The organism is Massilia sp. Root335, from assembly GCF_001425685.1.
Lineage (GTDB): Bacteria > Pseudomonadota > Gammaproteobacteria > Burkholderiales > Burkholderiaceae_D > Telluria > Telluria luteola.
Genome location: NZ_LMCY01000037.1, coordinates 251,880 through 292,422 on the forward strand (window position 1 = coordinate 251,880; position 40,543 = coordinate 292,422).

A 40,543-nucleotide genomic window follows, 5' to 3' on the forward strand; every position below is an offset into this window, starting at 1 on the left:
AGGTCGTCAGCAACCTGCTGAACAACGCGGCCAAGTACACCCCGCGCGGCGGCCACATCGTGCTGGCGGCGGAACGCGACGGCGACCATGCGCTGATCGCCGTGTCCGACAACGGCATCGGCATCCCGCCGGAGTCGATCGGCGAGGTCTTCCGGATGTTCACCCAGGTGGCCCACGCCGCGCGCCACGTGCCGGGCGGACTGGGGATCGGCCTGTCGCTCGTGCGCAGCCTCGTCGAACTGCATGGCGGGACGATCCAGGCGGCGAGCGCCGGCACCGGCACGGGCAGCGTCTTCACGGTGCGCCTGCCGCTGGCCGACCGCGGCGCCGCCACGGGTGCCGCGATCGGCCCGGCGCAGTCCGACACGGCGGGCATTGCCGCCCTGCGCCTGCTCGTCGTGGACGACAACCGCGACGCCGCCGACACGCTGGCCGCGCTGCTGTCCGTCATGGGCCACGACGTCGTCGTCGCGCACGACGGGCACCAGGCGCTGCGCATGCTGGACGGACTGCATCCGCACGCCGTATTCCTCGACATCGGCATGCCCGGCATGTCCGGCTACGAGGTGGCCGAGGCCGTGCGGCGCGAGCCCGGCCACGACGGCGTCATGCTCGTCGCCCTCACCGGCTGGGGCGGCGCCGACGACCGCGCGCGCACGGCGCAAGCCGGGTTCGACGCCCATCTCACCAAGCCGGCGACGGTGGCGGCGATCGAGGCCGTGCTGCGCGAGGTGACGGCGCGCAGCGCCCCGTCACCAGCCGACGGCTAGCAGGCGCGCGGCCATGCGGGGCCAGCACAGCGTCGCGACTTCCGTGCGCGTGGCCCAGCGGTAGCCGTCCATCTCCGGCGTGGGCGCACCCGTGGCGTGGTGCGGATACATGCTCGTGCAGTTCAGGTGCGCCAGGTCGGGCATGGCCGCGCCCACCTCCACGCGGAACAGGTGCAGCGCCTTGTCGCGGCGGTACTCGAAGCGGCCCAGGTCGCGGAACGCGTCCGGCGCGAACGCGAGGCCCGTCTCTTCCCACAGCTCGCGCACGGCGGCGTCCAGCGGCGACTCGCCCGGGTCCTGCACGCCTTTCGGGATGTCCCAGCGCGGCGTGTGCGTGACGTGGCCCAGCAGCAGGCGCCCGCCGGCATCGACGACGAGCGTGCCGCATGACACGGCGACGACAGGCGGGGTCCTCATCGCAGCGCGCGCGCGGCCGCGGCCAGCGCCTGTTCCAGCGCCTCCAGGCTCACCGGCTTGGTCAGGTGCTGGTCGAACCCGGCTTCGTGCGACTGTTCCTGGTCGCTCTGCGCGCCCCAGCCGGTCAGCGCGATGAGGACGATCTGGCGCAGGCCCTGGCGCCGGCGGATCGCGCGCGCCACTTCGTAGCCGCTCATGCCGGGCAGGCCGATATCCAGCAGCACGAGGTCCGGGCGCGCTTCCAGCGCCAGCCGCAGGCCCTGCGGGCCGTCCCGCGCCACCGTCGTCGCGTGGCCGAGCGCTTCCAGCAGCGCGACGAGGCTGTCGGCGGCGTCGGCGTTGTCGTCGACGACGAGCACGCGCAGCGGCGCCGGGGGCTGGGTGTGATGCGCGTCGTCCGTGCCCGTCGGGCGCGCGTGCGGCGAACCGGGGTGCAGCGGCAGGCGCACGGTGAAGGTACTGCCGTTGCCGCGGCCGGCCGAGAACGCGCTCACGCGGCCGCCGTGCAATTCGACGAGCCGGCGCACGAGCGACAGGCCGATCCCGAGCCCGCCCTGGGCGCGATCGAGGCTGCCGCGCACCTGCGTGAACATCTCGAATACGGAACCGATGGCGTCGGGCGGGATGCCGATGCCGGTATCGGACACGGCGACGACGGCGTGGCCGTCCTCGCGCCAGGCCGCCAGGGTGACGCAGCCGCCGGCGGGCGTGTACTTGGCGGCGTTGTTGAGGAGGTTGGACAGCACCTGCACCATGCGCGTGACGTCCGCCTCCAGCGGCAGCGGTTCGTGCGGCAGGTCGACTTCCAGCCGGTGCCCGTGGCCGTCGATCAGCGCGGCGCTCGTTTCCAGCGCCATCTGCACGACGACCTTGAGGTCGACCGCCTCGCGTTTGAGTTCGATCTTGCCGCGCGTGATGCGGGCGATGTCGAGCAGGTCGTCCACCAGATGGATCAGGTGCCCCAGCTGGCGGTCCATCATGGCGTGCACGCGCCCCGTGGCCTCGGCGTCGCGCGGCGCCATGCGCAGCAGGTCGAGCCCCGTGCGGATCGGCGCCAGCGGGTTGCGCAGCTCGTGCGCCAGCGTGGCCAGGAATTCGCTCTTGCGGTGGTCCGCTTCCGAGAGGTCGGCGGCCACGCGGCGCAGTTCGTCCTCCGAGCGCTTCTGCGCCGTGATGTCGCGCGTGATCGTTGCGAGGCCGATGTTGTGGCCGTCCGCGTCGCGCACGGCGAAGCCCTTGAAGTACACGGGGATCGGCTCGTGGCCGTCGGGCTGGTCCAGGCGCAGTTCGCCTTCCCATTCGGCCGCGCCGCCCGTCAGCGCGGCCATCACGTGGTCGCGCACGAACGGCCGGTCTTCGCGCGGGAAGAAGTCGATCATGCGCCACGCTGCGATGTTGGTGCCGTCGTCCAGCCCGGCCATGCGCCGCCCTGCCGGATTCAGGTAGATGCCGCCCGCGTCGGGCGTGAAGATGCCGATGAAGTCGGACGATTGCTCCGCCACGGCGGCCAGGCGGCGGATGCCTTCCTCGGCCCGGCGGCGGTCGGTCTCGTCGCGGAAGTACAGCGCGAGGCCGCCGGTCTCCGAACCCGACGCCTCCATCGGAAACGAGTTGATTTCGAACCAGCGGTTCTGGGCGTCGTCGTAGGCCTCGATGCGGCTGCGCGTCCGCTCCAGCGCCGTGCGCCGCAGCGCCCGTTCCTGCGCGCTGCCGCGCATCTGCGCGAACAGGTCCCAGAACTGCGCGCCGACCAGCTCCTCGCGCGGCCGGCGCGTGACGGCTTCCGCGGCGCCGTTGGCATACGTGATGCGCCAGGCCGGATCGAGGGCGATGAAGCCTTCGCTCATGCTTTCCAGGATCGCGCGCGAGCGGTGTTCGGCCGCCTGGCGCTCCTGCGCCTCGTGGCGCTGGCCGATCACGAGCGACGCCGTGTTGGCCAGCAGCGCCAGCGCCGCTTCCTCCTGCGGGCCGGGCAGGCGCCGCTCGCGGTAATACAGCGTGAAGGTGCCGAGCACCGCGCCGGAGGGCGCCAGGATCGGCAGCGCGCGCGCCGCGCGCAGCCCGTGCGCCTGCGCGAGGGCCGCATGCTGCTGCCACAGCGGATCGGCCGCCACGTCGGCGCAGACGATCGGTTCGCCGCGCCACGCGGCACCGCCCGCGGCGCCGGCCACCGGGCCGATGGGAATGGCGTCGATGGCGCGCTGGAACTCGATGCCGAGCGACGGCGCGGCCGCGTGAAGCAGGCGGCCGCCGGACGCCGTCAGCTGCACCGACGCGAGCGCCGCGCCGCCGCTGTAGTCCTCGGCGGTGCGGGCCAGCACGTCCAGCACGTCGCCCAGCGGGGCGTCGGTGACGGCCAGCTCCAGCGCGCCGCGCTGGCCGACGGCGAGCAGGTTCGCGCGCGTCCGCTCCGTGACGTCGACGCCGTGCAGCAGCACGCCCGAGACGCTGCCGTCCGGGTCGCGCAGGGCCATGCAGACGAAGTCGAGGAAGTGTTCTTCCAGGCCGCTGTGGGCGTCGTCGCCGTGGCCTTGCAGCAGCAGGCGCACGTTGTGGCCCTCGACGGCCTCGCCGCTGGCATAGACGCGGTCCAGCACGTCGATGAAGCCTTGCCCGGCCAGTTCCGGCAGCGCCGTGCGCACGGCCAGGCCCGCGAGCGGACGGCCGCCGGTCAGTTCGAGGTAGCGCTGGTTGGCCATGTCGATCACGTGTTCCGGGCCGCTCATCACGCACATGATGGCGGGCGCGCGGTGGAAGATGTCGCGCATGCGCTCGCTGGCGGCCTGCAGCTCGCGCAGCAGGCGTTCGCGCTCCGCCTCGGCCTGGCGCCGGCTCTCGCCCAGCTGCTGCTCGCTCTCGGCCAGCCGCTCGGCGGCCAGTTTTTCCACCGTGGCGTCGCGGATGATCTTGGCGAAGCCGGCGTGGACGCCCGCCTCGTCGCGCAGAGGCACCATCACGCCGTCGGCGAAGAAACGCGTGCCGTCGCGCCGCACGTGCCAGCGGCGGTCCTCGGCGCGGCCATGCGCGAGGGCGTTGCGGGCTTCCTGTTCCGGCTGCCCGGCCGCCTGGTCCTCGGGCGTGAACAACAGGTCGACGCAGCGCCCGAGAACGGCGTCGGCCGGCCAGTCCGTGATCGCGGCGGCGCCGCCTTCCCACTCGGTCACGACGCGGTCGACGTCGGTGCCGATGAAGGCATAGTCGCGGATATTGTCGAGGATGAGGCGCAGCCGGGCGTCGCGCGAGCGCAGCTGGGCGCGGTGGCGCTCTTCCTCGATGCGGGCCAGCTCCGCGTTCTTGCGGTACAGGTCGATGAAGACGGCGACCTTGGCGCGCAGGACCACGGGATTGAAGGGTTTTGTGAGGTAATCGACCGCGCCGAGCGCATACGCCCGCTCGAGCGGGAATTCGTCGGCGTCGCCGGCGGTCAGAAAGATGATCGGCAGGCTGTGCGTGCGCGGGTGCTCGCGGATCAGCTCGGCCAATTCGAAACCGTTCATGGTCGGCATGCGCACGTCCAGCAGCACGACGGCGAAATCGTGGGCGAGCACCTCGCGCAGCGCGGCCTCGCCCGACGTCACGGCGACGAGCGCCTGGCCCAGGTCCGCCAGGATGGCCTCCAGCACCGCCAGGTTGGCCGGCTGGTCATCGACGAGCAGGATCTTGGTGGTCTGGTCCGAGGCCATCAGGTGTCTGGGGAAAGGAGCGATGTAAATAATGCAATGTATTCCGCGCCCTGCCGAAAGTCAATTGTGCGCGGCCCGGCGCCGCCCGCCCCCAAACTGGCGGCTGGCTTTCGACGGTACTGGAGTATTCGATGACGTTTTCCTTCCTGTCCCGGACAGGGCATTTTTCCTTCCTGAATAACCCCTTCGAATCGTGGGCGATGGCGGCGGCCGTCGCGGCCGGGTCGGCGATCGCCATGGTGTTCGTGCGCGCCTTCGTGCTGCGCCGCATGGAGACGCTGTCGCGGCGCACCGGGACACGCCTCGACGATTTCGTCGTCAAGATGCTGTCGCAGACCTATCTGCTCTTCATCGTCGTGTTCGCCCTGTACTTCGGCAGCACCTTCCTGGAGCTGACGGCGAAGCAGGACAAGTTCGTCACGCGCATCGCCATCGCCTCCCTGCTGCTGCAGGCGGCGATCTGGGGCGACGCGGGCCTGCGCGCCTGGCGCGACCAGTTCCGCGTCGGGCCCGTCGACAGCGAACGGCGCGCCTCCAGCGGCGTGCTGTGCTTCATCTCGCGGCTGCTGCTGTGGGTGATCGTCACCCTGATGGTGCTCGACAATTTTGGCATCAACATCACGACGCTCGTCGCCAGCCTGGGCATCGGCGGCGTGGCCGTCGCGCTGGCCACGCAAAACATCCTCGGCGACCTGTTCGCCTCGCTCTCGATCATGCTCGACAAGCCGTTCGAAGTGGGCGACTTCATCATCGTGGGCGACGTGCTCGGGTCGGTCGAGCACATCGGCCTCAAGACGACGCGCGTGCGGGGCCTGGGCGGGGAGCAGGTCGTGTTCTCCAACGGCGAGCTGCTGAAGAGCCGCATCCACAACCACAAGCGCATGCAGACGCGGCGCGTGGCGTTCGTGCTGCGGGTGGCCTACGGCACGGGGGATGAACTGCTGGGCCGCATCCCGCAGATCATCCGCGAGATCGTCACGAGCAAGGAGAACGTCGACTTCGAGCGCGCCCATTTCTTCAGCTGGGGACAGTGGTCGCTGGATTTCGAGGTCGTGTACCACTACCGCAGCCCGGACTACCTCCTGCACATGGACGCGCAACAGGCCATCTTCCTGGAGATTTACCGCCGCTTCCAGCAGGACGGCATCGAGTTCGCGCACCCGCTGTCGATCGTGCGCCTGGCCGATGCGGGACTGGCGGAGACGTTCCGCCGCAACGGCGACGCGCCCCCGCCGCCGGGCCCGTCCTTTCACTGAATCCGTTGCACCAAAATAGCCAGACTCATCCTACAAGCCAGCCGTAAGGAATCCTATTCACCCTGCATATCGTGCGCCTTACCATGGCTTCACCTCTTCCCGGGCGGCAGTCACGCGACGCTGATCCGGCGGAGGGACGAATTGTTTAACCAACTCACGGAGAACGATCATGGCATCGAACAACCAGCAAGGCGGTAACAAGGGCAACAACCAGAGCGGCGACACCAGCAACCGCGGCTTCGCATCGATGGACCCGCAGAAGCAGCGCGACATCGCCTCGGAAGGCGGCAAGGCCGCTCACGCTTCGGGCAATGCGCACGAGTTTACCTCGGAAGAAGCGCGCCGCGCCGGCTCCATGAGCCACAAGAACGACAGCGGCAGCCAGCAAAGCCAGGGCGGCGGCAGCCAGCAGAGCGGCAACAGCACCCGCGGCGGCACGCCGGAGCAGCACGCCAAGGCCGGCTCGCAGAGCCACAAGAACGACAACAAGCGCTGACCGTCAGCGCCTGCCCGGCACGTCCGGGCAGATCGTGGCATGTTCAACCGCTGGCTCCGGCCGGCGGTTTTCGCATTTCCGTGACGCGTCCAGAAACAGCGCGCCGCCCCCCTTTCCCGCCCCTTTTCCACCTCCGGCATGCCGCCGCGACGTGCCGCCGAACTCGTATTGACGGGCTCGCCACGCCTGCGCCCGCGTCCAATTGTGCGGGGCAAAACGGATGAACGGTGATATATTTTTGGCACTATATTTCACATTCCAAACGCTCCGTAACCGTAAGTCGTTACGGTCTTTACGTATGAACTTGGGATGCGGGAAACAGCGCATGCGGGGCATGGAGTCCGCGCGGCCGCACGCGCCGCGCCGGCAGGAATAACCATCAAACAGGATAAGCGAATGAAAAAGAATATTGCCATTGTCGGTGCTGGATTTTCCGGAGCTGTCATTGCCAACCAGCTGGCCCATGCGGGCTATAACGTCGAGATCTTCGAGGCACGCGACCATATCGCGGGCAACTGCCATTCGGAGCGCGACAGCGAAACGGGCGTCATGGTCCACGTGTACGGCCCCCACATTTTTCACACCGATAACGAACGGGCCTGGGAATTCGTGAACCGCTTCTCCGAATTCAAGCCCTACGTCAACCGCGTGAAGGCGATCACGAATCACCGCGTGTTCACGCTGCCGATCAACCTGCTGACGATCAACCAGTTCTTCGGCAAGACGTTCCGTCCGGCGGAAGCGGAAGCCTTCATCCAGTCCCTGGGCGACAAGTCGATCGAGAATCCGGCCACGTTCGAGGAACAGGCGCTGCGTTTCGTGGGCCGCGAGCTGTACGAAGCGTTCTTCAAGACCTATACGATGAAGCAGTGGGGGCTGCATCCGAGCGAGCTGCCGGCCAGCATCCTGAAACGGCTCCCCGTGCGCTTCAATTACGACGACAACTACTTCAACCACAAATACCAGGGCATGCCGGCCAACGGTTATACGGCGCTGGTGGAAAACGTCCTGAAGGTGCCGGGCATTACCGTTCACCTGGGCACCCGCTTCGACCCGGCCGCCAAGTCGGACTACGATCACGTGTTCTACAGCGGCCCGATCGACGCCTGGTTCAACCACGTGGAGGGCCGCCTGCCCTATCGCACGCTGGATTTCGAAGTGTTCCGCGATACCGGCGATTACCAGGGCAATGCCGTCATCAATTACTGCGACGATTCGCAATCGTATACGCGCATCACGGAACACAAGCATTTCTCGCCGTGGGAACAGCACGAGCGCACGGTCTGCTACATGGAATACAGCCGCCAGTGCGAGGAAAACGATACGCCGTATTATCCGATCCGCCAGGCACGCGAAAAGGCGCAGCTGGAAAAATACGTCGACCTGGCCCGCACCGAAACGAACGTCACCTTCGTCGGCCGCCTCGGCACGTACCGCTACCTCGACATGGACGTGACGATCCACGAGGCGTTGCAGACGTCGGATAAATTCCTCGCGGCCGCGCGCGAGAAGGTGCCGATGCCGGCGTTTGCGATCGATCCGCTGGCCTGAACGTTTGCGGCGCGGCCACGGCCGCGCCCGGGAGCGCCCGGCGACGAGTGCCGGCGCACGGCGATCCGCCCGCCAGGTTCGCAATCCCGAAGTCTAGATCCGGCCGCCGCGTATCGGGGCCGCCGGATCGCCGCGCCGTTTTTCGGCCTCGTATCCGAGAGCAAGGAAAATCGCGCCACCGAAAATCAACACGTCGGCGACATTGAACGAATATGGGTTGTTGATCCCGCAGCAACTCACGTTGATGTAGTCGGCAACCGCACCGTAGACAATGCGGTCGTAGGCATTGCCGAGCGCGCCGCCCGCCACGGCGCCGGACGCCAGTATCAAGACCCATCCCGACTTGTTGCGCGCCCATGACATCAGCGCCAGCGAGACGACAATGCTGATCGCAACCAGCAACCAGCGGGCGTCGAAACTGTTCAGGAAACCGAAATTGACCCCTTTGTTCCAGGCCATTACGAAACTGAGGTAAGGCGGAAAAACGGGGATCGTCTGGACGGATATCAGGTTGAGCCAGTCAACGATAATGATCTTTGAAAGACGGTCGAGGCCGAATGCGAGAAACGATGTGATAGCGATCCGGATCATAAGTTAAAGTAAATAATTCGATTCTCTCGGCGTCGGTTGACAAGGTCTGCGCGCCCAATTTTAGCAGCATAAACGTGCTCGGAAACCGGCAGGACGCCATGTCCAGCAACCGACTGCTTTTGGCGGAGATCGGCCGTTGGCCGCCGCCCGGCAGCTTCTCGCCAGGCTGGAAAATCCCCGAAACCTAACCGCGCCGCCTGCTGCGTTTGTTCCAGTACTGGCCCGAATAATCGCCGCACGATGCAAGGTGTACGCGTCCGCTGCCATCGTTGACGATATCCAGGCATTTGCCCTGGCCCGTGAACTCGTTCCACAACCGCACGCCCTGGCCCGGGCCCGTCTGATCCATGTGCCATTGCTGGCCCGTCACGTTGGCGCAGGACGCCATGTGCACCTGGCTATTGTTGCCGTCATTGACCACGTCCAGGCACATATCCTCGCCAGTAAAGCGCGCCCGCAGACGCACAAAGCTGTTGACGGCGTCCGGCACAAGCTCCCACATTTGGCCTGTGTAAGGACCGCAGCGGGCCATGTGCAACTGATCCCGATTCTCCGCGTTGACGATATCGAGGCAGTTGTCATGTCCGGTAAAGGCCGAATGCAGGCTGAAGCTGGGCGGGTTTGCGCTGGCGCCGTGGGCAACGGTGGCGAGCAAGAACGGCAGCAGCAGTCGCATTGTCTTCTCCTTGGATGAACATATCGATGCCGATCGATCGTGCCCGCCATTTTCGCAAAGATCGGTCATCGAGTTTGTGTCGGCTGGCCGATAACGTACGGCCGGCCCGTCCCAGTGTACGATGTTGTTGCTCTCTGAGCAAGTAAGAGGTCTTGTGAGGCGTCTTTGTACGCGTAACAAAACCCTGATTGCATCGAGCCATGGCTTTCTTGTGTACTCAGCTTTGAAACACGCCCATCATCAAATTTACGAGCAACCATGCGGATAACCCCGTCGTCCGGATCACCAAGGCCACGGTGTCTTGCGTCCAACGTCGGCATCGCGGGCCACGTCGTAAAGGTATTTGCCCACGACCAAGTCCTGCAGGGCTAGACCGGTCATATCGAACACCGTAACGTCATCCGCACGGCGGACGAAGGCGAACTTTCCTGTCAGGAGGTCCCCGAGCTCCGTGTGTGGCACCAATGGATCCCACTGCGTTTCGCCGAGTTGGGAAGCCTGTTCGCTGTCGTCGACCACCAGCCGGCAACGCTGCAGCAAACCTTGCGGCAGTTCACGTTTGCCTCGGGTATCGGCGCCGACGCAATTAAAGTGCGTTCCCGGCCGCACCGCCGCAAGGCTGAATAGCGGCCCGCCGCCTGGTGTAGCCGTGATCACGACGTCGCTGGCGGCAACGGCCGCGTCGACGTCGACTGCAAGGGTCGGCCGGTGCCCTTCGGCGAAGTGATCTTCGAAGGCTGCATCGGGCTTGCCATCGTGTGAAACATAGCGAACCGTACGCAAGGACGGCAATGCGCGCAGCGCGGCGGACAGCTGGGCGCGCGCCTGCACGCCGGTACCGAACACACACAAAGTCGCGCTGTCGGCGCGCGCCAATGTGCGTAAGCCGAGCTCGCCGGCTGCCGCGGTCCGGGCGGTTGTGATGGCATTGCCGTCCATAATGCAGCATGGGCGTCCCGTCGCCGGATCGAACAGCATGATCGTCGCCTGGTGTGGCTCGCCGCCGAGTTCGCGGTTGCGTGGCCAGAACCCGGCGGCCTTGAAGCCTAGCAACGCACGCGCAGCGACGTCACCCGACTTGATGCCAAAAATCCCGCCGGTGTTCAGGGCTTCGCGGACGACCGGAAAGACCCGGCCTTGTCGGTCGCTGTGCAACGTGAAAGCGTCGTGGACAGCGCGGCTGACCATCTCGGTTGTCATGAGGGCTGCGACGGCGTCGCGGTCGAGCAATAGCAGATGGGCGTCGCTGGGCATGAAATGTCTTCGGTAACGTGAAAGTGCGTTCTCAACGTTGGCGGATATCCGCCAATTGCGGCTGGGCGATTCGCAGAAAATCGTCGGTGGAGAGGACGATCGACGCATCCAGGCGGCCGGCGTTGAAGGCGATCTCCCGGTAGCGCGCGAATAGCTCAGGATCCGCTATCAGTTGCAAGTCCGGGTGAAATGAAAACGGCGGGATAGCGCCCAGCACGCATCCGGTCATCGCGCCGATCTCCTTCGGGCTCATCAGGCTGGCGCGCCTGGCCTGGCAACGTGTTGCAAGAGCAGCCAGGTCGAGCTGGCGATCCGCAGCCAGTACGGCCAGGACGTACTTCGCCGGCGCACTCGAAACCTGCAACTTGCAGGCCATGGCCTTGGCGCCCTGGCCGAATTCGGTGCCACGAATACTGGCGACCTCTTCGGACTTGCCGGCAGCCGGGTGCTCGATGACCCGGTAGCGGGCGCCTTGAGCGTCAAGTAGCTCGACCAGCTTGAGGAAGGTTGCCGTAGGGCCGACGCCTGGCGGATTCGATGGTTCAGTCATGGGTACGGGGTATGAAACTACAGGGTTCAGTCGCTGTCCAGGAGCGTGCAGAGCTCGTTCTCGAGTTCACGATGGGAGTCGACGGCGCGAAACGCGCCCGTGAATGCGTAGTCGGCCAACAGTTCGCTGCGCAGCACGATACAGCGCAGCCCGGCTGCACGCGCGGCGGCCAGCCCGCGCGGCGAATCCTCGACGGCGATGCATTCGTCAGGGTCCAGGCGCAGCTTGTCCAGCGCTTGCAGGTAGGCGTCGCGTGCCGCACGAACCTGTGCGATCCGCGCTTCGTCGTAGCCGCGTCCGCGCAGCACGTGCCACGCGCCGTGGTTGTCGTCGAGGTACCAGGCCAGGTACTGCTCACGCGTCAAGGCGACGTCGTGCGGTCCCGGGACGCGGCGGTTGGCCTCGAAAAACAGGCGCTCGGTATCGCACAGCACCCCGTCGTTGTCCCAAAGGATCGCCTTGATCATCAGCCCGCCAGGAACCCGCTCAGGCGCGCCAGGTCGATATTGCCGCCGCTGAGGAGGATGCCGATCCGCTTGCCGCGCAGCTGGCCCTTCATGCGCTGCGCCGCCGCGAAGCCGAGGCAGCCGGTCGGCTCGACCACGATCTTCATACGCTCGGCGAAAAAGCGCATGCACTGCACCAGCTCCTCGTCCGACGCGGTCAGGATGTCGTCGGCGTCACGCCGGATGATGGGGAAGGTGCAGTGGCCGAGATGCTGGGTCTGGGCGCCATCGGCGATCGTCCTGGGCGCGTCGATGTGGACGATGGCGCCCGAGCGGAACGATTGCTGGCCATCGTTGCCGGCCTCGGGCTCGACACCAAACACTTTGCACTGCGGCGCCAGGGCGTGGGCCGCGAGGGCCGATCCGGCCAGCAGACCGCCGCCGCCAAGTGGAGCGAAAAAGGCGTCCAGCGGCCCGACTTCCTCGAACAGCTCTTTGGCCGCAGTACCCTGGCCGGCGATGACATCCGGGTGGTCATAGGGTGGAATGAGGGTCAGGCCATGCCTGTCCGCCAGATCTCGCCCAATCTTCTCGCGGTCTTCCTGATAGCGGTCGTAGACGACGACGTTGCCGCCGTAGCCCTTGGTCGCCGCCACCTTCGCCGCCGGCGCATCGTGCGGCATCACGATCGTGGCCGGCATGTCCAGCAGCCTGGCCGCCAGGGCAATGGCTTGGGCATGGTTACCTGACGAGAAAGCGACAACGCCTGCGCGGCGCTGCACGGGCGTGAACTTCGACAGCGCGTTGTAGGCGCCACGGAACTTGAATGCCCCCATGCGCTGCATGTTTTCGGCTTTGAAGTAGACCTCGGCGCCGAACGCTTCGTTGACGGTACGCGAAGTCAGGACGGGGGTGCGGTTGGCGGCGCCGGCAATGCGTCCGGCGGCCTGGACTACGTCATCGTACGTAGGTAAGTCAAGCGTGTTCATCGTGGGTTTCTTCCATTACTTGATGTCGTTGTAGGCCGTGGCGCGCGAGATGCCAAGGTGCGAGGCGGCGATCTCGATGGCACGCCGGACTTCGAGAAAGCCGCCGACTTTCAGCTCGCGCATCAGCGCGCGGCGTTCGCCGGCCTTCAGCAGTTGCGGAGACGACGCCAGGCTCGCGGCATACTGGTCGATCCGCCGGCGGATCGCCTCGGCGTTGGCCGGATCGAGGGATTCCTGCACCGGCGACGCATCGGTCGCGTTGAATTGCTCGAGCGCATTCTGCATCGAGCGGAACAGCGTCAGGTCCACGTTCATGCACAGCGCGGCGACATAACGACCCTCCACGTCCTTGATGCCGATCGAGGTGCTTTTGGCAGGCCGGCCGTCCGCGAACTGGTTGGCGTAGTTGGCCAGGATCTGCGGATAGTTGTTGTCAGCGATGCGTGCCAAACCGAGCTCCGTTGCCGGATCACTGGTTGCGCGGCCGGACAAGTTGTTGTGGATGGCGAGCACGGCGTGTTTGGGATCGCGCAGGTCATGCACGACGACCTCGCAAAACGGCGCAAACGTCTTGGCCAGGCCCTGCGCGATCTGTTCGAGCTGATCGAGTAACGAGGCTTGGTGCGCTTCCAGAATATCGGCTGGGATAGTAGACATTTAAGGGGGATGCGGTGTACTCATGATCCGCTGATTGGCAATGCAAGATATTTTGTCTGATCTTGGACGATTCGTCAAATCAGATCGACGGATACTGGCATTCGTTCTGGCAACATGCCCGTTGCCCATGCCCCGCCGTCCGACGCGCACCCCTCCAGTGGCGACAGTTGGCGGTCCGTTTGCCGGCGCACCGGCATACCCTGGGCGTATCTTCCTCGTGAGCCCGGCTGCAAACATCATGTTCTCGATGACCAGGCGCGGTACGTTGAGGGCTTGTGTCAGGCATACCTAGCCCACCTTGACGACGACCTTGCCTTTCGCATGGCCCTGTTCGACGTAGGCAAGGGCCGCGTCGACGGCGTCGAACGGAAAAACGCGGTCCACGACCGGACGTATCGCACCGGATTCGATGAGGCCGGCGATACGGCGCAGCTGGTCGCCGTTCGGCTTCATGAACAGGAACGAATAGCCGACGTTGCGTGCCCGCGCTTTTCTCCTGGCGCCAAAGCTCAGCAGATGTGTGGCGAGCGCCACGAACCACGGCAGGCCGGCCTCTTTCGCGAAGCCGGGGTCCGGGGGGCCGGAAATCGAGACGAGACGGCCGCCGCGTTTCAGCACGCGCAAGGATTTTTCGAGATTTTTCGCGTCCTGGCTATGCAGGACCACGTCATAGTCATGCAGCACGTTCTCGAAATCGTCTTTCCGGTAATCGATAACGATATCCGCACCGAGGCTTTTCACGAGGTCGATATTGCCCGCGCTGGTCGTCGTCGCCACCGTCGCACCGATGTGCCTGGCGAGCTGGATCGCGAACGTGCCGACGCCGCCGGAACCCGCCTGGATGAAGACTTTCTGGCCCTTCTTGAGGCCGGCCTTGTCGACGAGTGCCTGCCAGGCCGTCAGGCCCACCAGCGGAATCGACGCGGCGTCCTCCATGCCGATGTTGCCGGGTTTGAGCGCAAGATCGCGTTCATCGACGGCGATGAATTCGGCGAAGGTGCCGATGGCGCGATCCGCGGCGCGCGCGTACACCTCGTCGCCCGGCCGGAATCCGGTTACCCGGCTGCCCACCCGAACCACGACGCCGGCCAGGTCATGGCCGAGAATGAACGGGGGCCGGTATGGCAGGATCAGCTTGAATTCGCCGCTCCTGATCTTCGCATCCAGCGCGTTCACGCCGGCCGCGCGGATGCGCACCAATACCTGGTCGTCGCGCGGCTGGGGTACCGGCATCTCGGCGGGCCGCAGCGCCGCGTCCTTGCCGTAGCGGTCGATGACGAATGCTTTCATTGTGTCCTGTTCCATGGTGACTCCGCTCATGCGCCGAGCCTCAGGTCCCTGCGCACGCCCGCGTCCACCATCGGGGCGGGCGCGAACCTGCGCAGCAGCTGCAGGCGGCCGGCGGCGCCGGGCGTGTAATGGCGTTTCGGTTGGGCCGCCGTGGCCGCCTCCAGCACGGCAGCGGCGACGACGTCCGGCCCGTCCGCGCCGACGAGCACTTCCTTGACCCGCGTCGCGACGGCCGCGCGGATCTCGCGATACACGTCGAGCGGCGCGTCGGGTTGCATCAGGTTCGCATCGAACGGTGTGTTGATGTAGGCGGGCTCGACGACCGAGACGCGGATGCCCATGGTGCGCAATTCATGGTCGAGCGATTCCGAATAGCCCGCGACGGCGTGCTTGGTCGCGGAATACAACGCCATGTACGGCATCGGCAGGAAACCCAGCACGGACCCGATGTTGACGATGCGCCCCCGGCCTTGATGCCGCATGTGCGGCACGACGGCGCGGGTCATCCGGACGATGCCGAAGAAGTTGGTATCGAACACCGCGCGCGCCTGGTCGAGCGAGCTCTCCTCCGCCGCCGCGGGCGCGACGCCGAAACCGGCGTTGTTGACGAGCAGGTCGATGCGCCCTTCCCGGCGTATCACTTCCGCGACCGCGGCGTCCACGGACGCGTCGCTCGTCACGTCGAGCGCGAGCAGCTCGAACGGCTGGCTGCCGGCCGCCGCGCCGCGCCGGCTGGTGCCGTAGACTGTGTAGCCGGCCTGCGCGAGCCGCCGCGCGCTCGCTTCACCGATACCGGAAGACGCTCCCGTGACGAGGGCGACGCCCGACGTTTTCTTCATGTTCATCCGAACCTCCGTTTGATGTGCGGCCGCTCCCGGCCATTTACTATCGATTTAATACTGACTATACTTCTAAAATGAAACCGAGTCACTATCAAAAGAGAATTAAGTCGAATGATTGCCAAGAATTCATGTGATTCCCCCTGCCCGATCGCGCGCACGCTGGCCGTCGCGGGAGATGCGTGGAGCATATTGATCCTGCGGGACGCGCACGCCGGCCTCACCCGTTTCGACCAGTTTCGCAAGAGTCTCGGCATCGCGCCCGGCATCCTGACGCGGCGCCTGACGGATTTGACGGCCGAAGGATTGCTGGAAAAGCGCTGCTATTCCGAGCGCCCGCCGCGTGAGGAGTATGTGCTGACGCCCGCCGGTCGCGATTTCTTGCCGGTACTGTTCATGATCGGGGCATGGGGACGCCAGCACCGCGGCGGCGGCGCGCTGACGCGCTTCGTGGATGCCGACACGGGAACCGACATCGAACCCGTCGCCGTGGATGCCGTGACGGGGGCGAGGATCGGTACGCGCCCCATCCGTATCGTGGAAGCGGACGGCGGCTGAACGGGTACGTCGTCAATCCGTCCGTTCGACGACATAAGTCTTGCCGCCCTCCAGCGTCATTTCGTAGCGGTCGTCCGCGACGTGACGAATCGCACCATCCGCGCTGCGCGGCGTGGTCGTGCTCGTGAACCGCAGCACGCCGGCGCCCGCGACGGCGGTCACCCTGATCCGCTGCGTGTCGGCGAACACCGCGATGTCACCGTGCGGCGTCGGCACCTTCCCTTCGATCCATTGCAGGCCGCCGAGGTCGGGCTCGACGACATACGCCGCATACCCGGGCTGCGTCGGTTTCACGCCCAGGTAGTATTTGCCGAGCAGGTACAAGGGACTCGCGCCCCACGCGTGGCACAGGCTCATGCCGAACGGCTTGCCGTACATCGCGTAGCGCGCGGCGCCCTGGACGTTCGGATCGTACTGTTCCCAGAAACAGGTCGCTCCCGCGCGCAGCATGCCGCCCCAGTAATCCTTGATCTGATGCGTCACATAGGCCTGCTGCCCGCTTTCCGCCAGGGCGGCGAGTTCGTAGAACCGCATATAGGGCGTCGTGATCTTCGGCACGTCGTCGCTCATGAGGACGTTGCGCCGGACGGCGGCCGCCTGCGTGTCGTCCAGGTAGCCGAACAGCAGCGCGAACATATTCGGGTGGCGCGTGACCAGCGGATTCGTCTTGCCGTCCTTGCGGCCGTGGATGAACACCTGCCGTCGCGGGTCCCAGAATGCCGCCCGGATCTTCGCCTTGAGCTCGGTGGCCAGCCGGCGGTACGTGGCGGCTTTCGCCTCGTCGTGCGCGAGCGCCGCGCAGTCGGCCATCGCGTCCAGGCTGCGCGCGAACAGCAGCTGGATGACCGTCAATTCGCCGTCCTTCGGCATGTCGGCCCAGTCGACGAAGACCCAGTCGCCCGGCTGCCCTTCCAGCATGCCGTCGGCGTCGCGCCGCGCCAGCACGAAATCCATCAGCGAGACCATGCGCGGATAGATCGTCTTCACGAACTCGTCGTCGCCCGTGTACTGGTAATAGTCGCGGATGCCGATGAACCAGTACAGCGAATAGTCGAGGATCGTGTTGATGTGCATGTCGACGGGGTCCGCGCCGCGGAGCGCCCACGTCGTCCGCTTGACCGTGTCGCCGTCGAAGAAGGCGTAATAGTTCATCAGGTATGCCTGCACGGCGTCGCCGGACCAGACCCAGTGGTCGCGCTTGACGCCGTCGATGAAGAATTCGCGCGTGTTCAGTTCCAGCGTGCGCTGCGCCACGTCCCAGATCCTGTTCAGTTCAGCGTCGGAACTGCGGAAGCTGCCGCGGTGCGCGACCGGCAGGTATTCGTACAGGAGCGCGACGTCGCCCACGCGCAGGCCGCCGTCCAGGCGGATGTTCACGTAGCGCATGGCGCGCGACGTGGGGGCCGTGAAGTCGCCGTGGTGGTGCGCCAGCGTGAACGTGTCGAGGGTTTCGGCGCCGGCTTCCGACAATGCCTCCTCGCGCGATTCGCCGTAGTACAAGGTCACGCGGCCGCTGCCCGTGAGGTTCTTCAGCTTGACGAAGCCCGTCGTTTCCGCGCCGAAGTCGACGAGGACGGCGTGTGCTTCGCGCCTGACGGTGGCGGGCCGCGCCTCGCGCGTCGCCAGCCGGTAGCGCGACGGTGGGTTGTCGGGCGTGTCGAAGTTCCAGTGGGCCGCATGGACGGGGCTGCCTGCCGCCGGCATGCCGGGCCGCGGCCCGACCGTCCACGAAGCGTCCGAACGGATGGTCTTGCCCTGCACCAGGACGGCCGGCGGGGACGCCGGATTGTATGCCTGGACATTCAGCGTGTGTTTGCCGGCCGGTACGCGGATATGCCGCTGGTCGCCGTGGACGAAACGGCCGTCGATGGCGACGTTGTACGTGCCCTCGACGCTAACGTCGATGTCCTCCGGCTCGACCAGGTCCACCTGGCGCGTGAAATTCACCTGCGGCTGGTGGCTGTAGAGCCGCCAGAACGGCGGCCAGGCGACGTCGCGCTCGACGCGCCGGGCCTGCACCTTGTTGCTCAGCCAGATTTCGAAGTCGCCCGGATACCAGATCCAGGTGGCCGCGCCTTGCGCGCCGGCGCGGCCGCACACGAGCGCGAGGAGGAGTGTGATGAAGAGTGTCTGGAGTCGCATCCGTGGATTGTATCGATAACATCCCACGTCTCGTTGCTGTTGAGGGAAATGATCAGCGTATTGCGCTTTTTCGCACGTGCGCGGTCATCCCGAGTTGGTCGCTGGTGGCCTGGGCGACGAGGTCCCTGAGCCATTTCGAGGCCGGCGCCCGATGCGTGCGCTCATGCCAGAGCTGGTAGTAGCGCAGGGCCGGCGCCGCCGCGGGCAACGGTTCCACGCGCAACGACAGGAATTCGGCGTAATGGCGCGCGAACGAACGCGTCGTCGTGAAGATCAGGTCGGACTTCACCAGCACATAGGGCGCGGCGCAAAAATACGGCAAGGTCGCGACGACGTTGCGCCGCAATCCGGCGCTGCGCAGCGCCATGTCGATCGTGCCGGGACCGGCGCCCCCGTGCGTCGTGACCGTCAGGTGGTCCGCCGCGGCGAAGGCCGCCGTGTCGAGGGCGCCGGGTGCGATCGGATGCGCGTCCCGCATCAGGCACACCAGCTCATCGTCGCACAGGGGCTGGAGGTGCAGGTGCGCCGGCGGCGTATGCCAGTTGCCGATCACGAGGTCGACGAATCCGCTTTCCAGGCCCCGTTCGTAGCCGCCGCCGGCCAGCAGGTGCGTGAACTCGATCCTGGCGTTGGGCGCCTGGCGGCGCAGGCGGTCGACGATGGCCGGCACGAAGAAGACGTCGAGATAATCCGGGGACGCGATCCGGAACGTCTGGTCGGCAACGCCGGGATCGAAGCCCTCGGCCGGGCGCAGGATGTCGTCGACGCCGCGCAGCACCTGGCTCGCCGGCCCGATGAGCGCCAGGCCGCGGACGGTCGGCACCATGCGATTACCGCTGCGCACCAGCAGCGGATCGCCCGTGATCGTCCGCAGGCGCCGCAGCGCCACGCTGATGGCCGGCTGGGTCTGTCCCAGCAGGTCGGCCGTGCGCGACACGCTGCCCTCTTCCATCAGGGTGTGGAGGATGCGGATCAGGTGGGTGTCGATGATTTCTCTGGACATGTCGGGGCCGGGTTGTGCTATATGTCTTGCAACATAGCGCAACCTGCCCCACCCCGTTATCACCGTCCGGATATTGCCGGCATAACGCCACGGCGACGGTCATGCGCGCAAGCGCAGGCTCAGCCGGCGGCCTTCGCCATGCCGTCCTTGGGCGCCATGCGCGCCGCCAGCGCCGCGATCGGCAGCGGGTTCACGTTCTCGGCATTGACGACGTCGTCGAAGTCCGCTTCCTCCGCGCGGGCGATGAAACGCTGCGCCTTGTTGCTGGGCGCGGTCGTCTGGATCAGCTGGTGCATCTTCGTGGCCGTCAGGTCCCACGACGTGCCGGCGACGATGGCGCGCATGCGCTCCGTCAGGGCCGTCTTTTGCTCGGCCGTCATCGCCAGCATGCGGTCGCAGGCGGCGATGAATTTTTCCGGCGTGTCGGCGATGGCGACGACGTCGCCGTACGGCACCTTCACGTCCGTGATCGGGGTGCTGACGGACGGCAGTTCGGCCGCCATGTATTCCAGCACCTTGGTCGGGCTGATGAATTTGGTCGACTCGTTCAGCGCGAACGGCAGCAGGCAGACGTCCCAGCCGGCCAGGAACTGCGGCAGCTGTTCGTACGTGCGCTGTCCCATGTAGTGGATGTTCTCCGCGCGCGGCAGGTTGGCCGGGTCGATCTTGACGACCGGGCCGACGAGCACGATCTGCCACTCGGGCCGGGCCGCCGCGACCTGTTTGATGAGGTCGGTGTCGAAGCGCTCGTCGATCACACCGTAGAAGCCGAGGCGGGGCCGTGCCAGGTGCGCCTGCTCGGGATGGCTGTCGTCGCGGTCGAGGGCCTTCTGGAAGTGTTTGGCGTCGACGCTGCTCGAGAAGCAGTGCGCGTTCGCGTGGCGGTCGCGCTTGGACTGGTACAGGCTCGGGCCGCCGGTGAAGCACAGGTCGGCGATGTTCAGCAGCGCGTTCTCGCGCTGCAGCAGCTGTTTCGGGGCATTCTTGAAGGCGGCCAGTTCGTCCATGCAGTCGTAGACCACGAGGGCCGGATCGAAGCCTTGCAGCAGCGGCAGGGCCATCGGCGTGTAGAACCAGACGACGGGACGCTCGCCTTCCGGGACGAGGTCGGCCAGCAGCGTCTGCAGCGTGGGGATCTGGTCGTCGTGGAAGCCGGGTGCCTGGATGCCGGTATGCGGCTGGCACACCGTGATGTTCGGCGCGACGGCCGTCTTCTTCAGGTGCGCCTCGCCCTCGTCATACACCGGCTCCTCGACAAACAGGATTCGGTAGTGTTCCGCCAGGCGAGTCATGAGGTGCTGGGGGCGCTGGAAGACGAAGTCCCAGCGCAGATGGCAAAACACGATCAGGGTCGGCATGTTGATTTCCTTTCGCCTTGGGGCGTTCTAGTTGATCTGGATTCAAGGCCCGCCACTGATGCTTCGATGCTCTGGAAAACACCGACAGATCAGATGCCGGACCAGTGAATCGTATCATGCAAAATTCTTAATATTTTCATTTATGCATTGCAATGTTTTCATCAGGAAACCCCCTCCGACCGGCACGGTCCGGGTCTCCCTAGGAGAGCTCGGCACAGCGCTCAACCATGTAGGTTCCCTCCTACGGGGACGCAGGAAAAAACACTACGAAATTGCATCATTCGCGCTTGCGAAACGACGGGAAACCGGGCGGTCCGGGGTCGAAAAAAGGCGTGTTTTCAGAGGGAGAAGACCGCGCCGGGCGGCGCGGTCGGGGGCAGGAAGGGCGTGCCGGCCGGCCGCTCGGGCCGGCCGAACCGGTTCAGGCCGAAAGATAGGGTTCCGCGTCTTCCGGCTCGCCGGCGGCATCGAAGCCGCGGGCCAGCAGCACGCCGTCGAGGCCGACCGTGCCCAGGGCGTCGCACAAGTCGGCCAGTTCGGCCGACAGGTCGGCGGCCAGGTCCATCGGCTTGTCGACGGTGGCGAGCGGCGCGCCGCCGTCCAGCGGGTACAGGTTGATGCGCAGCACGGGCTCGCCGTTCGCCTCGACGGGCGCGACGACGGCCTTGATGCGCTCCGGCGCGCGCTGCTGCTCGTCCAGGCGCTGGTTGACTTCGGACAGCGTGGCCAGCATGCCCAGCTCCGCCACGCCCTGCTCCTTGGCGCCGTAGAACAGGTCCTGGTACAGGAAATTCAGCTCCACGTCCGTCGGGTGCACCGACAGGCAGCGCTGCAGCAGCGGCGCAACGCTGCCCGCCCACATGCGGTAGCGGGCCATGCGGCCTTCGAAATACGCGTCCGCCGCCGCCTCGTCGGCCGGCACGTGGTAGAACGGATCGTCGGCCGCCTTCAGCGCGAAGCCGAGCAGGAACCGCAATTCCATCGCCTCCTCGTCCGGCCCGTAGTCGCCGGCAGGCCAGGGCCGCATGCTCGCCTCGATGGCGGGCGTGGGCACGAGCTTGCGCGAGCGCAGCGCCTGCGCGGCTTCCCTCAGCATGTCCTGCAGGTCGCTGTAGCGGATGCGGTCGACGGCGTCCAGGTCGTACAGGTGGCGCACGAGCACGATGCGGGTGCCGGCGCTCGCCAGGCCGGACGAGCGGAAGCTGTCCATCAGGGCTTCGTAATCGGCGTCGTCGCGGAACACGTCGGCCTGATTCAGGCCGCCGGTGCTGTGCACGAACAGCGGGATCATGAAGGCGTCGATTTCGAGCTCGCCGCCTTCGGTCCCATCTTTGCCGTCGCCGCGCAGGTGCAGCGTGGCGGCCTCCTCTTCCACGCGCTCACGCAGCAGGCGGCAGCAGTCGGCGTCCGTGTAGCGCGCGACTTCGATGGCGCCGTGCAGCACGTCGTCGTGCTTGCGCCGCAGCAGCCGCCTGATCAATACGGTCAGGTCCTGCCTGCGCGCGTCGAGCGTCGCGGCGTCCGCGGACTCGCGCTCGGCGATCTCGAGCGCCAGGTCGACGAGGTTCTGGGCCAGCTCGTCGGGGTCCGCTTCCACCGGCTTGGCGGCGGGTTTGCGGTTGGGCTGGGCCGACGGGCCCTTGGCCGGGCGCTTGTTGTTGGGCATGGCTGACTTCATTTTAGTGAACAAGTCACCATGGTAGCAAATCGGTCGCGCGGAACCCAGGCCGGGCGCGCTTTACGGGCGAACGATCAGCGCGCGGGACGGGTGTCGAGGTGGGTGGTGAAGAACTCCGGCCGCAGCTTGCGGGTGATTTCCAGCACCGGCATCACGTGGTCCAGATGTTCGCGCATGGCGGCGACGGCCCGCGCCGGATCGCGCGCCTCGATGGCCTCGACCACGGCGCGGTGCTCTTCCAGCACGCCGGCCATACGGCCTTCCAGCGGCAGGGTGAGCTGGCGGTAGCGGTCCATCTGCGTCTTGGCCTGCTGGATGATCGGCCATACGCCCGGATAGCCGGACAGCTCGGCCAGCAGCGCGTGGAAGCGCTCGTCCGTGCGGTGGAACGTGCCGAAGTCGTTGGCCGTGATGGCGGCCTCCTGCTCGGCCAGGATCGCGCGCAGGCGCGCCGCGTCGCCGGCGCCGACGCGCTCCGCCGCCTTCTCGATGATCGCCGTCTCCAGCGCGTGGCGCACCAGGTTGGCCTCTTCCAGCGCGTCGAGCGGGATGCGGGCGACGAACGTGCCCGAGCGCGGCACGATCTCGATCAGGCCCTCGTCGGCCAGGCGCTGCACGGCCTCGTGCACGGGGGTGCGGCTCGTGCCGAACTCCTCGGCGATGTCGCGCTCGACGACGCGCGCGCCCGGCAGCATGGTCATTTCGACGATGCGCCGGCGCAGGCACAGGTAGACGCGACGCGACGCGCTCATGCCGCTCTCGGCCTCGGTCACGTCGGTAGGTGGGGTCAAGATGTTCATGGTCGGCAGTGTAGCGAAACTCGGGCGTCCAGTCGCGCTATTCAGTTGCCGGGCATGGCGTCGCGCGGGATGATCGCACCGCGGTGGCGGATCACGGTGCCGGCGAGGCGGTGGCCGGCGCGCGCGGCGGCCTCCGGTCCCTGGCCGGACAGGCGCGCCGCCATGTAGCCGGCGCCGAACGAATCGCCGGCGGCCGTCGTGTCGATCACGTCGCGCACGGGTTCGGGCGCGACCGCGTACGTCCAGCCGTCATGCCACACGACGCACGGGGCGCCGCCGCACTTGACGACGATTTCGCCCACGCCCAGCGCGCGCGTCCGTTCGATGACGCCGTCCGCGTCGGTCGCGCCGTACAGCGCAACCTCGTCGTCCAGCGTGAGCAGCGCGATGTCCGCATGGGCCAGCACGCGGGCGTAGACGGCGCGCGCCGTCGCGGCGTCTTCCCACAGGCGCGGCCGGTAGTTATTGTCGAACACGACGCTGCCGCCGGCCGCGCGGCACTGGGCCAGCGCCGCGATCAGCAGTTCGCGGTCGGCCGGCGCCAGGATCGCCAGGCTGATGCCCGACAAATAGACCATGCGCGCACCCGCCAGCTGGACGAGCACCCTGCCCGCGTCCGGCGCGTGCAGCCAGTGGCGCGCGGCGGAATCGCGGCGCCAGTAGTGGAAGCGGCGCTCGCCGTCCGGGTCGGTCTCGATCATGTAGATGCCCGGCAGGCGGTCCGGCAGGCGCTGCACCCACGCGGTCTCGACCCCTTCGCGCTCCCACGCGGCGAGCATCTCGGCGGACATGCCGTCCACGCCCAGCCCCGTCACATAAGCGACGTTGGCGACGGCCGGATCGAGCAGGCGCGCCATGTACACGGCCGTGTTCAGGGTGTCGCCGCCGAAGCGGTAATCCATCGTGCCGCCCGCTCCTTCGCTGCTGCGCTGCAGTTCGATCATGCATTCGCCGATCGCGTAGACGGTGTGTGCTCCCATCGTTAATCCTTGTCGCTCGTTCATGTGGTTGTCGGGGCCGGAGAGTTTACCGCAGAGTGTTCAGCGGGTCTCGGCGATGGCGGGGGCATCGGTTGCCAAGGGCGCGCGCGGACCGCCGTCGCGCACCAGCGTCCAGACGACGATCGCCGCCAGCACGTCGAACACGGCCAGCACGACGAACATCGGGCTGTAGCCCACGTGCGTGACCACGACGCCGAACACCAGCGTGAACAAGGTCGCGCCCAGGTAGCCGGACATGCCGGCCAGGCCCGTGGCCGTGGCCACTTCGTGCTTGCCGAAGACGTCGGACGTGATCGCGTACAGCGCGCCGGACAGCGTCTGGTGCGCGAAGCCGCCGATGCAGAGCAGGAAGATCGCCGTGTACGGGCTCGCCACGAGGCCGATGCAGCCCGGGCCGATCATGCACAGCGACCCGAACGCCATCACCCATTTGCGCGACCCGGCCAGCGACACGTTGAAGTGGCGGTGCACGAACGGCGACAGATAGCCGCCCAGCACGCAGCCGATGTCGGCGGCCAGGAACGGCAGCCAGGCGAACGCCGCGATCTCCTTCAGGTCCATGTGGCGCTCCGTCGCCATGTACAGCGGGATCCACGCGTTGAAGGTCTGCCAGGCCGGCTCGGACAGGAAGCGCGGGATCGCGATCGACCAGAAATTCCGGTTGCGCACGATCTCGCGCCACGACGCTTTCGCGCCGCTGTCCTGGTGCTTCGCTTCCTGGCCCGCGAGGATGTAGTCGCGCTCGGCGTCGGACAGCAGCTTCTGGTCGCGGGGGTGCTTGTAGAACACCGTCCACAGCAGGGTCCAGGCGGCGCCCAGCACGCCGACGATGACGAACGCCCACTGCCAGCCCGCGTGCAGGATCGCCCACACGACGAGCGGCGGCGCGCACAGGGCGCCGATCGACGAGCCGATGTTGAACCAGCCGATGGCGACCGAGCGCTCCCTGGCCGGGAACCATTCCGTCGTCGCCTTGACGCCGGCCGGGATGCCCGCCGCCTCCGTCAGCCCGAGCAGGCCGCGGAAGAACGCCATGCTCTGCCAGCCGGAGGCCAGCGCGGCGCAGGCGCACGCGACCGACCACGCGAGCGCGAACACGGCGAAGCCGATCTTGGTGCCGATCGCGTCCAGCACGAAGCCGGCGACCGGCTGCATGACGGCGTAGCAGACCTGCCACGCGACGACGATGTACGAGTACTGCTTCGTGTCGATGTGCAGGTCGGCCATCATCGTCGGCGCCGCGACGGACAGCGTGTTGCGCGCCAGGTAGTTGACGATCAGGCCGAGCGTGACCAGCCCCACCATCCACCAGCGCATGCCTTTCAGTTTGTTCACGGTAGTCCCCTCCTGCGCCGAATTTTGGCGCGCAACATCTCGAGCCGTCGGGCGGGAATCGCCCTCGGCGTTCTTTTGCGTAGGGTGGACACCCCGTGTCCACGCGTGACGTCGGCGTTACGCCGGCATTCGCGCGGGCGGAGGCCGCCCACCCTACGTTCGGTTGTCGTTTGCGGTTTAAGCGAGCAGCGCGCGCATGCCCTGCTGCTCGATGGCGCGCAGGTTCGCGGCCAGTTGCGCGGCCAGGCCCGGGACCTCGTTCAGGTCCCGGCCCCACAGCGCGGCGTGGGCGAGCCAGCCGCGCGCGAGGTCGTCAAGCGTCCATTCGCCGGCAGCCACCTTGTCCCAGCCGGCGCGGAACCACGCCAGCGTGGCGGCGTCGTCGGCGAGGTCGATGACGCCGCCGCGGTACAGCACCATCGTCGCGGCCAGGGCCAGCACGAGGCGGCGCGGCAGGCGGCCGTCGTGCAGGTCGGCGTAGCGCAGCAGTTGCGGCATCACGCGCGCGGCGAACTTGCTCCAGCTGTTCAGCGCGATCGATGCGAGGCGATGGTGGATGGCCGGATTGCGGAAGCGGCGCAGCACGTCGGCGGCGAACGCCTCCAGCTCCGCGCGGTCCATCTCCAGCGCCGGGATGATTTCCTCATCGATGGCGGCGCGCAGGAAGCTGCCCACCTGCGCGTCGTCGACGGCCGGACCGACGGCTTCCAGGCCGGCCAGCAGCGCGACCGGCACGAGCGTCGTGTGGCCGCCGTTCAGGATGCCCACCTTGCGCTTCTTGTACGGCGTGATGTCGTCGACGAGCTTGACGTTCAGGCCGCTGCCGGCCAGTTTCAGTTCTTCGGCGACCTGCGCCGGGCCCTGGATCACGAACAGGTAGTAGTATTCGGCCGCCACCAGGAACGGGTCGGCGTAACCGAGTTCGCGCCCGATCTCTTCCGCGTCGGCGGCCGGATAGCCGGTCACGATGCGGTCGACGAGCGTATTGCAGAACGTGCAGGCGTCGCCGATCCACGCCGCGAAGCCGGCCGGCAGCTGCCACAGGCGCGCGTAGTGCAGCACGGCGTCCTTGAGCGCCGCGCCGTTCTTGTCGATCAGTTCGCAGGGCAGCAGTATCAGCCCCTTGTCCTGTGCGCCGCCGAATGCGCTGAAGCGCCGGAACAGCAGCTGCGTGAGCTTGGCCGGGAACGTCACGGGCGGCGCGTCGTCGGCGCGGTCGGTGTCGTTGACGGTGATGCCGGCTTCCGTCGTGTTCGAGACGACGAAGCGCAGGTCCGGATTCGCGGCCAGCGCGAGGTAGTCGCCATACATCGTGGCCGGGTCGATTTCGCGCTGCACGCATTCGACGGTGCGGTAGTGCTTGACCGGCTGGCCCGCTTCGTCGAGGCCGCGCACGAGGACGGTGAACAGGCCGTCCTGCACGTCCAGCAGCGGCGTGGCCGAACCGCCGCGCGGGCGCACGACGACGACGCCCGCGTTCAGGCCCGTGCGTTCGTTCAGGAGGTCGACCTGCCAGTCGAGGAAGCCGCGCATGAAATTGCCCTGGCCGAATTGCAGGATCTTGACGGGCAGCGCGAACGGCGCTTGACGACGGAGTTGGTTCATATGTCTCGCCTTACAGGGAAATATCGCGTTTCCAGAAAATGAAGTCGTACTGCTGCAGGCGGTCGGCCTTGCACTTGTACTTGCCGCCCGCAGTGTCGACGACCATGCCGAACAGGCCCTTCGCCACGTCGGGCAGCGGTTTGCCTTCGATGATCGGACCGCAGTCGTAGTCGATCAGGTCGGACAGCTTGTTCGCCACCCGGCTGTTGCTGGAGATTTTCAGCACGGGCACGATCGGGTTGCCGGTGGGGGTGCCGAGGCCGGTCGAGAACAGCACGACGTTCGCGCCCGACGCCACCATGCCGGTGACGGATTCGACGTCGCCGCCCGGGGTGCACAGCAGGGACAAGCCCTGCTTGTCGGTCTGCTCGCCGTAGTCCAGCACCGAGACGATCGGCGACGTCCCGCCCTTTTTCGCGGCGCCGGCCGATTTCATCGCGTCCGTGATCAGGCCGTCGCGGATGTTGCCGGGGCTCGGGTTGTCGGCGAAGTGCGTGCCGACGGCGAGCGCGCGCTGCTCGAAGTCGCGCATCATGCCGAGGAAGCGGCGCTTGTCGTCGTCCTCGACGCAGCGCTCGATCAGGCTCGCTTCCACGCCGCACAGTTCCGGGAACTCGGCGAGGATCGACGAGCCGCCCACGGCGACGACCATGTCCGACACATAGCCCATCGCCGGGTTGGCGGAGATGCCGGAAAAACCATCCGAGCCGCCGCACTTCACGCCGATCTTCAGGTGCGACAGCGGCACCGGCTGGCGCCGGACCTTGTTCGCGTCCTTCAGGTTCGTCAGCGTGTCCTGCAGGACGGCCTTCATCATCTTTTCTTCGCTGTCCCACTGCTGCTGTTCGTAGATCAGCACGGGCTTGTCGAAGTCCGGGTTCTGCTTCGCGAGGGCATCCTTGAACATGGCGATCTGCGCGTTCTGGCAGCCCAGCGAGAACACGGTGATGCCGGCCACGTTCGGGTGGTCGGCGTACGCGGCCAGGATCTTGCACAGCGAGCGCGCGTCGGCGCGCGTGCCGCCGCAGCCGCCGTTGTGGGTGATGATGCGCACGCCGTCCAGGTTCGGGAACGGACGGACCACTGCCTTGGGCGCCTCCATGTCCTCGCCGAGCAACTGGAACGTCAGCGACGCGAGGTCGTTGGTCGAATAACCGAGCGGGCCTTCGAGCGCGTTGCGCAGGTGCTCGACGTTGCGGTTCTCGCAGAACACGAGCGGGAAGATCAGCCAGTAGTTCGCGGTGCCCACGCGGCCGTCGGCGCGCACGATGCCGTCGAACGTCGCTTCCTCGAGGTCGGCCACGTCGGGCGGCGTCCAGGTGTAGGGCTTGCTCTCCCCGATCTCCACCTCGGATGCGTAGTGGGCCAGGTTGTCGGTCGTGACGGCCTCGCCCTTGCGGATGGCCTGCGTGGCCTTGCCGACCACGACGCCGTACATGGTCAGCAGGTCGCCCTCGGCGAACGCGCGGCGTGCCAGCTTGTGCTTGGTCTTGATCGGCGTCGACACGAGGATGTTCTCCCCGTTCCACGTCACGACGTCACCCGGCGCCAGGTCGGTCAGGGCGACCAGCATGCTGTCGTCCGGGTGAATGCAGATTACTTTTTGCATGGTTGCCCAATCAGAGCTTGAAGTAGTTCTTGGCGTTCTCGTAGCAGATGCCGCGCACGATCGTGGCCAGTGCGTCGAAGTCTTCCGGATACTCGCCGGCCGCGACCCATTCGCCCAGCTGGCGGCACACGAGACGGCGGAAGTAGTCGTGGCGCGGGTACGACGCGAAGCTGCGCGAGTCCGTCACCATGCCCACGAAGATGCCGAGCACGGAGTGGTTGCCGAAAGCGACGATCTGGTTCAGGTTGCCCAGCTTGTGGTCGTTGAACCACCAGGCCGGGCCGAACTGCACCTTGCCGGCGACGCTGCCGTCCTGGAAGTTACCGATCATCGTCGACAGCACTTCGTTCATCGCGGGGTTCAGGTTGAACAGCATCGTCTTCGGCAGCTGCTTGTGGGCGTCCAGCGCCGACAGCAGCGCGACCAGGCCGTTACTGGTCGTCATGTCGGAGATCGAGTCGAAGCCGGTGTCCGGCCCCAGGGTCTCCAGCATACGCTGGTTATTGTTGCGCATGGCGCCGATGTGGAAGCACATGGTCCAGTCGAATTTCGCGTACACGGCGCCGATGGCTTCCAGCAGGCCGCGCAGGTAGCGCGCCTGTTCGAGGTCGCCCAGCAGTTCGCCCTTCATGCGCTTGGCGAACAGGCCTTCCAGCTCCTCGGCCGTCGCGGCGACGGCCGGCAGCGGGATGTCGATGGCGTGGTCGGAAATGCGGCCGCCGCGGGCGTGGAAGTATTCGACGCGGTTCGCCAGCGCGGCGATGAGCGACGCGAACGAATCGATCTTCACGCCGGCGACGTCCGCGAGGTGCGCCACGTACTCGACGTAGCCGGGATTATTGATGCGCATGGCCTTGTCCGGACGGTAGGCCGGCAGCACGCGGGTTTTCAGCGCCGACTGCGCGATCTCGGCGTGCTGCAGCAGGTCGTCGGCCGGGTCGTCCGTCGTGCACGCGATTTCCACCTTGGCCTGCTCCAGGAACGTCCACGTGTCCATCGTCGCCAGCTTGGCGTTGGCCTGTTCCCAGATCGCCTCGGCGTTCTTCGCGTTGATCACGAGGTCGATGCCGAAGATGCGGCGCAGCTCCAGGTGGCTCCAGTGGTAGATCGGGTTGCCGATCGCGAGCGGCAGCACCTTGCAGAAGGCCAGGAATTTCTCCTTGTCCGGGCGGTCGCCCGTGCAGTACTCCTCCGGCACGCCCGCCGTGCGCATCAGGCGCCATTTGTAGTGGTCGCCGCCCAGCCACAGTTCGGCGATGTTGCGGAACTTCTTGCGCTCGGCGATCTCGCCCTGCTGCAGGTGCGAATGGTAGTCGATCACCGGCAAATCGGCGGCGACTTCGTGGTACAGCTTGCGGGCGACGTCGGTCGTGAGGAGGAAATCCTGGTCCATGAAGGCGGTCATGTCGTGTAGCTCCTTGGGTAGCTGATCTGATATATCAGGATGGTATGCCTAATATATTACGTACGCAAGAACTTTTGTTCTGAATTTGCACGGGCAGCCGGGAAAGCTTCGCGGGAAAAGTACCGGATGTTATGCTTCGGTCATCGGACTCGGGATGCATATACGCAATAACCGGGTCCGCAACCACGCCTCCGGAGTCCAGAGAACATGCTCGAACAATTATTCAAACTACGCCAGAGCGGCACCGACGCCAGGACCGAAATCCTGGCCGGCCTGACGACGTTCCTGACGATGGCCTACATCATCTTCGTCAATCCCACGATCCTCGGCGATGCCGGGATGCCCAAGGACGCCGTGTTCGTCGCCACCTGCCTCGTGGCCGCGCTGGGCAGCCTGGTCATGGGCCTGTACGCCAATTATCCGATCGCGATGGCACCCGGGATGGGCCTGAACGCCTATTTCGCCTATGCCGTCGTGCTGGGGATGAAGGTGCCCTGGCAGGCGGCGCTCGGCGCCGTGTTCGTGTCGGGCTGCCTGTTCATCCTCGTGTCCGTGTTCGGCCTGCGCGCGATGATCGTGAACGGCATCTCGCGCTCGCTGCGCGTGGCGATCACGGTGGGCCTGGGGATGTTCCTCGCGCTCATCGCCCTGAAGAGCGCCGGCATCGTCGTCGCCAGCCCGGCGACGCTCGTGCAGGCCGGCGACCTGCACAAGCCCGCGGCCGTCATGGCCGTCTTCGGCTTCCTGCTGATCGTCACGCTCGACCGCCTGAAGGTGCGGGGCGCCATCCTGATCGGCATCGTCGCCGTGACGATCCTCAGCTTCTTCTTCGGCGGGAATACGTTCCACGGCATCGTCTCGGCCCCGCCGTCGATCGCGCCGACGCTGATGCACCTGGACGTCAAGGGCGCGCTGGGCGTCGGCATCATCAACGTGGTGCTCGTGTTCTTCCTCGTCGAGCTGTTCGACGCCACCGGCACGCTGATGGGCGTCGCCAGCCGCGCGGGCCTGCTGGTCGAAGGCAAGATGGAGCGACTGAACAAGGCGCTGCTGGCCGACAGCGCGGCCATCGTCGCCGGCTCCATGCTCGGCACGTCGAGCACCACGGCGTACATCGAGAGCGCCGCGGGCGTGCAGGCCGGCGGCCGCACGGGCCTGACGGCGCTGACGGTGGCGGTCCTGTTCCTCGCCTGCCTGTTCATCGCGCCGCTGGCGGGCGTGGTCCCCGCCTACGCGACGGCGCCCGCCCTGCTGTTCGTCGCCTGCCTGATGCTGCGCGACCTCGGCGACATCGAATGGAACGACACGACGGAAGCCGTGCCGGCCGCGATCACGGCCCTCGTGATCCCGTTCACGTATTCGATCGCGGAAGGCATCGCGTTCGGCTTCATCACCTACGCCCTGCTGAAGCTGACGACGGGCCGCGCGCGCGAGGTCAAGCCGGTGATCTGGGTGATCGCGGCCCTGTTCGCCTTCAAGATCGTCTACATCGGCGCCTGAGCCGGCGCGCCGCCGGCGGCGCGCGCCGCCTGCCCGGCCGTCAGCATCGCGGCAAATTCCGCCGCCGGCACGGCGGGGCTGAACAGCCAGCCCTGCACGAGATCGCACCCGAGTTCCGCCAGCAGTTGCAGCTGGCCGGCCGTCTCGACGCCCTCCGCCACGACCGAGAGCCGCAGGCCGTGGGCCATCGCGATGACGGCCCGCGCGATCGCAAGGTCGTCGGGGTCCGTTTCCAGCTCGTGCACGAACGAACGGTCAAGCTTGAGGCGATCCACCGGGAAGCGTTTCAGGTAGTTGAGGTTCGAATAACCGGTGCCGAAATCGTCGATGGCAAGGCGGATGCCCATCCCCTTCAGCTGGGCCAGCAGCGCGAAACTCTTGCCCGCGTCGGCCATCGACGCGCTCTCGGTCAGTTCCAGTTCGAGCAGGCCCGGGTCCAGGCCGCAGTCGTCCAGCACGCGCCGCACGGTGCCGAGGATCTGTTCCGTGAACTGGTGCGCCGACAGGTTCACGGCCACCGGCACGACGGGCAGGCCAGCGCGGCGCCACGTGTCGAGCTGGCGGCACACCTGGTGCAGCACCCACTCCCCGATCTCGAGGATCAGCCCCGTCTCCTCTGCCAGCGGGATGAAGGTCGACGGCGGGACGAAGCCGCGCTCCGGGTGGCGCCAGCGCAGCAGCGCCTCGGCGCTGGCGATGGCGCCGCCGTCCACCGCGATCTGCGGCTGGTAATGCAGTTCGAGCTCGCCCCGTTCGAGGGCGCGGCGCAGCCCGTTTTCCAGCTTGAAGCGGTCGTTCGCATCCTGGTTCAGTTCCGGGCGGTAGAAGGCGTAGCGGTGGCCGACGCCGTCCGCCGCCTGGCGCAGCGCCGTTTCCGCGCCCCTGGCCAGCGTTTCGTAGGCGACGCCGTCGTTCGGGTAGATGGCGATGCCGATGCTCGGATCGAGGTGGAATTCCTCGTGCTCGTACGCATACGGTGCGCTGAGCGCGGCCAGTACGCGGCGCGCGCCGGCGGCGAGTTCCTCGGCGTCCGCACCCGCCAGGACCAGCGCGAACGCGCCTTCGGAAAAGCGCGCCACGAAGTCGTGCGCGCCGACCTCCCGCAGGCGCGCCGCCGCCTCCTGCAGCAAGGCCTGTTCGGCGCCCGGGCCGAGGGCTTCGCGGATCAGCGCCATGCGTCCGAAGCGCAGCAGCATGAAGCCGAGCATGCGCCCGTCGCTCCTGGCTTGCGCCTTCATCCGGCGCAGGCGCTCGCGCAGCAGGTCGCGGTTCGGCAGGCCCGTGACGGCATCGTAGTTGCTGGCATAGTGCAAGCGTTGCTCGGCGCCGCGCAGTTCCGTGACGTCGATGCCGGTGGCGAGGACGAATTCCACGCTGCCATCCTCGCGCCGCAGCAGCGTGTGGGTCCAGACGATGCTGCGCGTGCGCCCGTCCGGCGTGCGCCATTCGCCCTGCAGCCGCTGCGGCGGCGGATCGCTGGCCAGTCCGGTGAACAGGTTGCGCACGACGTCAGGGTCCTCGGCGCCGCGCACCACTTCCCAGCAGCGGCGGCCCAGGGCCTGGTCGGCGCGCCAGCCCAGCGATTCCTCGCAGGCGCGGTTGAACGTCACGATGCGCCCTTCCGGGTCGGCCAGCAGCACGAGCGTGCCGGCGGTCTCCACCACGGCCGACAACCGGTTGCGCTCCGAGTGCAGGGCTTGCGTCCGCTCGACGACGAGCGCCTCGGCGCGCGTGTACAGGCGTGCGCGCTCGAGCGCGAGGGCGACCTGCTGCGCCACCCCGTCGAGCAGCTTGCGTTCGTCTTCGCCGAACGCGTCCGGCCGGGCGCGCGCATGCAGCAGCCCGAGCCGGCGGTCGCCGGCCAGCAGCGGCAGGCACACGGACGCCGGGTCATCGAGCGCGCTGCCGTGCGCACACAGGCAGGCACCGATATCGGGCGCGTCGCCGCGCTGCGCCAGCAGGCACCAGGCGCCGTCCGGCGCGACGGTGCTGATCGCGGCGCCGGCGAGCGCCGGCATCCGCAACAGATGGTCGAGTGCGGCCCGGGCGACGTCCGCTTCGCTGGCGGCCTCGTTGAGCGCACCGGCGATCGTGCCGAGCAGCCCCAGGGAGCCGACCATGCGCGCCAGGTCCTTGCGCTGCGTATCCAGTTCGGCGTTCAGGCGCAGGGCCTGGTCGTGGGTGGCCACCAGCAGCTCGTAGATGTGGCGCCGCTCGTCCGCCATCACTTCCAGCGGCCGTGCCGGGTCGCCCGCGTCGCGCCCGCGCAGGATGCGGTCCACGCGCTCGCGCAGCTGGGCGCCGTCGTAGGGCTTGCGCACGAAGCCGTCGGCGCCGGCCTCGAGGCTGCGCACGATGTCCTGCAGGCTCGTGAGGCGGGTGAACAGCAGGACGGGTATGGCGGACAGCCGGGCGTCGTCCTTGAGGGCGCGGCACAGCGCATAACCGTCCATGGCCGGCATGGCGATGTCGCTGATGACCAGGTCGGGCGGTTGTGCCCGCACGGCGGCGAGCGCGGCGCGGCCGTCGGGGGCCAGGCGCACGCGGCAATCGGGGTCCTGTGCCAGCAGCCGGGCAAGCTGCTGGGCCTGGGTCGGGCTGTCCTCGGCCACGAGGACGTCATAGTGCCGGCCGGACGACTCTCTCTTGTGCGTTGTTGTCATCTTGTTCGCGCCGGCCCGCGAAGCGGTCCGTGCCGTGATCAATGCAATCGGTGGCCGGTGCAGCGCACACCCCGGCCATGAAAAGTTGCATTGATATTAGCTAAGATGGTGAAGCATTAACATTCGCTCGAACCGCTGCCCGTATGTCCAACCGTCTTTACTTCTGCAGGGTCCGCTTCCAGTTTTACACAGATTTAACACCGGCGGGACGTGGCCGCCCCCGGAAAGACACACTTGTATTGAAATCGCTGTCATGAATTCTATGACAACGACCCTTTAACATTGTTGCCATGCGACAACATGTGAGGCGGCACGGCAGGTCAGCCCGCCAGCCCGTGCTGCAGTGCGTAGCGGATCAGGGCCGCGTTCGTCGACAGGCCCATCTTCCGGAAGATGCGCGTGCGGTAGGTGTTGACCGAGCTGACGCTGATGCCCAGCTCGGCCGCGACCTGTTTGATCTGCAGTCCCGAACCGATGAGGGCGACGATTTCGGCCTCGCGCGGGGTCAGGCTGTAATGCGCCGGCCGGACGCCGGGGCGCGCATCGTGCGCGAGCAACATGCCGACGCGCGGGCCCAGCCAGGTGCCGCCGGCGGCCGCGCGCCGGACGGCCTCGACCAGCTCGGCGGAGGCCATCGTCTTCGACACATAGCCGAGCGCACCCGCCCGCAACGCGGCGAGCGCGTACCGTTCCTCAGGATGCATGCTGAGGATCACGACCCGCAGGTCGGGGAAATGGCGCCGCAATTCGGCGAGGCCGTCCAGCCCGTCATAGTCGGGCAGGGTCAAGTCCAGGATCACGACGTCTGGGTGAACCTGGGTGATGAGGGCGATCGCTTGCTTCAAGTCTGCGGCTTCGCCGACGATTTTTAGGTCGACGCAGGGCCGTACGATCTTCTTGATCCCTTCGCGGATCAACTCATGATCGTCGGCGATGACTAGCCTGATCAAAGTGCTTCCTTCATACATTCACGCCGGTATGTCGGCAAAGCAAGCATTCTAGGCAACAGTTGCCCAGAATTGCAAACACAATTATAGGGTACGTAACATTTATCCGGTTTATCGGGCCGATCCCGCGGGTCAATGTGTAAAATTTCCGTGCGAAAGTATTTCGACCTGCGCTTTGGGCTACAATGTCGCCTCCGCCGACGGGCTCCGGCCCGACGGACGATCCGTGAACGACAGGCTGTGCATCGCTCCCGATGGCGACGGAAGGCAGCCGTACAGATGGCTATGAAATCTCTGATGCTTTGTGTGCTGGCCCTGACCAGCGCGGGGGCGGCGATGGCCGCTCCGGACGATCTCGCCGACAGCGTGCCGTCGTCCAGTTACTTCACCCAGGCGCCCGCCACGACGATCCCGGAAGGCAGCAACTGGTACACCTCCGCCGAGCTCGGCGCCATCACGACCTCGGGCAACACCGAAGGCACCTCCGTGACCGGCAAGGTCGATGCCCGCCACGAGATGGCCAACTGGAGCAACGAGTACATCGTCAGCGGCTATTTCAAGGAAGACGTCACGCACAACGGCGACGGCACGACGACGCGCACCCGCTCCGCCGAGCGTTATTCGGTGTCGGCCAAGGCGGCGTTCAAGCTGCTGGAGGACGGCAACCGCGCCTTCCTGCTGGGCTCGCACGTGAACGATAAATTCGGCGCCTACACCCGCTATTCCTCGGTCGGCGTCGGTTACGGCACCCAGTTGCTCAAGCGCGACAACGAGACCGTCGACGTCGAGGTGGGCCCGGGTTATTTCCACGGCGAGAATGCGGCCGGCGGCATCGAATCCGGCGTGACCGTGCGCGGCGCGGCCCAGCTGCGCTGGCGCGTGAGCCCGTCCGCGGCGTTTTCCCAGAGCGTCAGCGTGGAACGGGGCACGTCCAACATGCACTCGATCGCCGAGACGGCGCTGTCCACCAAGATCAACGGCACGATGCAGATGAAGGCCGCGTTCAGCGCCCGCAACGACACGAACGTGCCGGACACGAAGAAGAATACGGATACGCAGACGTCGCTGACGCTCGTCTATTCGTTCTGACCGTTCCGATCGTTTTGATCCGAAACGGCGACGGCCGGGCGGTCCCGGCCGTCATGTCGCATCCGCAGTCCGCTTATTTCGTCAGGATCCGGCCGGTAAGCTGGATCGTCCCCTGTCCCGTCGTCATATCCTCGCCGCCCGTCATGTCGCCGCCGCCGGTCGCCCTGGCGTAGCGGCCGGTGCCGCCCGTCACCTGGAACGTGGCGCCGCTGAACACGAACTTGGCGCCCTCGCCCGTCGGCACGAACTGGCCGCTGTAGTTAGCGAAGATCAGTTCGCCGGTCATCGTCGTGACCAGGAATTTGCCCTGGCTGAAGGTATAGGATGTGCCGCTCGGCGCGATGCAGTCGCTGGCCAGGAACGTCACCTTGCCGACCAGGGAACTGGTGCCGAAACCCAGGATGGTGCCGCCGAAATTCGATGCGCAGCGCGCCGACGGGCCGGGGATTTCCTGCAGCACGCCGGAAAGCTTGAAGTCCTTGTACGTGGCCGGGGCGGCGGAGGCGCACAGCGCGGCGGACATGAGGACGGCACCGGTGGCAAGACGCAGGACAGACTGGAACATGAAGTTCTCCGTGTAAATTGGTAGAGCTTCATTTTAACGATTTGCTATCGTTTCGTGCGCACAATTGTGTATTTTATTGTAATTTTTTCCGGCAAGATCAGATTATGTGTCGTTTACGTCAAGGCTCCATGCCGTCGGAACGTAATCGCGGGTAACGCGGCAAACTGTCGGCCAGGTGCAGCCAGCGTACCCGCTGCGAATAATAAGTGTGGTCGGCCGGCGGCAGCGCGTCCGGATCGTCGAGGCTGCCGGTCGTGACGTCGATCTCGTCCGGCGCCGCCGCGCCGTGCCAGGTCAGTTGGGTGCCGCAGTCGCGGCAAAACAGGCGCTCGACGCCGGGGCTGGACGGATTGCGCGCCGGCGTGCCGCGGGTCCAGCGCAGCGCATCCTTGCGGACGCTGAACCACGCGAGGGCCGGGGCGCCGCTGGCGCGGCGACAGTCGACGCAATGGCACAGCGTCGGATGGGTGACGGCCCCCGTGGCCTCGTAGCGCACCGCGCCGCACATGCATCCGCCCTGCAGTCCCATTGCCTTCCTCCGATCAGCGTGCCGCGGCCGGCGAGCCGCGCGGCGTGGGCGCCGTCAGTAGCAGCGCGACGAGGCTGATGACGGACGCCACGCTCAAGTACCAGCCCACCGTCTGCAGGCCGTAGTGCGTCGCCAGCCATGTTGCCACATACGGCGCCAGCGAGGCGCCCAGGATGCCCGACAGGTTGAACGTGAGCGACGCGCCGGTGTAGCGCACCTCGGCGGGGAACAGTTCCGACAGCAGCGTGCCCAGCGGCCCGTACGTCATGCCGATCAGGCACTGGCCCAGTACGAGGAACAGGGCGACGAGCGCCAGGCTGCCGGACCCGAACATCGGCCCGAACAGCAGGCCGAACAGCGCCAGGCCCGCGGACACGAGGATCATCGCCGCGCGCCGGCCGTGGCGGTCGGCCAGCACGGCGGAGATCGGGATCGTCAGGCCGAAGAAGACGATCGCGCCCAGCTGCAGCAGCAGGAAAGTCTGGCGCGAATAGCCCAGCGCCGACGTGCCCCAGCTGAGCGCGAACACGGTCATCAGGTAGAACACGACGAACGTGGCGAGCGCGGCCAGCGTGCCCAGCACCAGTGCACGCGTATGGTTCGCGAACACGTCCGCAACGGGCAGCTTGACGCGCTCGTTGCGGTCGAGCACGGCCTGGAAATCGGGCGTTTCGGTGATCTTGAGGCGCACGTACAGGCCGACGAGGACCAGCATGCTGCTGGCCAGGAACGGGATCCGCCAGCCGTAGCGGAGGAATTCGGCGTCGGAAAGCAGGCCGGACAGCAGCAGGAACACGCCGCTCGACAGGAAGAAGCCCAGCGGTGCGCCCAGCTGCGGGAACATGCCGTACCAGGCGCGCTTGCCCGGCGGCGCGTTTTCGGTGGCCAGCAGCACGGCGCCGCCCCACTCCCCGCCCAGGCCGAGGCCCTGGCCGAAGCGGCACAGCGCGAGCAGCAGCGGGGCCGCCGTGCCGATCGCGGCATAGGTGGGCAGCAGGCCGATCGCGACGGTGGACAGGCCCATCGTCAGCAGCGCGGCCACGAGCGTGGCCTTGCGGCCGACGCGGTCGCCGAAGTGGCCGAACACGGCCGAGCCGACGGGGCGCGCGAAAAAGGCGATGGCGAACGTCGCCAGCGATTGCAGCGTGGCCGCGGCGGCGTCCCCGGCCGGGAAGAACAGCTTGGGGAACACCAGCACGGCGGCCGTGGCGTAGATATAGAAGTCGAAGAATTCGATGGTCGTGCCGATCAGGCTCGCGAACAGCACGGTCGCGGGCCGGTTCAGGGCGGGACGGGTCTGCGTGGCGGCCCCGGTCATGCGGCACCGGCCTGGGACAGGGCGTCGGCCAGCTCGCGGCTGTCGACCGGACGCACGACGCGCGCCACTTCCTGGCCGTCCCTGAGCACGACGACGGTCGGCCACAGCTTCACCTTGAACGAGCGCCCCAGCTTGCGTCCCGGACCGTCTTCCACCTTGATGTGCCGGACCGCCGCATGCGGCGCCAGCGCCTCGTCGATGTGGCTGGCCGCCGCCTGGCAATAGCCGCACCAGTTGGTGCCGAAATCGAGGGCGACCACGCCGGGCAGCGCGTCGATGGCGCTGCGCTCGGGCTGCGCGGTGTCGTAAGGCTTCGTCATGCAAGTTCTCCTGGTTGTCGATCACGCTAGCCTACAACAAAACACCCCCTCGCCGTAAGCCCGGGGGCGCCGCGGGCAGCTTGTTTGCGAAGCGAAATGCGGAAACGAACCGCTTTTCAGGCGTCCCCAACGTGAAACACCGAACGGAATACGGCCGCGCGCGGTGGCATGCTGCGTTCATACCGATCAAGGAGGCCATCATGTCCGACAATCTGCACAACCGCGGCCCGCAGGACCGTTCGCGCATCAACCTGCACGAGAAGTGGGAAGTCCAGTACTGGACGAAGGAACTCGGCGTGACCGAGCAAGAGCTGGAACAGGCCGTCAAGACGGCCGGCAGCAGCGCGGATGCCGTGCGCGCGCACCTGAGCGCCACGCGCCACTGAGCCGTCCCCGCCGGGCGGCGCCCGCCGCCCGCGCCACGCCTTCGCCGTAACCGGACGGGCCGCCGCGCCCGCCCGCGTCCCCGCCTGCACCCCGACCGCCTTCCGAAAGGAGCCCAATGACCATCCGCGGCTATTTTTCCAATCTCGACATCGGCTGGACCAACGCGGCCGTCGGCCTCGGCGTCGCCGTCGTCAGTTTCATCGCCATCCACGGCGCCGTCCACCTGTTCCGGCTGCGCCTCGACAAGCTGGACGACGCGCGGGCCCACAAGCCCATCGTCGACGTACTGCGCCACACGCTGGCGCGCACCAGCAATCTCGCCATCCTCGCCACGTCGCTGCTGATCGGCGCATCGGTGCTCGACCTGCCGCCGCCCTGGAACCAGCGCATCGGCCACCTGTGGTTCATCACCCTCGGCGCGCAACTGGCCGTGTACCTGCACCACGCCATTGCCGTGGCGGCGCGGCGCTATTTCCGCGTGCACGGCAAGGGCCGCGAAGACGACCAGGTGACGGTCGCCCACACGCTCGTGATCTGGGCCATGCAGTGGAGCGTCTGGACGGTCTTCCTGCTGGCGATGCTGTCGAACCTGGGCATCGACGTCACGACGTTCGTCGCGAGCCTCGGCATCGGCGGCGTGGCCGTCGCGCTGGCCGTGCAGAACATCCTGGGCGACCTGTTCGCGTCGCTGGCCATCGCCACCGACAAGCCGTTCGAAGTCGGCGACGCGATCTCGGTGCCGGAATTCTTCGGCACCATCGAGCACGTGGGGCTCAAGACGACCCGCATCCGCGCGCTGTCCGGCGAACAGATCGTCATCGCCAACGCCGAGCTGCTGCGCAAGACCGTCCACAACTTCAAGCGCCAGCACACGCGCCGCGTGCAGTACACCCTGCGCGTGAACCCGGCCACGCCGGCCGACGTGGCGGCGCAGGTGCCCGAGCGGCTGTCCGCCATCATCGCGGCGAAGGAGAAGGTCAGGCCGGACCACGTGAACCTGACCACGATGGACCAGAACTACCTCGAATACGACATCGTCTACAACCTGTCCGACGTCGACTACGGCCTGTTCCTGCGCACCCAGCAGGCCGTGCTGCTGGAGACGATGCAGATGCTGCGCGAGCTGGGCATCTCGACGGCGCCGCGGCCGCAGGAGCTGCTGCTCCAGCAGGACGCCGCCAACGACGCCGGCGCGCGCCGCCCGGACGGACGCGGGACGCCGCAGGCGCGGCCCGCGCACTGACCGGGCTTGCGCCGGCGGCGCCC

36 protein-coding genes are annotated in these 40,543 nt (G+C 67.0%); 9 read left to right on the forward strand and 27 right to left on the reverse strand.

What is annotated here, in order from left to right; translation table 11 throughout:
• Positions 1-770 (forward strand): ATP-binding protein (locus ASC93_RS32315; RefSeq protein WP_229412817.1); only part of this gene is annotated, 770 nt, incomplete at its 5' end.
• On the opposite strand, the gene ASC93_RS20730 is transcribed toward ASC93_RS32315, so the two are convergent.
• Complete coding sequence (locus tag ASC93_RS20730) at positions 753-1,187, reverse strand: NUDIX hydrolase (RefSeq protein WP_056446821.1); 435 nt, start codon at positions 1,185-1,187, stop codon at positions 753-755. The genes ASC93_RS32315 and ASC93_RS20730 overlap by 18 nt on opposite strands.
• A complete protein-coding gene (locus tag ASC93_RS20735) occupies positions 1,184-4,870 on the reverse strand; it encodes a response regulator (protein ID WP_056446822.1) in 3,687 nt (1,228 codons plus the stop codon). Before ASC93_RS20735 ends, ASC93_RS20730 begins: the two co-directional genes overlap by 4 nt.
• 131 nt (positions 4,871-5,001) lie before the next feature.
• Here ASC93_RS20735 and ASC93_RS20740 point away from each other — a divergent pair, with 131 nt between their 5' ends.
• The 3 genes from ASC93_RS20740 to glf all read left to right on the forward strand — a co-directional run bounded on the left by ASC93_RS20740 (position 5,002) and on the right by glf (position 8,173).
• Entirely contained in the window at positions 5,002-6,126 is a 1,125-nt protein-coding gene (locus ASC93_RS20740) for a mechanosensitive ion channel family protein (protein WP_056446825.1), read from the forward strand.
• A gap of 169 nt (positions 6,127-6,295) precedes the next feature.
• Positions 6,296-6,622 carry a KGG domain-containing protein gene (locus ASC93_RS20745; RefSeq protein WP_056446828.1) on the forward strand — a complete coding sequence of 109 codons (327 nt, stop codon included), beginning with the start codon at positions 6,296-6,298 and terminating at the stop codon, positions 6,620-6,622.
• A 396-nt stretch (positions 6,623-7,018) separates the two neighbouring features.
• Positions 7,019-8,173 carry a UDP-galactopyranose mutase gene (gene glf / locus ASC93_RS20750; RefSeq protein WP_056446831.1) on the forward strand — a complete coding sequence of 385 codons (1,155 nt, stop codon included), beginning with the start codon at positions 7,019-7,021 and terminating at the stop codon, positions 8,171-8,173.
• 93 nt (positions 8,174-8,266) lie between these two features.
• Here glf and ASC93_RS20755 read toward each other — a convergent pair whose 3' ends face one another.
• From ASC93_RS20755 to ASC93_RS20795, 9 genes are all read right to left on the reverse strand, one after another.
• The gene (locus ASC93_RS20755) at positions 8,267-8,764 is read right to left on the reverse strand and encodes a signal peptidase II (RefSeq protein ID WP_056446834.1); all 498 of its coding nucleotides are present in this window, start codon (positions 8,762-8,764) and stop codon (positions 8,267-8,269) included.
• Positions 8,765-8,948: 184 nt separating this feature from the next.
• Positions 8,949-9,440 (reverse strand): RICIN domain-containing protein, encoded by a 492-nt coding sequence (locus ASC93_RS20760; RefSeq protein WP_056446837.1) that lies wholly within the window; start codon positions 9,438-9,440, stop codon positions 8,949-8,951.
• 282 nt (positions 9,441-9,722) lie between these two features.
• On the reverse strand, positions 9,723-10,694 hold the full coding sequence (locus tag ASC93_RS20765; RefSeq protein WP_056446840.1) for an ornithine cyclodeaminase family protein: 972 nt from the start codon (positions 10,692-10,694) through the stop codon (positions 9,723-9,725).
• Positions 10,695-10,725: 31 nt separating this feature from the next.
• Positions 10,726-11,244: a YbaK/prolyl-tRNA synthetase associated domain-containing protein gene (locus ASC93_RS20770; RefSeq protein WP_056446843.1), complete on the reverse strand. Its 519-nt coding sequence runs from the start codon at positions 11,242-11,244 to the stop codon at positions 10,726-10,728.
• 26 nt (positions 11,245-11,270) lie between these two features.
• A complete protein-coding gene (locus ASC93_RS20775) occupies positions 11,271-11,711 on the reverse strand; it encodes an HAD-IA family hydrolase (protein ID WP_056446846.1) in 441 nt (146 codons plus the stop codon).
• Positions 11,711-12,679 (reverse strand): threo-3-hydroxy-L-aspartate ammonia-lyase, encoded by a 969-nt coding sequence (locus tag ASC93_RS20780; RefSeq protein ID WP_056446849.1) that lies wholly within the window; start codon positions 12,677-12,679, stop codon positions 11,711-11,713. Before ASC93_RS20780 ends, ASC93_RS20775 begins: the two co-directional genes overlap by 1 nt.
• A 15-nt stretch (positions 12,680-12,694) precedes the next feature.
• Positions 12,695-13,336, reverse strand: coding sequence for a transcriptional regulator (locus ASC93_RS20785; protein ID WP_082548210.1), 642 nt, complete (start codon positions 13,334-13,336; stop codon positions 12,695-12,697).
• A 288-nt stretch (positions 13,337-13,624) separates the two neighbouring features.
• Positions 13,625-14,626 (reverse strand): NADP-dependent oxidoreductase, encoded by a 1,002-nt coding sequence (locus ASC93_RS20790; protein WP_056446852.1) that lies wholly within the window; start codon positions 14,624-14,626, stop codon positions 13,625-13,627.
• A gap of 26 nt (positions 14,627-14,652) precedes the next feature.
• Positions 14,653-15,471, reverse strand: a complete 819-nt coding sequence (locus ASC93_RS20795) for an oxidoreductase (RefSeq protein ID WP_056446854.1) — start codon at positions 15,469-15,471, stop codon at positions 14,653-14,655.
• A gap of 108 nt (positions 15,472-15,579) precedes the next feature.
• On the opposite strand from ASC93_RS20795, the gene ASC93_RS20800 reads away from it, so the two are divergent.
• Positions 15,580-16,023, forward strand: a complete 444-nt coding sequence (locus ASC93_RS20800) for a helix-turn-helix domain-containing protein (RefSeq protein ID WP_056446857.1) — start codon at positions 15,580-15,582, stop codon at positions 16,021-16,023.
• Positions 16,024-16,035: 12 nt separating this feature from the next.
• On the opposite strand, the gene ASC93_RS20805 is transcribed toward ASC93_RS20800, so the two are convergent.
• The 10 genes from ASC93_RS20805 to uxaC all read right to left on the reverse strand — a co-directional run bounded on the left by ASC93_RS20805 (position 16,036) and on the right by uxaC (position 29,959).
• The gene (locus tag ASC93_RS20805) at positions 16,036-18,165 is read right to left on the reverse strand and encodes an amylo-alpha-1,6-glucosidase (RefSeq protein WP_056446860.1); all 2,130 of its coding nucleotides are present in this window, start codon (positions 18,163-18,165) and stop codon (positions 16,036-16,038) included.
• A gap of 52 nt (positions 18,166-18,217) precedes the next feature.
• Positions 18,218-19,168, reverse strand: a complete 951-nt coding sequence (locus ASC93_RS20810; RefSeq protein WP_056446863.1) for a LysR family transcriptional regulator — start codon at positions 19,166-19,168, stop codon at positions 18,218-18,220.
• Between the two features lie 119 nt (positions 19,169-19,287).
• The gene (locus ASC93_RS20815; protein WP_056446866.1) at positions 19,288-20,526 is read right to left on the reverse strand and encodes a glycosyltransferase family 1 protein; all 1,239 of its coding nucleotides are present in this window, start codon (positions 20,524-20,526) and stop codon (positions 19,288-19,290) included.
• Between the two features lie 421 nt (positions 20,527-20,947).
• A complete protein-coding gene (locus ASC93_RS20820; RefSeq protein ID WP_056446869.1) occupies positions 20,948-22,192 on the reverse strand; it encodes a hypothetical protein in 1,245 nt (414 codons plus the stop codon).
• 86 nt (positions 22,193-22,278) lie between these two features.
• Positions 22,279-22,995, reverse strand: coding sequence for a GntR family transcriptional regulator (locus tag ASC93_RS20825; RefSeq protein ID WP_229412818.1), 717 nt, complete (start codon positions 22,993-22,995; stop codon positions 22,279-22,281).
• Between the two features lie 50 nt (positions 22,996-23,045).
• The gene (locus ASC93_RS20830; protein WP_056446872.1) at positions 23,046-23,984 is read right to left on the reverse strand and encodes a sugar kinase; all 939 of its coding nucleotides are present in this window, start codon (positions 23,982-23,984) and stop codon (positions 23,046-23,048) included.
• A 60-nt stretch (positions 23,985-24,044) separates the two neighbouring features.
• On the reverse strand, positions 24,045-25,322 hold the full coding sequence (locus ASC93_RS20835; RefSeq protein ID WP_056447035.1) for an MFS transporter: 1,278 nt from the start codon (positions 25,320-25,322) through the stop codon (positions 24,045-24,047).
• Between the two features lie 195 nt (positions 25,323-25,517).
• Positions 25,518-26,945 (reverse strand): tagaturonate reductase, encoded by a 1,428-nt coding sequence (locus tag ASC93_RS20840; RefSeq protein WP_056446875.1) that lies wholly within the window; start codon positions 26,943-26,945, stop codon positions 25,518-25,520.
• A gap of 10 nt (positions 26,946-26,955) precedes the next feature.
• A complete protein-coding gene (locus tag ASC93_RS20845) occupies positions 26,956-28,554 on the reverse strand; it encodes a UxaA family hydrolase (protein ID WP_056446878.1) in 1,599 nt (532 codons plus the stop codon).
• Between the two features lie 10 nt (positions 28,555-28,564).
• Positions 28,565-29,959 (reverse strand): glucuronate isomerase, encoded by a 1,395-nt coding sequence (gene uxaC, locus ASC93_RS20850; RefSeq protein WP_056446881.1) that lies wholly within the window; start codon positions 29,957-29,959, stop codon positions 28,565-28,567.
• A 207-nt stretch (positions 29,960-30,166) separates the two neighbouring features.
• On the opposite strand from uxaC, the gene ASC93_RS20855 reads away from it, so the two are divergent.
• Positions 30,167-31,459, forward strand: a complete 1,293-nt coding sequence (locus tag ASC93_RS20855) for an NCS2 family permease (RefSeq protein WP_056446885.1) — start codon at positions 30,167-30,169, stop codon at positions 31,457-31,459.
• Here ASC93_RS20855 and ASC93_RS20860 read toward each other — a convergent pair.
• The gene (locus ASC93_RS20860) at positions 31,444-34,122 is read right to left on the reverse strand and encodes an EAL domain-containing protein (RefSeq protein ID WP_157202046.1); all 2,679 of its coding nucleotides are present in this window, start codon (positions 34,120-34,122) and stop codon (positions 31,444-31,446) included. The genes ASC93_RS20855 and ASC93_RS20860 overlap by 16 nt on opposite strands.
• A 320-nt stretch (positions 34,123-34,442) precedes the next feature.
• Positions 34,443-35,072: a response regulator transcription factor gene (locus tag ASC93_RS20865; RefSeq protein ID WP_056446891.1), complete on the reverse strand. Its 630-nt coding sequence runs from the start codon at positions 35,070-35,072 to the stop codon at positions 34,443-34,445.
• A gap of 282 nt (positions 35,073-35,354) precedes the next feature.
• Between ASC93_RS20865 and ASC93_RS20870 the strand changes: the two genes are divergently transcribed.
• On the forward strand, positions 35,355-36,158 hold the full coding sequence (locus tag ASC93_RS20870; RefSeq protein ID WP_307189019.1) for a YdiY family protein: 804 nt from the start codon (positions 35,355-35,357) through the stop codon (positions 36,156-36,158).
• Between the two features lie 73 nt (positions 36,159-36,231).
• On the opposite strand, the gene ASC93_RS20875 is transcribed toward ASC93_RS20870, so the two are convergent.
• The 4 genes from ASC93_RS20875 to ASC93_RS20890 all read right to left on the reverse strand — a co-directional run bounded on the left by ASC93_RS20875 (position 36,232) and on the right by ASC93_RS20890 (position 38,890).
• Positions 36,232-36,723: a hypothetical protein gene (locus tag ASC93_RS20875; protein ID WP_056446898.1), complete on the reverse strand. Its 492-nt coding sequence runs from the start codon at positions 36,721-36,723 to the stop codon at positions 36,232-36,234.
• Between the two features lie 118 nt (positions 36,724-36,841).
• On the reverse strand, positions 36,842-37,252 hold the full coding sequence (locus tag ASC93_RS20880; protein ID WP_056446901.1) for a GFA family protein: 411 nt from the start codon (positions 37,250-37,252) through the stop codon (positions 36,842-36,844).
• Positions 37,253-37,265: 13 nt separating this feature from the next.
• On the reverse strand, positions 37,266-38,570 hold the full coding sequence (locus tag ASC93_RS20885) for an MFS transporter (RefSeq protein ID WP_056446904.1): 1,305 nt from the start codon (positions 38,568-38,570) through the stop codon (positions 37,266-37,268).
• Entirely contained in the window at positions 38,567-38,890 is a 324-nt protein-coding gene (locus ASC93_RS20890) for a thioredoxin family protein (RefSeq protein WP_056446907.1), read from the reverse strand. The genes ASC93_RS20885 and ASC93_RS20890 overlap by 4 nt, the downstream gene beginning before the upstream one ends.
• Before the next feature lie 200 nt (positions 38,891-39,090).
• On the opposite strand from ASC93_RS20890, the gene ASC93_RS20895 reads away from it, so the two are divergent.
• Positions 39,091-39,276: a DUF3606 domain-containing protein gene (locus ASC93_RS20895; protein WP_056446913.1), complete on the forward strand. Its 186-nt coding sequence runs from the start codon at positions 39,091-39,093 to the stop codon at positions 39,274-39,276.
• Positions 39,277-39,392: 116 nt separating this feature from the next.
• The gene (locus ASC93_RS20900; protein WP_056446916.1) at positions 39,393-40,520 is read left to right on the forward strand and encodes a mechanosensitive ion channel family protein; all 1,128 of its coding nucleotides are present in this window, start codon (positions 39,393-39,395) and stop codon (positions 40,518-40,520) included.
• Positions 40,521-40,543: the final 23 nt, after the last annotated feature.

Coding starts and splice junctions, on each gene's coding strand:
- ASC93_RS20730 (WP_056446821.1), bottom strand. CDS start 1,187: ATGAGGACCCCGCCTGTCGTCGCCGTGTCATGCGGCACGCTCGTCGTC.
- ASC93_RS20735 (WP_056446822.1), bottom strand. CDS start 4,870: ATGGCCTCGGACCAGACCACCAAGATCCTGCTCGTCGATGACCAGCCG.
- ASC93_RS20740 (WP_056446825.1), top strand. CDS start 5,002: ATGACGTTTTCCTTCCTGTCCCGGACAGGGCATTTTTCCTTCCTGAAT.
- ASC93_RS20745 (WP_056446828.1), top strand. CDS start 6,296: ATGGCATCGAACAACCAGCAAGGCGGTAACAAGGGCAACAACCAGAGC.
- glf (WP_056446831.1), top strand. CDS start 7,019: ATGAAAAAGAATATTGCCATTGTCGGTGCTGGATTTTCCGGAGCTGTC.
- ASC93_RS20755 (WP_056446834.1), bottom strand. CDS start 8,764: ATGATCCGGATCGCTATCACATCGTTTCTCGCATTCGGCCTCGACCGT.
- ASC93_RS20760 (WP_056446837.1), bottom strand. CDS start 9,440: ATGCGACTGCTGCTGCCGTTCTTGCTCGCCACCGTTGCCCACGGCGCC.
- ASC93_RS20765 (WP_056446840.1), bottom strand. CDS start 10,694: ATGCCCAGCGACGCCCATCTGCTATTGCTCGACCGCGACGCCGTCGCA.
- ASC93_RS20770 (WP_056446843.1), bottom strand. CDS start 11,244: ATGACTGAACCATCGAATCCGCCAGGCGTCGGCCCTACGGCAACCTTC.
- ASC93_RS20775 (WP_056446846.1), bottom strand. CDS start 11,711: ATGATCAAGGCGATCCTTTGGGACAACGACGGGGTGCTGTGCGATACC.
- ASC93_RS20780 (WP_056446849.1), bottom strand. CDS start 12,679: ATGAACACGCTTGACTTACCTACGTACGATGACGTAGTCCAGGCCGCC.
- ASC93_RS20785 (WP_082548210.1), bottom strand. CDS start 13,336: ATGTCTACTATCCCAGCCGATATTCTGGAAGCGCACCAAGCCTCGTTA.
- ASC93_RS20790 (WP_056446852.1), bottom strand. CDS start 14,626: ATGAAAGCATTCGTCATCGACCGCTACGGCAAGGACGCGGCGCTGCGG.
- ASC93_RS20795 (WP_056446854.1), bottom strand. CDS start 15,471: ATGAACATGAAGAAAACGTCGGGCGTCGCCCTCGTCACGGGAGCGTCT.
- ASC93_RS20800 (WP_056446857.1), top strand. CDS start 15,580: ATGATTGCCAAGAATTCATGTGATTCCCCCTGCCCGATCGCGCGCACG.
- ASC93_RS20805 (WP_056446860.1), bottom strand. CDS start 18,165: ATGCGACTCCAGACACTCTTCATCACACTCCTCCTCGCGCTCGTGTGC.
- ASC93_RS20810 (WP_056446863.1), bottom strand. CDS start 19,168: ATGTCCAGAGAAATCATCGACACCCACCTGATCCGCATCCTCCACACC.
- ASC93_RS20815 (WP_056446866.1), bottom strand. CDS start 20,526: ATGCCGACCCTGATCGTGTTTTGCCATCTGCGCTGGGACTTCGTCTTC.
- ASC93_RS20820 (WP_056446869.1), bottom strand. CDS start 22,192: ATGCCCAACAACAAGCGCCCGGCCAAGGGCCCGTCGGCCCAGCCCAAC.
- ASC93_RS20830 (WP_056446872.1), bottom strand. CDS start 23,984: ATGGGAGCACACACCGTCTACGCGATCGGCGAATGCATGATCGAACTG.
- ASC93_RS20835 (WP_056447035.1), bottom strand. CDS start 25,322: ATGCGCTGGTGGATGGTGGGGCTGGTCACGCTCGGCCTGATCGTCAAC.
- ASC93_RS20840 (WP_056446875.1), bottom strand. CDS start 26,945: ATGAACCAACTCCGTCGTCAAGCGCCGTTCGCGCTGCCCGTCAAGATC.
- ASC93_RS20845 (WP_056446878.1), bottom strand. CDS start 28,554: ATGCAAAAAGTAATCTGCATTCACCCGGACGACAGCATGCTGGTCGCC.
- uxaC (WP_056446881.1), bottom strand. CDS start 29,959: ATGACCGCCTTCATGGACCAGGATTTCCTCCTCACGACCGACGTCGCC.
- ASC93_RS20855 (WP_056446885.1), top strand. CDS start 30,167: ATGCTCGAACAATTATTCAAACTACGCCAGAGCGGCACCGACGCCAGG.
- ASC93_RS20860 (WP_157202046.1), bottom strand. CDS start 34,122: ATGACAACAACGCACAAGAGAGAGTCGTCCGGCCGGCACTATGACGTC.
- ASC93_RS20870 (WP_307189019.1), top strand. CDS start 35,355: ATGAAATCTCTGATGCTTTGTGTGCTGGCCCTGACCAGCGCGGGGGCG.
- ASC93_RS20875 (WP_056446898.1), bottom strand. CDS start 36,723: ATGTTCCAGTCTGTCCTGCGTCTTGCCACCGGTGCCGTCCTCATGTCC.
- ASC93_RS20880 (WP_056446901.1), bottom strand. CDS start 37,252: ATGGGACTGCAGGGCGGATGCATGTGCGGCGCGGTGCGCTACGAGGCC.
- ASC93_RS20885 (WP_056446904.1), bottom strand. CDS start 38,570: ATGACCGGGGCCGCCACGCAGACCCGTCCCGCCCTGAACCGGCCCGCG.
- ASC93_RS20890 (WP_056446907.1), bottom strand. CDS start 38,890: ATGACGAAGCCTTACGACACCGCGCAGCCCGAGCGCAGCGCCATCGAC.
- ASC93_RS20895 (WP_056446913.1), top strand. CDS start 39,091: ATGTCCGACAATCTGCACAACCGCGGCCCGCAGGACCGTTCGCGCATC.
- ASC93_RS20900 (WP_056446916.1), top strand. CDS start 39,393: ATGACCATCCGCGGCTATTTTTCCAATCTCGACATCGGCTGGACCAAC.